This window comes from Salinibacter sp. 10B (assembly GCF_002954405.1).
Taxonomy (GTDB): Bacteria; Bacteroidota; Rhodothermia; order Rhodothermales; family Salinibacteraceae; genus Salinibacter.
The window spans coordinates 1,138,301-1,195,971 of record NZ_MQWC01000004.1; the positions used below are offsets into that span (position 1 = coordinate 1,138,301).

Annotated in this window: 47 protein-coding genes and 2 tRNA genes (1 of these 49 cut by a window edge); 19 read left to right on the top strand and 30 right to left on the bottom strand. The window is 61.0% G+C overall.

Annotated elements, in window-relative coordinates; all coding sequences use genetic code 11:
• A partial coding sequence (locus BSZ35_RS05005; protein WP_219846589.1) for a Gfo/Idh/MocA family oxidoreductase occupies positions 1-1,353 on the top strand: 1,353 nt, incomplete at its 5' end.
• A 122-nt stretch (positions 1,354-1,475) separates the two neighbouring features.
• On the opposite strand, the gene BSZ35_RS05010 is transcribed toward BSZ35_RS05005, so the two are convergent.
• The 4 genes from BSZ35_RS05010 to BSZ35_RS05025 all read right to left on the bottom strand — a co-directional run bounded on the left by BSZ35_RS05010 (position 1,476) and on the right by BSZ35_RS05025 (position 6,106).
• Positions 1,476-2,717: a hypothetical protein gene (locus BSZ35_RS05010; protein ID WP_105011418.1), complete on the bottom strand. Its 1,242-nt coding sequence runs from the start codon at positions 2,715-2,717 to the stop codon at positions 1,476-1,478.
• 654 nt (positions 2,718-3,371) lie between these two features.
• Positions 3,372-4,298: a methionyl-tRNA formyltransferase gene (gene fmt / locus BSZ35_RS05015; protein WP_105011419.1), complete on the bottom strand. Its 927-nt coding sequence runs from the start codon at positions 4,296-4,298 to the stop codon at positions 3,372-3,374.
• 80 nt (positions 4,299-4,378) lie between these two features.
• Complete coding sequence (gene ftsY, locus BSZ35_RS05020) at positions 4,379-5,350, bottom strand: signal recognition particle-docking protein FtsY (RefSeq protein WP_105011420.1); 972 nt, start codon at positions 5,348-5,350, stop codon at positions 4,379-4,381.
• 54 nt (positions 5,351-5,404) lie between these two features.
• Positions 5,405-6,106, bottom strand: a complete 702-nt coding sequence (locus BSZ35_RS05025; RefSeq protein ID WP_105011421.1) for a CDP-alcohol phosphatidyltransferase family protein — start codon at positions 6,104-6,106, stop codon at positions 5,405-5,407.
• Positions 6,107-6,379: 273 nt separating this feature from the next.
• Between BSZ35_RS05025 and BSZ35_RS05030 the strand changes: the two genes are divergently transcribed.
• Positions 6,380-7,495, top strand: a complete 1,116-nt coding sequence (locus tag BSZ35_RS05030) for a glycosyltransferase (protein ID WP_105011422.1) — start codon at positions 6,380-6,382, stop codon at positions 7,493-7,495.
• Here the strand turns inward: BSZ35_RS05030 and nadA are convergent, their stop codons facing one another.
• From nadA to BSZ35_RS05085, 11 genes are all read right to left on the bottom strand, one after another.
• On the bottom strand, positions 7,496-8,590 hold the full coding sequence (gene nadA, locus BSZ35_RS05035) for a quinolinate synthase NadA (RefSeq protein ID WP_105011423.1): 1,095 nt from the start codon (positions 8,588-8,590) through the stop codon (positions 7,496-7,498).
• A 53-nt stretch (positions 8,591-8,643) separates the two neighbouring features.
• Positions 8,644-9,573, bottom strand: a complete 930-nt coding sequence (gene nadC / locus BSZ35_RS05040; protein ID WP_105011424.1) for a carboxylating nicotinate-nucleotide diphosphorylase — start codon at positions 9,571-9,573, stop codon at positions 8,644-8,646.
• 45 nt (positions 9,574-9,618) lie between these two features.
• On the bottom strand, positions 9,619-11,133 hold the full coding sequence (locus BSZ35_RS05045) for an FAD-dependent oxidoreductase (protein ID WP_105013729.1): 1,515 nt from the start codon (positions 11,131-11,133) through the stop codon (positions 9,619-9,621).
• 281 nt (positions 11,134-11,414) lie between these two features.
• Entirely contained in the window at positions 11,415-14,933 is a 3,519-nt protein-coding gene (locus tag BSZ35_RS05050; RefSeq protein WP_258096080.1) for a TonB-dependent receptor, read from the bottom strand.
• 725 nt (positions 14,934-15,658) lie between these two features.
• Positions 15,659-18,898 (bottom strand): FG-GAP-like repeat-containing protein, encoded by a 3,240-nt coding sequence (locus tag BSZ35_RS05055; RefSeq protein ID WP_105011426.1) that lies wholly within the window; start codon positions 18,896-18,898, stop codon positions 15,659-15,661.
• Between the two features lie 208 nt (positions 18,899-19,106).
• Positions 19,107-19,703 (bottom strand): DJ-1/PfpI family protein, encoded by a 597-nt coding sequence (locus BSZ35_RS05060; protein ID WP_105011427.1) that lies wholly within the window; start codon positions 19,701-19,703, stop codon positions 19,107-19,109.
• Between the two features lie 106 nt (positions 19,704-19,809).
• A complete protein-coding gene (locus tag BSZ35_RS05065) occupies positions 19,810-20,187 on the bottom strand; it encodes a hypothetical protein (RefSeq protein WP_105011428.1) in 378 nt (125 codons plus the stop codon).
• An 83-nt stretch (positions 20,188-20,270) separates the two neighbouring features.
• Entirely contained in the window at positions 20,271-20,720 is a 450-nt protein-coding gene (locus BSZ35_RS05070; protein ID WP_219846590.1) for a DoxX family protein, read from the bottom strand.
• Between the two features lie 95 nt (positions 20,721-20,815).
• Positions 20,816-21,226: a DoxX family protein gene (locus BSZ35_RS05075; protein WP_105011430.1), complete on the bottom strand. Its 411-nt coding sequence runs from the start codon at positions 21,224-21,226 to the stop codon at positions 20,816-20,818.
• A gap of 178 nt (positions 21,227-21,404) precedes the next feature.
• On the bottom strand, positions 21,405-22,703 hold the full coding sequence (purB, locus tag BSZ35_RS05080) for an adenylosuccinate lyase (RefSeq protein WP_105013730.1): 1,299 nt from the start codon (positions 22,701-22,703) through the stop codon (positions 21,405-21,407).
• A 290-nt stretch (positions 22,704-22,993) separates the two neighbouring features.
• Entirely contained in the window at positions 22,994-23,359 is a 366-nt protein-coding gene (locus BSZ35_RS05085) for a DoxX family protein (RefSeq protein WP_105011431.1), read from the bottom strand.
• A 760-nt stretch (positions 23,360-24,119) separates the two neighbouring features.
• Between BSZ35_RS05085 and BSZ35_RS05090 the strand changes: the two genes are divergently transcribed.
• The 6 genes from BSZ35_RS05090 (at position 24,120) to BSZ35_RS05115 (ending at position 29,861) form a co-directional block, all read left to right on the top strand.
• On the top strand, positions 24,120-24,686 hold the full coding sequence (locus BSZ35_RS05090; protein WP_105011432.1) for a tail fiber protein: 567 nt from the start codon (positions 24,120-24,122) through the stop codon (positions 24,684-24,686).
• A 43-nt stretch (positions 24,687-24,729) separates the two neighbouring features.
• Positions 24,730-25,065: a hypothetical protein gene (locus BSZ35_RS05095; protein ID WP_105011433.1), complete on the top strand. Its 336-nt coding sequence runs from the start codon at positions 24,730-24,732 to the stop codon at positions 25,063-25,065.
• A 316-nt stretch (positions 25,066-25,381) separates the two neighbouring features.
• Positions 25,382-27,961: a cadherin domain-containing protein gene (locus BSZ35_RS05100; protein ID WP_181149183.1), complete on the top strand. Its 2,580-nt coding sequence runs from the start codon at positions 25,382-25,384 to the stop codon at positions 27,959-27,961.
• A 672-nt stretch (positions 27,962-28,633) separates the two neighbouring features.
• Entirely contained in the window at positions 28,634-29,275 is a 642-nt protein-coding gene (locus BSZ35_RS05105) for a S24 family peptidase (protein WP_105011435.1), read from the top strand.
• Between the two features lie 94 nt (positions 29,276-29,369).
• Positions 29,370-29,441, top strand: a tRNA-Met gene (locus BSZ35_RS05110).
• Between the two features lie 348 nt (positions 29,442-29,789).
• Positions 29,790-29,861: transfer RNA gene (locus BSZ35_RS05115), tRNA-Met, on the top strand.
• Between the two features lie 80 nt (positions 29,862-29,941).
• Here the strand turns inward: BSZ35_RS05115 and BSZ35_RS05120 are convergent.
• From BSZ35_RS05120 to BSZ35_RS05130, 3 genes are all read right to left on the bottom strand, one after another.
• Positions 29,942-31,936, bottom strand: coding sequence for a thioredoxin family protein (locus tag BSZ35_RS05120; RefSeq protein ID WP_181149184.1), 1,995 nt, complete (start codon positions 31,934-31,936; stop codon positions 29,942-29,944).
• Between the two features lie 148 nt (positions 31,937-32,084).
• Positions 32,085-32,723, bottom strand: a complete 639-nt coding sequence (locus tag BSZ35_RS05125) for a TlpA disulfide reductase family protein (protein WP_105011437.1) — start codon at positions 32,721-32,723, stop codon at positions 32,085-32,087.
• A 61-nt stretch (positions 32,724-32,784) separates the two neighbouring features.
• Complete coding sequence (locus tag BSZ35_RS05130) at positions 32,785-33,351, bottom strand: TlpA disulfide reductase family protein (RefSeq protein WP_181149185.1); 567 nt, start codon at positions 33,349-33,351, stop codon at positions 32,785-32,787.
• A 1,077-nt stretch (positions 33,352-34,428) separates the two neighbouring features.
• Here BSZ35_RS05130 and cysS point away from each other — a divergent pair.
• From cysS to BSZ35_RS05160, 6 genes are all read left to right on the top strand, one after another.
• The gene (cysS, locus tag BSZ35_RS05135) at positions 34,429-35,976 is read left to right on the top strand and encodes a cysteine--tRNA ligase (RefSeq protein WP_105011439.1); all 1,548 of its coding nucleotides are present in this window, start codon (positions 34,429-34,431) and stop codon (positions 35,974-35,976) included.
• 235 nt (positions 35,977-36,211) lie between these two features.
• Entirely contained in the window at positions 36,212-36,895 is a 684-nt protein-coding gene (locus BSZ35_RS05140) for an OmpA family protein (RefSeq protein WP_219846591.1), read from the top strand.
• 168 nt (positions 36,896-37,063) lie between these two features.
• A complete protein-coding gene (gene hemB, locus BSZ35_RS05145; RefSeq protein ID WP_105011441.1) occupies positions 37,064-38,086 on the top strand; it encodes a porphobilinogen synthase in 1,023 nt (340 codons plus the stop codon).
• 52 nt (positions 38,087-38,138) lie between these two features.
• On the top strand, positions 38,139-38,657 hold the full coding sequence (locus tag BSZ35_RS05150; protein ID WP_181149186.1) for an outer membrane beta-barrel protein: 519 nt from the start codon (positions 38,139-38,141) through the stop codon (positions 38,655-38,657).
• A gap of 97 nt (positions 38,658-38,754) precedes the next feature.
• Positions 38,755-39,270, top strand: a complete 516-nt coding sequence (locus tag BSZ35_RS05155; protein ID WP_105011443.1) for a hypothetical protein — start codon at positions 38,755-38,757, stop codon at positions 39,268-39,270.
• Between the two features lie 112 nt (positions 39,271-39,382).
• Positions 39,383-39,568 (top strand): hypothetical protein, encoded by a 186-nt coding sequence (locus tag BSZ35_RS05160; RefSeq protein ID WP_105011444.1) that lies wholly within the window; start codon positions 39,383-39,385, stop codon positions 39,566-39,568.
• A 20-nt stretch (positions 39,569-39,588) separates the two neighbouring features.
• Here the strand turns inward: BSZ35_RS05160 and BSZ35_RS05165 are convergent, their stop codons facing one another.
• From BSZ35_RS05165 to BSZ35_RS05200, 8 genes are all read right to left on the bottom strand, one after another.
• Positions 39,589-41,331: an acyl-CoA dehydrogenase family protein gene (locus BSZ35_RS05165; protein WP_105011445.1), complete on the bottom strand. Its 1,743-nt coding sequence runs from the start codon at positions 41,329-41,331 to the stop codon at positions 39,589-39,591.
• Between the two features lie 313 nt (positions 41,332-41,644).
• A complete protein-coding gene (locus tag BSZ35_RS05170; protein WP_219846592.1) occupies positions 41,645-42,310 on the bottom strand; it encodes a PqiC family protein in 666 nt (221 codons plus the stop codon).
• 34 nt (positions 42,311-42,344) lie between these two features.
• Positions 42,345-43,388 (bottom strand): MlaD family protein, encoded by a 1,044-nt coding sequence (locus BSZ35_RS05175; protein WP_105011447.1) that lies wholly within the window; start codon positions 43,386-43,388, stop codon positions 42,345-42,347.
• A gap of 32 nt (positions 43,389-43,420) precedes the next feature.
• Positions 43,421-44,140, bottom strand: a complete 720-nt coding sequence (locus tag BSZ35_RS05180; protein WP_105013731.1) for an ATP-binding cassette domain-containing protein — start codon at positions 44,138-44,140, stop codon at positions 43,421-43,423.
• A gap of 107 nt (positions 44,141-44,247) precedes the next feature.
• A complete protein-coding gene (locus tag BSZ35_RS05185; protein ID WP_105011448.1) occupies positions 44,248-45,363 on the bottom strand; it encodes an ABC transporter permease in 1,116 nt (371 codons plus the stop codon).
• An 87-nt stretch (positions 45,364-45,450) separates the two neighbouring features.
• Positions 45,451-46,467, bottom strand: coding sequence for an endonuclease/exonuclease/phosphatase family protein (locus BSZ35_RS05190; protein ID WP_105011449.1), 1,017 nt, complete (start codon positions 46,465-46,467; stop codon positions 45,451-45,453).
• Between the two features lie 128 nt (positions 46,468-46,595).
• The gene (locus tag BSZ35_RS05195; protein ID WP_105011450.1) at positions 46,596-46,772 is read right to left on the bottom strand and encodes a YqaE/Pmp3 family membrane protein; all 177 of its coding nucleotides are present in this window, start codon (positions 46,770-46,772) and stop codon (positions 46,596-46,598) included.
• Between the two features lie 99 nt (positions 46,773-46,871).
• The gene (locus BSZ35_RS05200; RefSeq protein ID WP_105013732.1) at positions 46,872-47,435 is read right to left on the bottom strand and encodes a hypothetical protein; all 564 of its coding nucleotides are present in this window, start codon (positions 47,433-47,435) and stop codon (positions 46,872-46,874) included.
• Between the two features lie 563 nt (positions 47,436-47,998).
• Here BSZ35_RS05200 and BSZ35_RS05205 point away from each other — a divergent pair.
• The 5 genes from BSZ35_RS05205 to BSZ35_RS05225 all read left to right on the top strand — a co-directional run bounded on the left by BSZ35_RS05205 (position 47,999) and on the right by BSZ35_RS05225 (position 54,009).
• Positions 47,999-48,484 (top strand): DUF4168 domain-containing protein, encoded by a 486-nt coding sequence (locus BSZ35_RS05205; protein WP_105011451.1) that lies wholly within the window; start codon positions 47,999-48,001, stop codon positions 48,482-48,484.
• 143 nt (positions 48,485-48,627) lie between these two features.
• Complete coding sequence (locus BSZ35_RS05210) at positions 48,628-49,974, top strand: PQQ-dependent sugar dehydrogenase (protein WP_105011452.1); 1,347 nt, start codon at positions 48,628-48,630, stop codon at positions 49,972-49,974.
• Between the two features lie 131 nt (positions 49,975-50,105).
• A complete protein-coding gene (gene thrC / locus BSZ35_RS05215; protein WP_258096082.1) occupies positions 50,106-51,416 on the top strand; it encodes a threonine synthase in 1,311 nt (436 codons plus the stop codon).
• Between the two features lie 90 nt (positions 51,417-51,506).
• Positions 51,507-53,150 (top strand): adenine deaminase, encoded by a 1,644-nt coding sequence (gene ade, locus BSZ35_RS05220; RefSeq protein WP_105011453.1) that lies wholly within the window; start codon positions 51,507-51,509, stop codon positions 53,148-53,150.
• Between the two features lie 112 nt (positions 53,151-53,262).
• On the top strand, positions 53,263-54,009 hold the full coding sequence (locus BSZ35_RS05225) for a hypothetical protein (RefSeq protein WP_105011454.1): 747 nt from the start codon (positions 53,263-53,265) through the stop codon (positions 54,007-54,009).
• On the opposite strand, the gene BSZ35_RS05230 is transcribed toward BSZ35_RS05225, so the two are convergent.
• From BSZ35_RS05230 to pfkA, 4 genes are all read right to left on the bottom strand, one after another.
• Positions 53,984-54,949: an exopolyphosphatase gene (locus BSZ35_RS05230; RefSeq protein WP_105011455.1), complete on the bottom strand. Its 966-nt coding sequence runs from the start codon at positions 54,947-54,949 to the stop codon at positions 53,984-53,986. The two genes, BSZ35_RS05225 and BSZ35_RS05230, sit on opposite strands and share 26 nt — an antisense overlap.
• A gap of 50 nt (positions 54,950-54,999) precedes the next feature.
• The gene (prmA, locus tag BSZ35_RS05235; protein ID WP_105011456.1) at positions 55,000-55,836 is read right to left on the bottom strand and encodes a 50S ribosomal protein L11 methyltransferase; all 837 of its coding nucleotides are present in this window, start codon (positions 55,834-55,836) and stop codon (positions 55,000-55,002) included.
• A gap of 18 nt (positions 55,837-55,854) precedes the next feature.
• Positions 55,855-56,586, bottom strand: a complete 732-nt coding sequence (ubiE, locus tag BSZ35_RS05240) for a bifunctional demethylmenaquinone methyltransferase/2-methoxy-6-polyprenyl-1,4-benzoquinol methylase UbiE (RefSeq protein ID WP_105011457.1) — start codon at positions 56,584-56,586, stop codon at positions 55,855-55,857.
• Positions 56,587-56,826: 240 nt separating this feature from the next.
• Positions 56,827-57,671, bottom strand: partial view of a 6-phosphofructokinase gene (gene pfkA, locus BSZ35_RS05245; RefSeq protein ID WP_181149406.1) — the 3' portion only. It continues 130 nt past the right edge of the window; only the last 845 of its 975 coding nucleotides appear in the window; the start codon falls outside the window, past its right edge; the stop codon is at positions 56,827-56,829.

Sequence of the window (57,671 nt, forward strand, 5' to 3'; positions counted from 1 at the left end):
GCCGCCGTCTCTGCCGCCGCCGGCCTCGCGCCCTCCGCCTTTGCATCGGACGTGCAGCGCTTACCCGTGTCGGAGCCTCCGACGGTCCCTCCGAACGATCGCATTCAATTCGCGACCATCGGAACCGGCATCATTGGCTTTGTTAACACGCGCACGGCCCACAATCTCCCTGGTGCCGAGTTCGTAGCGGCAGCCGACTGCTATGATTCCCGGCTCACACGCGTCAATGAGGTGTTCGGCGACGACATCTTCACGACCCGAGACTACCGAGACGTCCTTACCCGATCGGACGTGGACGCGGTCGTGATTTGCACGCCCGACCACTGGCATGCCGAGATCGCTCAAGCCGCCATGGAGGCCGGCAAGGCGGTGTACTGCGAAAAGCCAATGGCGCACACCCTTGACGAAGGCGCCGCGATGGTGGAAACTCAACAAGACACCGGACAACTCCTCCAGGTGGGCAGCCAGTTTGCGAGCTCCATCGTGGTCAATAAGGTCCGCCAGCTCGTCTCTTCCGGAGCCATCGGCGACCTCAACATGGTCGAGGCTCGCTACAACCGAAACTCGGCACTCGGAGCCTGGAAATACTCCATCCCGCCAAATGTCTCCCGGGAAAACATTGCCTGGGACCGGTTTTTGGGCGACGCCCCCGCCCGCGACTTCGACCCGACCCGCTTCTTCCGCTGGCGCAACTACTGGGATTACGGTACCGGGCTTGCGGGAGACCTCTTCGTCCATCTGCTGACGATTACGCATCACGTCACGAACTCCGTTGGACCAACGAGCATCTCTTCCACCGGCGGCCTTCGCTTCTGGACCGACGGGCGCGAGGTGCCGGATGTCCAAACGGCGCTATTCGAGTATCCGGAGACGGACGCTCACCCGGAGTTTACCCTCTCGCTTCAATCCAACCTAGCGGACGGAAGCGGCGGAGGCACCCTGCTCCGATTCGTGGGCAGCGACGGCGCCATTACCCTGGAGGGCAATACAGTCAAGTTGTCCCAAACGCGACGTTCCACCCCTTCGGTCGAGCAACTCGTAGAGGGCTACAACTCGGTCCGCACCTTCTCGGAAGCGGTACAGGAAGAATTCCGGACAAGCTACTCGCCGGACGAGGAGGACTTGGCCGCCGACGACATGTCCACGGAGAGTGAGTTCGAGGCCCCGGACGGTTACAGCTCCCGCCGCGACCACATCATGAACTTCTTTGCCGCAATGCGCTCGGGCGACACCGTCGTGGAGGACGCCGTGTTTGGCCATCGGGCAGCTGCCCCGGCACTCCTCTGCAACCGGAGCTACCGCAACGGTCAGCGCTACGAGTGGGACCCGGAGGCGATGGAGGTGGCATCCTGACGGTTTAGCGCACTTTCCTCCTGCGGATCTGAGAAGCCTCCCCGGTCTTCAACGACGCGCCTCCTTCGGGCCCGAACAGGACCGGACCCCGAGCGCAACCGGCTCCCTCCTGCGCCCTCCGTTCACGGTGCCAAAATGTGAGGGGCGTGCCCGTGTGCATCCGCAACCTCATGTGAGAGCTGCCGAAGCTCTCGCTCAAATGCATTGGGACGTCCTGCAACAATCACAGCCCCCGAGCGCCCCGTCATGCAGGCCCCGTAGAGTCCATCGTGCGTGCGACTCTCGGCCTCAGCCACAATCCGATCCGCAGCGGTGCTAGTGCCCTCCCACTCGTCTCGCTGTGATGCATGCGACATGAGGAGAAGCGCCCCAATCATCTGCCAGTCCGACCGCCGCATGGCGGCCACGTGCTTCTGTACCCGGCGGTTTTCCGTAACGAGGTGCCGAACCACCGGACACAACGCCTCGGGGAGGACTGCGATGGCATCGTCGAGGTCTCGGTGTTCAAGCTCACGGAACGAGGTCAACCCCGAAAAGCCGTTCTCTCGGAGGCGGCGGAGCGCGTCGCGGGCCTGTGCCTGCCGTTGTCGATGAAACTCGACCGGCCGCGGCTCCGGCGCCCCAGGATCCAGCACTGCCCACCGGAGCGCCGTCCGGGCCTCGGTCTCCACCGGTAGATGCTCACGTGTCGCCGTGTCGACCAGCGTGAATGCCGGCTCGGGCCCGGCAAAGGTTGCGAGCAAATAGCCGGTGCTGTACGGACAATCGAGGGCCGTCCCAATCTCTCCCGCCAGCAGCGGTACCAAATCATCCCGAAGACTCTGCACGGAGTTGAGATCGATGGCCGTCGAGACGTCGAGGGCCCGCACGACTCGCATCACCGCTACGGCCAGCGCAGCCAGGTAGCCATCCCGGCAAATGCCCGGCACTGTGCTCACCACAGCGACCTCCACCTGATGATCTGCCAGCAACTCCTGTAAAATGCGACGCATAGCCACGAGCCACGAGGGCGGGGCCTCGGCCTCGTCCGTCCACGTCTCCTCGTGTCCCGCAAAGGTGATTTGCGTTGTCTCTGCGTACCGGGCAGCCACGGCCACTCCCTGCCGCAACGGCAGAAATAGACCAAAGCCATCGGAATAGTGCGTCTGGTCCGCCTGCACGCCAACCGTTCCACAGGCAAAGGACGTCGACACCGGCGCGGTCGCCGTGCCCATTCGCTCCTTCAATAGGTCGCGCGCCCGGCGCTGGAGCCCATCTGCCCCCGGCGCTTCGTACTCCTCAAACTGCTCGGGCGTACCGACGAAGGCATCATCGGCATAAAACGGAGGCACAAACGCCGCGGACGGCGACGAATCAGGCGACATTGGTAATGGCTGTTGCGTCGATACAGAACGCGCTTAAAGTCGGCGGGGGGAGTCGCTCAAAGAGTCGTACTCGGTGGAAAACCATGTGCTCGAACGTCAACGACGCAGCCTACCCACCGGACAGTTTGCTCATAGCACCGAACAATTCCCCTTCAACCGTCACTCCAGACCTTGATCTAGGCCATCTTGTAGGATTACGAAATTAACCGCAGTACGATGCTGCGTTCTTCGCATGTCTCTGTTCCCTCTCGTGAGGAATTTCCAGGGGGCTTCCTCCGATAGGTCCGGTCGGCATTTTATTTCATGAGTCGCTAGGCTCGTCTGGAAGCATCTTTCTTTCCCTGGAGTCTCCCAAGAGACTGCATCCGACGTTTAATCTCATAAAGTCACAAGATGGCCAGAGGCTATCTGACGTACGGGTGGATGGGCTTAGGAAATCACAGATTCCCAAAATCAAGTTTGGACATCTAGATGTCCAGGAGCGACGAAGGAAAATCCGGAAATCGTTAGTGTATTTTGGGGAGTTTTGCCTGAAAATGGAGACTTCGCAGGAAAGGTCGATGACATCGCCAGACATTTTTCGGGTGCTCAGAGCCGCGGAGTGTAAAAGCGTCCGCTCGTTAGCAACGAAGCGATAGCCCCCTCTTCCATCGCCTATGCGTGCCCCAAGCGCTCTCCTTCTGAAAGAGCGTACCCGTTCAGGAAGTCCTCAGCGTCCAGTCGCTGCTTGCCCGGCTGCTGAATGGTCACAACCTCAACGGCCTCCTGCCCACAGGCCACCACCAGTCGCCCGTCGGTCGAAAGGATTTCCCCGGGCGCCCCATTGCCCTCAGCTCGCCGTGTCCGGTAGAGCTTGAGTCGGGTATCTCCATGCATCGTCCAGGCTCCAGGATACGGAGAAAGGCCCCGCACGTGATTGTGCACCGCCTCCCCCGGCTCGCCCCATGGAACCTCGCAGTCTTCGTCATGGATCTTGGGCGCCGGAGTGGCCTGGCTGTCATCTTGTGGGCGCGGATCTACGGTGCCTGCTTCTATCTGTTCGACCGTCTCGACCACCGCCTCGCCCCCGAGCACTTTCATTCGATCGTGCACCGATCCCGCCGTCTCGTTGGGGCCAATCGTCATGGACTTCTGCAGAATGATATCGCCCGTATCCACCGACGGCTCCAAGAAGAAGGTCGTCACACCGGTCTCGGTCTCCCCCTGCATGATGGCGTGATTGATGGGGGCCGCCCCTCGATACTTCGGCAGCAAGGACCCATGAAGATTGAAAGCGCCCTCCGACGCGGCCGTAAAGACCGAGGGCGGCAGAATTTTGTAGGCGACCACCGCAATCACGTCCGGTTCCAACGCTGCTACCGCCTCGGCAAACGCATCATCGGTCACGTCCTCCGGCTGAAGGATGCGTTCAATGCCCGCCTCTTGCGCCGCAGCCTTCACGGGGGTCGGCGTGACTTCCTGCCCTCGCCCTCGCGGGCGGTCCGGACCCGTGGCAACGGCAACGGGGTCGTACCCAGCGTCGATGAGTTGCGTGAGCGAGGGCACGGCAAACTCCGGCGTGCCCATAAAAACAATTCTCATCTGCGATTTTCGAATTTCGATTTCAAATTGCGAATTCGAACGCCCCGGCACGGTGTATGGAAATCGCCATTAGTGCGGACTCAGGCAACTCCCTTGAACAGCCCTTCCACAAATCCCTTGCGGTCGAACACCTGCAGGTCTTCGATTCCCTCCCCGACCCCAATGTACTTCACTGGCACCTGAAACTGGTGCGACACGCCGATGACAACTCCCCCTTTGGCCGTACCGTCGAGTTTGGTGAGGGCAAGGCCCGTGACATCTACACTTTCCGTAAACTCTTCGGCCTGCCGGAGAGCATTCTGCCCAGTGGAGGCATCGAGCACGAGAAGGACCTCGTGCGGCGCGCTCTCCGTCCGTTTCTGCATAACCCGCTTCATCTTCGCAAGCTCGTCCATCAATCCGCCCTTCGTGTGCAGGCGCCCGGCAGTATCGATCAGAACAACGTCCGTATCACGGGCCTGCGCCGCCTCAATGGTGTCGTAGGCCACGGCCGCCGGATCGGATCCGTGCTGCTGCTTGATGATCGGCACCTCCGCTCGGTCGGCCCAAATCTCCAGCTGTTCGATGGCCGCCGCCCGAAACGTGTCCGCCGCGCCCACCATCACGCTCTTCCCCGCCTGCTTGTACTTGTGCGCCATCTTGCCGATGGTCGTGGTCTTGCCAACTCCATTGACCCCCACTACCATGATGACGTGCGGCTTGTTTGGAAGCCGAGCGTCAAAGTCCGCCGGGCGCTCGTCCTCATCCTCCAGCATGAGCTTCGCGATTTCGTCGCGGATGAGGAGGTTGAGTTCCTCCGTCGACACGTACTGGTCCTCTGCCACGCGGGCCTCGACGTGGTCGATAATATCGAGCGTGGTGTCCACGCCCACGTCGCTGGTCACAAGGATCTCCTCCAACTCATCGAGCAGTTCCGCGTCTACCGAGTCTTTTCCCCGCACCATGCGGTCAATTTTGCCGAAGAAGCTCGTCCGGGTCTTTTCCAGCCCTTCTTCGAGCTTCTCCTGCTCTTCGTCGTCGTTCTGGTTGATGAAGCGGTCGAGAATGCCCATAGAGGTCGAAGTACAGGTCCTAAACAGAGTGACAAACGAAGGAGGCGGCAAGAATCAGCCGAGAAGCAACGGGCGGCTCTTTCCGGACGCCGATACGGTAGAGGACGCCTCCGAAGAGCTTGTGGTTGGCGCGTCCGACGCGGTGTCGGACGCGTGTTCCTGTTGCGGAGGTGGCGCCCGACGAATGGCGTTGAGGTAGCGCACAACATAGACGCCAAAGGAAAAGACAAAGAGTCCGGCCGACATCCAGAGGCAAACGTTAAAAACAGGAAGATCAGCTTTCAAAATGACGCTCACGACGGTGAGGGCCAGCCAAAGGCTCGCGGCTTTCCCCGCCCAGGCGCTCATGAGCACTTTGCCGGACCGATTTGCAATCCATGCTCCTCCGGCGAGAATGAGCAAATCACGCCCGACGATGACCCCAAAAAACCAGAGCGGGAGCTCAGGCGCCCCCTGCACCTCGGGCCTGAAGGTGAGCACTGACACTGTGAGCACGGCCGCCACCTTGTCGGCCACGGGATCGATCACCTTGCCCCACTCAGAGACGGTGCGCGTCCACCGGGCCACCCGCCCGTCGAACCAGTCGGTCATGATGGCAATGACGGTAAGCCCCAGCAACCAGTCCAGCGGGCCATCTTGCCACAGCAAAACGGCAATCGGAAACACCAGGATGAGCCGCGACAGACTAAGCGTGTTCGCGATCGTCCAGAACCGTCCGAGGTCCGGCCAAAGTGTCGAGGAAGAAGACGTGGACATACCGATTCGGGCGCAAATGACAGGTTCCCAGGAGACCAGAGGACCGTGCTCCAACGGGCAGCAATCGGGACGTTGCCAATCGGCAAAGGGCTGTGGTGGGGCAGATCCCGGATGTATCCAAGGTAGTAGAGAATTCGGTCCACCTCCACTATCCTGTGCGATGACGACAGAAATCCATGCGGATTTTGTTCGTCGTTATGCCCTGTAAGGGAGATTATAAGCTCCCCTGGTCCGCTCCGTTTTTCTCCATTCGCACGTCGACTTCCCGTCAGAATGCTTCTTCTGTTCGGCGGTGCCCTCGCCGTTCTCCTTCTGTACGCCCTTCTTCTGAGCTGGGGATGGCGCCGTGCTCGTCGAGAGACGCCCGCGCTGGACGCCAACGATCTTCCTGCACTGTCGGTCGTAGTCGCCGCCCGCAACGAGGCGGACGTCCTCCCCTCCCTTTTCGAGGCTCTGGACGAGCAGTCGCATCCCTCCTACGAAGTCGTCATCGTCAATGACGCCTCAACCGACGACACTTCTGCCCTCGCGGCGGACTGGGCGGCCAACCGCTCGTGGGCCCAGGTGGTCCACGTCGAGGACCCGTCGCCTCCCCGCAAGAAGCACGCCCTCACACAGGGCATAGCCGCTGCCCAGCACGACCTCTTGGCCTTCACTGATGCCGACTGTACGCCGCCCCCGAACTGGCTTTCGGACCTGGCGGCAGCCCACGCCGCCACAGACGACGATTGTGTGCTCGTGGGATACAGTCCTCTTCGGGGCACCGGCCTCCTCGGGTACTTTGCGCGCTATGAAACGCTGCTCCATGCCCTCTACATGGTCGCTGCAATCGGATGGCATCGACCGTACATGGCAGTGGGCCGCAACCTCAGCTACCCACGCTCCGTCTTCGAAGCAGTGGATGGGTTTTCCCATGCTGGCGGAGGCCAAGCCTCAATGAGTGGCGACGACGACCTCTTCGTGCAGGCGGTACACCGACAAGACTGTGCTCCTGTCCGTGCTCTTCTCGCCCCCAGCACGTTCGTGCCCACCTCCGCCCCGCCCTCCTGGCAAAGCTGGTGGCGGGCGCGGCGTCGGCACGTCTCGGCCGGTCGACACTACTCGTGGACGGTGGGCCTCCACCTCACGCTGCTCCACACCAGCCTCGTCCTGCTCTGGATCGCCCCTCTGATGCTCGGGACGCTCGGGGTTGGCCTTCTCGCGACGAGCCTCCTCGCCCGCCACGCCCCGCTGGGACTTGCCGCGGAGACGCTCGACGAAAACGATCTGCTGCCCCTCTTTCCACTGTGGGAGTTCGGGTATGCGTTGTACCATGCGACGGTGGTGCCGTTGGGGCTTTTTTCCCCCCCGGACCACTGGGATGAACCGGAACGCCCCACCCAGGACTGACTACCCGATCTCCAGCATCCGTTCCACCGCCTCCAGCGCACGAACGCGGACCGCTTCCTCCACTTCAATCTGGTACTGATTGTTCGCGAGATTGCGTCGCGTATCCTGAAGCGTGATCTCGTTCATGTGGGGACACCGCTGCCAGCACATCCGAAGCATGTCCTTCTCTGGATTGGCCCCCATGATGTTTTCGCCCATCGAACACTCGGTGAGCAACAGATAGCTCTCCGCGTTGGTGTTTTCGACGTAGTCGATCATCGACGAGGTGCTGCCCGAATGATCGGCCTCCTCCACAACCTCCGGACTGCACTCCGGATGGGCGAGCACCACCGTGTCGGGGTGTTCCTCCCGCGCCTGCTTAATGTCGTCGACCTGAAACATCTCGTGAACAACGCAGCGCCCATCCCATCCAATCAGGTCGGCATCCAGGTCCTCAGCAGGGGCCCCATCTCCCCCCGTCGGAGCTCCATCTCCTCCTCGCCCCTTCCGCTCGCGCTTCTGCGGAAAAAGGATGTCCTTCCCGGTCTCATTGGCCACGTTCTGAGCCAGAAACTCGTCCGGAATAAAGATGACGGTCTCCGAGTCCAGCGACTCGACCACCGCGGCGGCGTTGCTGGAGGTACAGCACACGTCGCTTTCGGCTTTTACGTCGGCGTAGGTATTCACGTACGTCACGATGGGCACGCCGGGATAGCGCTTGCGGAGCTGTCGCACATCCTCTGCCGTGATGCTTTCCGCAAGAGAGCACCCGGCCTCCTCTGCCGGCAAAAGCACCGTCTTGTCCGGATTCACGATCTTCGCCGTCTCGGCCATGAAGCGCACGCCGCAGAACACAATCGTATCCGCATCGGCCTGCGCGGCCCGTCGGCTCAACTCCAACGATGATCCTGTGTAGTCCGGAATCGTGTGGAAGAGGGCCGGCTCCATGTAGTTGTGGCCAAGGATGACCGCGTTGCGCTCCTTCTTGAGCTGGTTGATCTCGGCGGCAAGCTCGGCCTTCCGACGCAAATCGACCTCATGGGCGTCATCGAGGCGTTCCTCCAGCACGTCGTAGAGTGCGTCGGGGGACGTCAGAGTAGCGGCGTCGTTCTTCATAGCGGGTTGGGACTGATCAGCTGCAGGTCGTTGAAGCGCACGGGCCCGTGTGTTCAGCCCGTTCGAATGCTTAGATCCAGCGTGGCAGCGGAGTGGGTGAGGGCCCCGACGGAGATGCGATCGACCCCGGTCTCGGCAACGGTCGCGACGGTGTCGAGGGTCACATTGCCCGATGCCTCCAGAAGGACGCGTCCGTCGGTTCGGGCAACGGCCTCGCGGAGCGTGGGGGGATCCATGTTGTCAAGCAGAATCACGTCGGGCGCTTCCGTCAGCGCCTCTTCCAGCTCATTGAGGCTTTTTACTTCCACCTCCACCGGATACTGCTCACCGTACTCATCACGGACGCGACGCAGGGCGTCTGTGATCCCACCGGCGCCGTCGATGTGGTTGTCTTTCACCAAGATCATGTCAAAAAGACCAAGCCGGTGATTTTGCCCTCCGCCTTGTCGGACGGCGTACTTGTTGGGACGTCGGGCACCGGGCAGCGTCTTGCGGGTGTCGAGAATCGCAGCATCGGTATGCGCCACTGCGTCCACGTACCGACGGGTGAGTGTCGCGATACCGGACAGGCGTCCTACGAGGTTGAGGGCCGGGCGCTCGGCCGTCAGCAGTGCCTGCCCTGGGCCGGACACCGTAGCCACTGTTTCCCCAGGCTCGACCCGTGCGCCATCGTCCGTGTGCGCTTCCAGCGACAGGCGTGCATTTACAAGAGCGAACAGGGCGCGTGCGAGGGGCAGCCCGGCCATCACGCCCTCTTCTTTTGCCACCAATCGTCCCTCCAGTTGCGCGTTTTCGGCGAGGGTTGCGGCACTGGTGACGTCCTTTTTCGAGGGATCGTATGCTCCGGGGGTCCATTTTCCTGCCGGATCCACATCCTCAGCAATGCTGAGTTGGAGCAGGGAAAGCACTGTGCGATGGCGGAGGGCATCCGGCAACACCTCTCTCGCCCGTTCGAATGCTGGGGATTGCGTCTGCGTCTCCATGGCTGTCACGTTAGCAGAGAAAAAGAATGCGCTCCGTCCCCCGCCTCACGCGTCCGCATCCGTGGCCGCCGGCACCTCAGCTGGGACATCGGACCGGTAGTGACACCCGATGGACCGGTCATTGGCCCGGGCTGCCTCGGCAATACGAAGGCCCACCGTGCAGGCAGAGCGCACCTCCGACGCGGCACGGGACACAGGCGGCGTGACGGCAGCGTCGAGATCAGCCGCCACCTCCTGCAGTGTGGCCGCCGCCGTTTCAAGCCCCCCCGCCGTCCGGCGCAGGCTTACGTGGGTATCCATTACGTCCCGAATTCGCCGGACCGCGGACTGGAGCACTTCAGGCGATGGTCCTGGTCCTGTTTCAACCATAGTGGAAGAATCGGGGGACGAAACCGAACCATTGGCGGCAGCCTCCCCTGCCCGAAGACCCCAGACGAGCCCCTCCAAGAGCGAGGTCGACGCCAGTCGGTTGGCCCCATGTACCCCGGTTCGTGCACACTCCCCGACCGCGAAGAGCCGATCGAGGGTCGTGCGGCCCCACGTGTCGACGTCAATTCCCCCGCAGAGAAAATGCTCAGCGGGCACGACGGGAATGCCCGTGCTCGGATCTACCCCATTGTCTTCACAGAGGGACATGAGATCGGGAAACGTGGACGCAAAGTCGAGCGGAGACACGTCGAGCACGACCTGCCCCGTCTCCTCATGCTCCTGCTCGACGGCCCGGGCCACCACGTCTCGTGGGGCCAGTTCAGCATCTTCATGGTACGCCGGCATAAAGCGCTCGCCGTTTGCATTTCGCAACAGCGCGCCCTCCCCTCGCACCGCCTCGCTCACGAGGAACGGGTCCCCGCTTTCCACACAGACGGTCGGGTGAAACTGCACGTACTCCAGATCGTCGACCGCTGCCCCCGCCCGAATCGCCATTGCGACCCCATCGCCTGTGGCTCCTCGTGGATTCGTCGACTGGCCGTAGAGGGCCCCAATGCCCCCGGTTGCGACAATCGTGGTGCCCGCTGTCCAGGGTCCCGCCGTGCCGTCCGATTCAAGCAGTGCCCCCGTCACCGATTCGCCCTCTCGCAGGAGCTCCAGCGCCGCCGTGTCGTCGCGGATCTCCACTCGCTCGTGATCGGCGAGATAATTCAGAAACGGGATGTGGATGTGCTTGCCGGTGGAGGCGTCAACGTGGAGAATGCGATCCGCCGAGTGAGCCGCCTCTCGTCCATAGTCGAACGCAGCGCCGTTGCCCCCGGTGTCAAAGCCAATGTCGAGCGTGTCGATCAGGACGTCGCGCACCGCCGCGTCGGCGTGCTGCACGAGCACCTCTACGGCGTCGGGATCGCTCGTTTCGCTCGACGCCGCGATGATGTCCCGCTGAAACTGCTCAGGCTCTTTGCGGGACACAGCAATCCCGCCCTGCGCCCACCACGTGGAGGCCCCTTCGGGCCGGGTGGCCTTCGTCGCGATGGTGACCGAAGCGCCCTTGCGTGCGGCCCCCAGCGCGGCGGAGAGGCCGGCGATGCCGGAGCCGAGAACGAGTACGTCGGTAATGGATCGGGACATGTGTCGCATCGGTCGCTGCCGAGCGGAGTAGAGTGAGTGGTTCAATGCCGTGACGAGGCCCATGTTCGGCCCTAGACGTGGCTTCTTCTCTGAAGCCATTGCCAATTAGGGATGCGTACGCCATCTTTAACGCCCGGGAAAGTTTCCAACGATTGTGTGAGGTTGGAAACTCAACCGCTCCCCCCCCAGGAGGCCCTAAATACAAAACGGGCGGCCGTCTTTCGACGACCGCCCGCCTGGAGTCTGTGCTCGAAGTCCACACAGTCTACCAACCCGCTTCCCTAGAACGTGTACTTCACGCCCAACTGGACCTGGTACAGCGAACTGTACGTCGTGCCGCTGGTGCGGAGATTAAAGATGTCCTCCTTGTCCTGGATGATGGCCCCTTCACGGGAGCCTAGGCCCGACTGGTAGGTCGGGGTCGGGTTGCCATCGTCATCCGGGTCCTCGAAGCCGGCAAACTCAACGGGGCTAAAGGAGCCCTGACTGGCGTAACGGTAGCCCCAGTCGGTGCCGAATACGTCGCCGAGAAGCGACGAGAAGTTGTAGATGTCAGCCGTGAACGTCAGCCGCTGCGTACGCCCCAAAAACTCGCCGCTGTAATTCACCGCGAAATTGAGGTCCACGACGCCCTCGAACGGCGTGCGATCTCCATTCCGCTCGGTATACTCACCGCGGTTACTGTTGAGGTACTCCACGTTCTCGACGAACTGGGCGAGATCCGCACGCTGCTGTTCAACGGTGCGGAGCACATTGTCGTCGTCATCGGTGATCGGTTGCAGGTTAAACTGGCTCACCTCCTGCGGCATGTAGAAGAGCGGGGAACCGCCTTCGTCGCCAATCATGATCTCCGCTGCAGGATCGGTCACGCTCCCGATGGTGTAGGAGAACGGCCGACCCGACGAACCGCTGTAATAGAGCGACAGGTTCGTCGAGACGTTCTCCGTAACCTCCTGGCGGTACATCACTGAGACCTGCACCTGGTGACCGAGCGCATACTCCGAGCGGCCCAGCGTGAGGTTGTTGGTGCCATTCACGTGCTCATTACCATCCCACAGGGATCCGACGGTGTCGCCGCCATAGGTGTTGAGGCTCCGGGCATCACCATAAGTGTAAGAGACGCGGCCGCGCATCGTGCCGCCATCCCAAACCGGCGTGGCCTCCTTCTGGAGACGAGCGGTCACCTCGTAACTGTACCCACGGGTGGTGTTGTCCATCAGGAAGATGTCGCCGTACCGACTGTCGATGGTGATGCTCTCATCAGAATACTGTTCCGCCCGGTAGATCGGTCGGTCATCCCCGGTCGGTCCCTCAAGGTTGGCGTTGGGCTGCTTCAGGTTCACGTTGCGCGTCACGATGTCCTGAAGCTGACTGCTGTACTGCCCCTCAAGCGTTCCCACGAGGCCAAACGGCAGCTGACGGTCGATCGCCAGCGTGGTGCGCCAGAGGCGCGGGTACGAGAAGTCATCCCGAAAGATGAACAGATTGCCGGTCGGCGTCAACTCATCAACGGAGGAGGGCGGCGTGGCCCCAAACGCACCGCCGCCGAAGATGCCGGCATCGTCGAATTTGGTCAGCCCATTCGCTGGTCGGCGCAGTGGAATGGGACCGGCGAAGCCGAGGCCCACCGCGACGTCACTCGACACGCCGTCGTTGAGGAAGGCGCCGCCGGGCCACACGAACGGAAGCCGGCTCGTGTAAACGCCGGTGCCTCCCCGGATTTGGGTCGTGCGGTCCTCGTCGAGCGCATAGTTGAAGCCAGCCCGCGGGGACCAGAACGCGCGCCAGTCCGGCATCTCGCCAGCACGGGCGCCCTTCAGGTCATAGAAGCTGCTCACAGACGGACCTTCAAAGTCCGAGGATGCGAGGTCCGTGCCGTAGAGGGTTGCCGAGTTGGCGTCGGGCGCCATTCCCGGATCCTTCAGAATCTTCGGAATGTCGGCCCGCAGCCCGAACGTAAGGCGGAACCGGTCGGTCACCTGCCACTGATCCTGGGCATAAAAACCAAGCTTCACGGCGTTGAAGTCGGAGCGCAGGCTCGTGTCGTCGCCCTCCGGAAGTTCAAACTCCGGCGTGCTGGGGTCATCGTCGAGGAGGGAGTACTGGTGGATGTAGAAGCCTGTCTGCGGCTCCGCATTCGGGTACGTGTTCTGGCAGATGGGCCCCGGCTGATCAATGCCGTACTGCCCCTGATTCTGCTGGGCGTAGTGGCAAACCGTCTCAGCAAAATCATCAACGGAATTAAACTCATACGACCCCGGCCCGAAGATCGCGAATCGATTATCGATGCTGTAGAACTCGTTATGCGTTCCCACCGTCAGGGTGTGGTCGCCGACAAAGAAGTCCGTCTGGTTCGAGAACGTCGCGACCGTCTGCTCTAGGTAGTTTGGATAGGAGAACGCTTCCGAGCCCAGTCGGAATTCTCCACGGGCCCCATCGGTAACCGTGATTGACGGAAACGGCTCGCCCTGCACGCCGCGATCATCGACCACGTTCTTGAACGTTGCGGTCGTTTTCGTGGCAATTCTGGAGCCGAAGGCCCCGTTCCACTGCAGCATCGCGTTGTGCTGCGTGTTCGGGAAGACCTCCGAGTTGTTCGAGAAGTTGACGAACTCCTGATCGCTCTGAAAGCGGTCGCGGTTGTCGTTGTCGTTGTAGTAGTACCGCGCCGTCAGCTTATGATTATCCGTAAGGTTATAGTCGAGTCGCGCCAGGAACTTCGTCGCGTCGAGCGTAGAAGTCTTACTGCCTGGGAAGCCCGGATCGTAGCCCGTATTTCGCATCATGAAGTCCCGGACTTCGTCGAGCTCGTCCAGTTCGTTCGGATCATCCTGTTCCTGCTGGTTCGGATCCGTGCCTAGCTCCTGCCCGAGGAAGGGCGTCTGAACCGGCAACGCATCCTCCGACCGCCGGATGTCGACGTTAACGAAGAAGAACAGCTCGTCCTCAATGATCGGCCCCCCGAGCGTACCGACGATTCGGTTGTCGGAGGCCGAGGGCAGTCCGTCCACAACCTTATTGCCCCGAAAGGTCAACTGATCCTGCGTGAGCGCCGTCCCGCGACGGAAGTACTCGAGCGAGCCCTCGTAGTCATTCGTCCCACTCTTCGTGACGAAGTTGATCGCGCCGCCGGTAAAGCCGGACTTGGTGACCGAAAACGGCGACACGTCCACGGACACCTGCTCCACAGCACTCAAACTAATCGGCGTTGCACCGGACTGTCCGCCGTCGGTGCCCTGAGCGGACAGACCATACACGTCATTACTGACGGCGCCGTCGATGTAGATCGAGTTGAAATTCGTGCTCTGCTGACCGATCGAGATTGCCGCGCCGTCGTCGTTGGAATTCACGACGTAGGACTGGGGCAACAGCCGAGCAATGTCGGCAATTTTCCGGCCCATCGTGGGCTGCGACTCGATCTCTTCCGTGCTTATACTTGTAGACACTCCTTCTCGCTCAGAAGACAGGATGCCGCTCGTCTTCCCGATCACCTGCAGCTCCTCCATCTCCGCGGTCCGCTCCTCGAGCGTGAAGTTGAGGCGCAACGTCTGGCCAAGGTCCAAGGTCACGCCTTCCTCTCGCTTCGACTGGTACCCGACAAAGGATACCGTCACGCGGTACGGCCCGCCAACGCGCAGATTGGCCAGAGTGTATCGGCCATTCTGGTTCGCTGAGGTCCCATATCGGGTACCCGACGGGACGTGCACAGCAACGACGTTCGCTCCCGGCAAGGGTCCCCCGTCCGCCGTCGTCACTTCTCCTCGCATGGAGGCCGTCGTTTCCCCCTGTCCAAGCGCCATGGTCGGGCCCAGAAGCAGGAAGGTCAATAACAGGATTGGTATCGTAGCCCAACGTCTCATCGTGATTAAGAGATTGATTTCAGTATCGTGTAGAGGGTCGCACCGATCGTCACGCCGTCTCCTCAGTCCTCGATTCCGAATGAGGACTCGCAGAACAGCTTCGCAAACGACATCGCTCTCCACATTAGCGGCTCTCCGCCTTTTTATCCACCGTTTCGCGTCCAAAATTTGATGCCTTGTTGTACTTTCACCTCGGACTAACGATTTGATAACGACACATTACACATCCTTCACATCTATGTCCCCCACGCAAAACTTGGAAGCGTTTTCTGCACCTTCCATTAATTTTCCACGTGACAACAACAATTCTCACACTTTTTTCTTGCAGCACGCCCGAACAAAGGGGAGACGCTGTTGCAAAGATCGGCTTCAGCTTAGTCGTCCAGTCGGCCAAAAAAAGACCTCAAACCACCTCACCATCAATACGCTCCAATAGTGGACACACACCCGGAGAAAGCCGATCCATAGATGCCACTTTTTTGGCTCAATATCGTCTCTTCGACATAAGCAAATGTTCAGTTCCTCTGCAGTCAAACCCAAGGGTCGCCGATCCACTTGAGTCTCTCCCAGGAGCGGGAACACCCCGTGCTGCCAAGCTGGGAAGATCGCATCGCACGAAATGAGGAACCGTCAACGTTCTGGAGCTGACCGACGGACCCCGCCACTCACTGAAGACGATTCTCAAACCACAACACAGCGTTTTCCGACTGAGACGCTGTAAGTACGTCCAAATCGCCGTCCCGCTCCACGTCCGCGACTTCCAAGGAGAGAACGTCCGGGAGCTGGGTTGCAATGGGCTGCGGCGTACCGAAGGCGCCGTTGCCTTCATTTTCAAACCAGACGATCTTGTCGCTGTCGAACGAGGCTGCGAAGATGTCCCGGTGGCCATCCCCGTTGAGATCGCCGGAATCGATGCTCTCTACGGTTCGCAGGTCACTCACTAACACCCGTCCGGACCCGAAGGCGGGCTCGGCCCCGATCGAATCGGTACGGTTTTCGAAGAGAACGATGGGTTCTCCCCCCGCCTTGCCGACAATCACATCCGTCCATCCATTTCCGGTAATGTCTGCCGTGTGTACTTCAATTGGTTCGCGCAGGTGGGTCCCAATCGGAGCCCGCTCCACAAAACGGAGCGAATCGGACTGGGGGACTGGCTCGTAGCGGGCAATCGTACTATCCTGATACGAAACGACGAGCACATCGGGAATCTGATCGCGATCGAGATCCGCGATGTGCAGGGTTTCGAGGCCGCGCACCCCCTCCGTGATGGGACGTCCCTCCGCAAAGGTCCCGTCCCCGGTATTCTCGTACCACCGGACCGTTTGGTCTAACAAAGCCCCACTTATCACGTCGGTGTCCCCGTCCTGGTCGAGATCGGCCGCCCGCACCGTGACCGCTCCGTCGGCTGCGGGCGAAAGGGGACGCGGGTTGCCGAATTCGCCTCCCCCGCGGTTTTCGTACCAGGCAACCACGTCGTTGCGAAGGGAGGCGGACAACACGTCCACCCGCCCGTTGCCATTGAGGTCCGCCGTGTACACGTCTACGGCCCCGTCGACGGCCGAGTCCAGGGCTTCCGGCGCCTGAAAGCCCTTCTGGGACGACAGGGCATTTTGACTCCAGGACACGGCCCGGTCTCCCAGAGAGGCAATCACGACGTCGAGATCGCCGTCGTCGCCTAGAGAGTCGGCCCGTACCACCTGGGGCTGATCTACCTCTGCCGTCACGGTTTGCCGAGCTCCGTTGAAGGGGACCCGGAAAGTGACGTGGGCGTGCGCCGTATCGCCCGCCGCATCGGCGAGGACGTACCGCACCCGAGCAGTTCCAGCAAACGCAGCCGCCGGTCGAAAGCGAAGACGGGCCGAATCGATCACCGTTACTCGTCCGACGGAATCAGGGAGCGCCCCGACCGACCGAACGCGGAGCGCCGAGCCGTCCGGGTCCCGATCATTCTCCCGAACGTTGACCACGGATGCGTCTGCCGTCGTCATGAGTTGATCGGCACGCGGGCGGGGAGGCTCATTGCTAACCCCCCACCACCCGACCACCAAAAGCACGACCAGTCCCCCCAGCCCAATGGCCACGTTCCGGAGCGAGGCCTCGTTCGCGATGGGAGCACGATCCTGCGCTTCCGCCCGGTCGAGGGCAGCCCGAACAGTCGTCGACCTGCCCGGCTTTACCTTCACCTCCTGATCCCAGCTTCGCGCCCCCTCAGCCGCCTCTGCCCGCACCCGGTGCGTACCCGGTGCAAGATCGAACTGCTTAGTCTGGCCGGCGTCGAGCGCAACCGTCCGTTCCCCATCCACCGACACGCGAGCAGGACGGTCCACCTCCACCCGAACGGACCCCGACTCTGTTGCCCCTTCGAGGCCGGATTCGTCCTCCCCAGATTCGCCCTCGTCCCTCCCCGACGCTCTCGGCGCTCTGCCGCCAGCCGTCCTCCCAGCCGGTTCCGCCTGCGCCTCGGGAGAATCTGCCGTTTCCGTAGGCTGGCCGGACGGTTGGGCTTCCTCTGTTGGCCCCGGGTGCACGGGCTCCGCTGCCTCAGGGGAACCGGCGCTTTCCGGCTGCACCGTCTCGCCGTGCATCGGATCCCCCCTGTCGGGCTCCGTTGCCTCCGACGGGCCCGCTGCTTCGGCTTCAAAGTCGATGTCTACGGACGTGGGGGCCCCTGTCGTCACCGACACGACCTCTTGCCACACCAGAGCGTCAAGCGAAAACCGGGTCCCCTCCTCCTCTGCACGTGTGTCCGTGGCCGTGACCGTCGCCTGCCCACTGTTGGTCCGATCGGTCCGCACCGCCCGTAGGCGATGGCTGCCTCCTTCTACGCCAATCGTGAACGTCTTCGCCGGCGGAAGCGTAGCGGTCTGTTGCCCATCTACGTAGAGTCGGCACGCGTGCGTAGCGGTCACCTGCAGCTCAGCCGTCCCCTCCAGATCGGGTGCTCGGTCGAGGGTCGTCGCCTCGCCAATCCACCCGGGCTCTGCATCGGCGGGAGCCTCGGGCAACAGTTCAGCAAACGCCTCCATGGACTGGGGACGAGTGTCCGGACGCACCTCAAGCCCTGCCGTGACCGCCTCGTTTGCGGCCTCCGAGAGAGAAGGAACGAGCTCGCGTGGAGCCACAAGCTCGTCATCAAGGATGCGAGCGGCGGCCTCCGGCGGCTTGTAGCCGGTGAGGGCCCGGTACAGCGTGGCCGCACAGGCATAGACGTCGGTCCACGGCCCCTGGTCACCGTGACTATGATACTGCTCGTGGGGAGCGTAGCCTCGCTTCAACACGACCGACATGCTATGCGTGCGCTCTCCGACCGCCGTACGTGCCGCCCCAAAGTCCAGCAGCACGACCGTTCCGTCGTCGGCGAGATACACGTTGTTCGGGTCAATGTCGCGGTGCAGAATGTCCTCCTCGTGCACCGCCGCCAATCCGTCGACCACCTGCTCCATGATGAGAAGGGCCTCCTCCTCTGGGATAAATCCGTTTCGGGCCTCCAGATACTCGCCCAACGTTCGCCCCTCGTAAAAATTCATTACGAGGTAGGCCGTCCCATTTCCCTCGAAGAAGCTTCGCACCCGAACGATATTGGGGTGTCGCTCAAACTTGGCGAGGGTACGAGCCTCCTGTAGAAACCGCTCAAGCCCATACTCGAAGTCCTGATCTCCTCCGGCCGACGACAACGGCTGGATCGTATCGCCGTCGGTTTCACGAACGGCAATGTCATTCGGCAAATACTCCTTGACCGCCACCACCATCTCCAGGACCTCGTCAAAGGCGAGATACGTGATGCCGAAGCCGCCTACTCCCAAGACGCGCCCTACTCGAAATTGGTCGTCCAGAAGCGTCCCCTGATCGAGTGCAAGGGGACTGCGATTGGAAGGATCGTCCTGAAAAATGTCGTCCCGATCCATACTGTGAGCAGATGATCAGCCGAAAGGCGCGGAGGTAGGATATGCCTAATTAAATTGGAAAAACGGCCGTTCCGCAATTTCGAGAAGAGACTCCGTCCTATCGACGGCACACAAGAGATCGTTACGTCCCGCCCCCTGCCCAAACGAAAAAATGCCGGACCGCCCTGAAGCGGTCCGGCAGAAGAGTCCAACTTCCGGAAATGCGACGCTATGCAGGCACCGGATCCTCGTGCTCAATGCGGGTGCCAAGTACGTCGAGGAATTGCTCCAACCAGGCCGAATGCGCGGGCCATGCGGGGCCCGTCACGAGATTCCCATCCGTTATGGCCTCGGACATGTCCACCTCTACGAACGTGCCGCCAGCTGCTTCCACCTCAGGAGCACAGGCCGGATACGCCGAACAGCGCTTCCCTTCTAACACGTCGGCCGCGGCCAAAATCTGTGCAGCGTGACAGATGGCTGCAATCGGCTTGTTTTCGTTCGCAAAGTGCTGCACAATCTCTAGCACCCGGTCGTTGAGCCGAATGTACTCCGGTGCTCGTCCTCCCGGGAGACATAGGGCATCGTAGGCCGTTTCGTCGACCTCATCAAACGTGGCGTTCAGGGCAAAGTTATGCCCCCGCTTTTCGCTGTAGGTCTGGTCGCCTTCAAAGTCATGAATGGCCGTACGCACCGTATCGCCCGCCGCTTTGTCCGGACACACGGCATGGACCTCGTGCCCGACCATTTGGAGAGCCTGGAACGGGACCATTACCTCGTAATCCTCTACGTAGTCCCCAACAAGCATCAGAATGTTCTTGGACATGGACGTACCTCCGGGGTTATTGAAGTGGGATGGCGAACGTGCCTCTTTTCACAGGGACACGATTGAAAAGATCCCGTAAAGACCGTCTCCCGGGCCCGATCGCTTCCTAGATGCCGACCGCATCAACGATCCGGTCCTCATACTTCTGCATCATCTTGCGAGCGAGGGCCTGATTGCCGTCCTTCGTGATGGCGAGCCCGTGATAGTAGGTGCGGTCGCCGATGATTCGGGTAATGACCAGCACATCCTCGGCTCGCCCCATCAGTTCCTGGATCGAATCCGGATCCATTTCAAGCAGGTCGAAGGCCTTCCGATAGGACTTGATAACGTCCGAGAATGCCGCCGACGCAACCGATCCATCGAAATCCGGATCGATCGACCGTCCTCCCATCGACATCCCACTTTCAATGTCGACCACATCCGTCGAAATAAAGTTGTCGACGTCTTGCTCAAACTCTCTAAGGATTTCGTCTAGTTCACTCATGAGGAATAAAGGGTAAAATTACAAAATGACACGATTCACTGGGACCGCTCTCCAGCCCCCCCCATCGAGGGTGCCGCCCCCCATCACCGGTCTGCGGTCGAGGGAGTGGCACTCGGTGTAGAAGAATCGGCAGTCGCCCACCAAGCGTCAAGGCTATATCGGCCGGGTCCCAATAGCAAGAGTGCAACAAACACGGTTGCCATCTCGGTGGCGTGCCAGGGCCCTTCTCCGGCCGCGAGATGACTGGCCGTAGCCACCGCCATCGTGAGGAGCAGAAACACCAGGACGGGACGAAGGAACAGGCCGAGCATTAACAAAATGCCACCGGCAAATTCGGTGAGGGCAGCCATAAACCCCCAGGCTGCGGGCCATACCGTGACCCCAAAAATCGCCATGTTGCTCCCAAGATCGGTCCATGTCTCCAGCCCTCCTGAAATCTTCGCCCAGCCGTACGCAAAAACGAACGAGGCTCCAATTCCAACGCGAAGCAGAAGAAGTACGAGATCAACCGAAGCCCAGCGGGACAAACGCATTGGCATGCGGGATTGAACAAAAGGAAACGCGTGGGCCTGGAGTCAACTCTTCGAAACAGAATCCGCCGTCCTGAAGAGCTCCCCTTCACGGGACCTTATCCAAACTGCTCATCCACACTGTACTTCCCGGGCCCAACGAAGATGAGACTCACGAAAACCCCCGCGTACAGCAGCGCCATCTCGGGCCCTCCGTCAATGGCTCCGGTGATATGAGCCGTGGCGGCGACCAACATGTTGATCGTCACAAGAATAGCAGCGGGCCGCGTGAGGAGCCCCGCAGTCACGAGCAATGCGCACACAAATTCCGCAACTGCGGCCATGAACCCCCAGAACATGGGAGCAAAGCCAAGCCCGAAGATCTCCATCGTGCCCCCGAGGCCGGCCCATTGTTCGGGCCCACCGGTAATTTTCCCTAGTCCATGCCCAAAGGCCAGATACAACCCAAAGAAGGCGCGGAGAAGCAGCAATCCGAAGTCGCGATATTTGTCGAGATGTGTCCAGACCATGAAGCCGATGATTCTCGTAAGAAAAATGACGATTCGACTTCCATGATAGGCAACGGCAGGGGAGAGTCACAATCGCCCAATTCCATCAGGCTGCGGTTCGTGCCACCACGGTGCTATTGCCGAACCGTACGGACCTCCGTTTCGGCCGGAACCCCGAACGGCCGCCACGCCCTCCTCGTCACTCTTCCAGCCCCACCCGCCGGAAGATCCGATCCACATTCCGCACGTGGTACCGCGGGTCGAATACGTCCTCAATCTCCTCGTCGGACAACACCTCGGTAATCTCTTCGGCCTCGGCCACGACCTCTTGAAACGGGCGCTCCTCCTCCCATGCCGTCATGGCGAGGGGCTGCACACGGTCGTAGGCATCCTCCCGGTTCAAGCCCTTGTCGATGAGCTTCAGCATGAGGCGCTGGCTGTTGTAGAGGCCGTACGTCTCCTCCATGTTTTCGCGCATCGTGTCCTCGTAGACGACGAGGTTGTCGATAATGCCGCTGAAGCGGCGGAGCGCGTAGTGCAGGAGCGTGGTCGCGTCCGGCAACACAATGCGCTCGACCGACGAGTGGCTGATGTCGCGCTCGTGCCACAGGGCCACGTTGTCAAACTCGCTGTTCATGTAGCCGCGCAGAAGCCGCGCACACCCGGTAATGTTCTCGGAACCCACAGGATTTCGCTTGTGCGGCATGGCCGACGACCCCTTCTGCCCCGCACTGAACGATTCTTCCGCCTCCCGTACCTCGCTCCGCTGCAAGTGCCGCACCTCTACGGCCATCTTTTCGAGCGTGGCGCCAATGCCGGCGATGACGCTGAGGTAGTTCGCGTGCCGATCGCGCGAGAGGACCTGCGTGGAGATAGTAGCGGGCTTGAGGCCGAGGCGCTCACAGGTGTACCGTTCCACCTCCGGCGGAATGTGGGCAAACGTCCCCACCGCTCCCGAGAGTTTGCCCACGCGCATCTCCTCGGCCGCTCGCTCAAAGCGCTCCTTATGGCGATTCATTTCGTCGTAGAAGCGGGCCATCTTGAGGCCGAACGTCGTCGGCTCGGCATGCACCCCATGCGTGCGCCCCATGGTGAGCGTCTCCTTGTGCTCTCGGGCCTTCTCCGCCAGTACGTCGATCATCCGGTCCAGCTGGGTGCGGATGAGGCTGTTGGCCTTCTTGATGCGCACCATGTAGGCAGTATCCACCACGTCGGTGGAGGTGAGGCCGTAGTGCACCCACTTCTTCTCCTCCCCCAGCGTCTCGCTGACGGCTCGCGTAAAGGCCACCACGTCATGCTTCGTCTCCTTCTCGATTTCCTTGATGCGATCGACGTCGAAGTCGGCTTCATCGTAGAGCGTCTCCACGTCCTCGGGCGGAATGGCGCCAATCTCGCTCCACGCGGCACAGGCGGCGAGTTCTACGTCGAGCCAGGACTGAAACTTCTGCTCTTCGCTCCAGAGATCCGCCATGGGCGGGCGGGTATAACGATCAATCATGCGATTGGAGAATGGAGATTCCAGAGTGGGAATGAAGAAAAAAAAGCTCGCCGGAGCCAGAGACATCATCCTTGAGGACGCACTATTGCCTGTCGCGACTTGCGCATCAGGATCAAGAGTGACACCGTCCAGTCCCGATACGGAATACGCAATACATCCCCCCGGCGACGCGCACGTCCGCGGCTTCTGGTACGGCGAACGAGAACCAGCATCCACAAGATAACTGCCCTGTCGCCGCGAATGCCAGCGTCGACCGGCGAGAGGCGTGAACGTTTCGTTCAGACGCCCAATCAGATGCCGGACCGGCACACTGCCCAGTACACCCAGGCCATCAATGCGAATTGTAACGGCAGCCGAGCGTAGAGCACCCAGAGTGGGATCTGAGAAAAGGCCTTCGGGTGACGCACCATGTAGACGTGTACCGGGAAGACGGCACATAGCAGCAGGATGAGCCCCCAGCCCGCGTATGGCCGGACACTGGGAACGAGAACCCCGATGCCTCCCAGGACTTCGGCAACACCGCTGAGGTAGACAACCAAGAACGGACGTGGGACATACGGCGGTACGACCCGAACGAAGGTCTCTGGCCACAGAAAATGGGCGAGTCCTGCGCCGATAAACAAGGCAGCGATGGCGTAAATCGAACCGATGTGCATGAACGTATGGGAAAATGAAAGGGGAATTTCTGTCGCACGTGATGCTATACTGCTCCGCCCCGCTCCACTGTCCCCCAAGTGTCTTCCCTTCGATCCTTGGGGAATATCACCTCCCTCGTTTTCCAGCATGCCGGTCCGGATTAACGCCGCGAAGCATTCGGAGCGCAAACTCACCCGAGCCCGGGCGAGACCAAACGCCCAACGGCTTGCCTGAACGACCTTACCCCCCAAACGACAAACCATTTAGAAGAAACGGAGGCTCTTCCCTCTGTCGTGCAACATATGTACAACAGATTGCAACATTTGCAATAACGTTCGTCCGCCGGCTCCTCTATTCTGGATGACGACGCTGAAGATCACGTCATCTCGTGACAAGCACAAACTTCAGGATCTCAACCCCAGAACGCACTCCGGCCTGCACTCGGCTGCTATCCATGTATCGGCTGAGATATTAGAAAAAACGGACCCAATGCAAATACCTTGAATATTAAAATATGATGTTGTATACTATCATTTGAATTAAAGCTCCTTATTCCGATCCGTTAGGGTCGACCAATCGAAAACCGCTTCCTCTTTTGGTTGCGTAGATTGCACACAGAGCGCTGTTGCACTACACACTCTCTCCTGCGCCCCTCCCGCTCCACATTCGTGCCCATCAGCGGGCCGTTGACATCGATCCCTCAAGCTGAACAGCGGAAGACACCAACGCCCCCTGCTCTCTACCCTTCTTTTTTTATCACGTACGCAAAGCAAATCCCTTATGGAGCCATTTATCGGACAAATCACCATGGTCGGCTTCAACTATGCCCCGCAGGGCTGGGCCCTGTGTAATGGGCAAACACTTCCGATCTCGCAGAACCAGGCCCTCTTCTCGTTGCTCGGCACCTACTATGGCGGCGACGGACGCACGACCTTCGCGCTCCCCGACCTGCGCGGTCGCGCCCCGGTGCATCAGGGGCAAGGACACGGCCGCCACTACTCAATGGGACAGCAGGGCGGCCGAGAGGAAGAAACAATGAGCATCGACCAGATGCCGGCGCACAACCATCCGATCCAGATCACGAAGGCCAATATTGAGGCACACGTCGGAGAAGGAAGGGGCGAATCGGCGGATTCCAAAACGCCAGACGGTAGTCTCCTTGGGAATCCAACTGAAAGCATCTACTACAAAGACAAAGGCCCGAACGTGTCCCTCTCGAAGAGTGCCATAAGTGTAGAAGCTCAATCAGGCAATACGGGCGGATCTCAACCCGTGTCGAAGATGCAGCCCTACACGACAGTAAACTTCATCATTGCCCTGCAAGGCCTTTATCCGCCCCGGTCCTGATGACCTCCTCGGCCTATAGACTCTGGAATGAACCGGTACAACCATGTCTGATATCCACAATCGCGAGCACTATGAGGGAACGGAAGGAACGACCCTCATAGTGAAGATCGACGAGAACACGACCGTCGAACTTACACAAGTCGACTACAACGACACCAGCAACGCTCAGATTGACGGGTTTTCTGTCCTCTTTGAGGGCTCGGACGATGCGATTTTCGACCAGGGACTCTACTCCGTCGAGCACGCCGACGTCGGCGCGGGCGAGGTGTTTCTCGTTCCGGTCCTCAGTCAGGATCCCGAAAAGCGGAAATACGAGCTCGTCGTGTCGAAACTAAAAAAGGACGTCAACGAGGCTGGAGGCGACGCAGGACAAGGCTGACCCGTGTAGGGTGAATACACTTTCTCACCGGGGCGAATCCACGAAGAACCCGTCTGCTCGTCATTGATCACCAAGTAGACAGATCCAGAAAATGAATACTGCTTCCCCTGCCACTGTCCCAAAAGCGACTCTCGTTGTCTTTCTCTTCGCTTTCGTCGGAACGGTCGCTCCTGCGTCCGCCCAGGTATCGACGGAGAAACTTGCATGCTCGTACGGTTCCCAGTCACCTATTTCGGCTCAGATCAACAATGCCGTTGACTCGGGGAACGCTTTGCTGGTCGTTCCTGCGACCGCGTTTTCGACGAATTCATTTACAGTGACTATTGACGACGGGAGCGGGACGAGTCAGTCTCTCTCGCAGGTGTACGGCTTTACCGATAGCGGATATGACGGTCACTGGTTGCATGCGGACTTCGACTCGCAGGCCTGGCCGAGTGGGTCGACGATCACCGTCAAAAACGGGAGCACCGACCCACTCGGGTTTTGTGCAATTGAGGTCTCGGGGTTGGAAAAATCGAATGCGGTCGACGTGACGAGTGGAAATTTCAACCCTTCTCGGAACATAAACGCCTTTTCCGGCAGCGTGACGACGACGCAGGCGCAAGAGCTCTTGCTCGGAATCACGAGCTTCGGGTTCGATGGCGTCATATTTGCAGATCCCGGAGCTAACTTTACCAAGATTGCAGAGACGGACAACGGGAACACCCCCGATGACGGCAACGCAGAAGGCAATTTGATGCTTGCCACCCGAGAGGTGAGTTCGAAAGGAACGTATGAATCGACGGCGTTCCTGGAAGCTCAAGACTTCTGGAACGCGTCTATCATCGGACTCAAAATCCAGGCGAACGCCTCCCCCACCTTCACCGCCGGTTCGAGCACGTCGCTGAGCGTCGACGAAGACGCGGCGGCCACGTCCCTCAACTCGCAATTGGAGGTGGACGACCCCGACGGGGGCCAAACGCTGGAGTGGACCGTATCGGCGGCCCCGTCCAACGGCAGCCTGTCTGGATTCCCAACCACTGCCGGCAGTGGAACCGAAGTGCAGCCCTCCGGCCTCACGTACGATCCGAACCCCGACGTCAGCGGCTCGGACGCCTTTGACGTGCAGGTATCCGACGGCAACGGCGGCTCGGCCACCATCACCGTAAACGTCACCGTCAATAACCTTCCGCCCGCGTTCAACTCGTCCAACTCGGCCTCCGTCCCTGAGAGCAGCACCGGCACGGTCCTGGACGTCAACGCCGACGATGGCGGCGAGGGAAGCAACGACAGTGGAGTCAACTACACACTCAGCGGCGGTGCGGATGAGGGAGTGTTCAACATCGACGTGAACACTGGTGAACTGACTCTTGACACCGCGCTCGACTACGAAAATCCCACCGACAGCGACGGCAACAACGACTACGTGGTGGAGGTCAGCGCCGACGACGGCGAATCGAGCAACAACATCGCCACACAGACAATCACCGTCACCGTGACGGATGTCAACGATCCGCCGACGCTTGCCCTCGGCTCCACGAGCGGATCGGTCGACGAAAACAACAGCCCCCCGAACGTCCTGACCAGCATTACGATCAACGATCCGGACGGCGGAACCAATAATCTTTCGCTCAGCGGCCCCGATGCCGGGGACTTCAACATCAACGGCAGCAATGAGCTCGAATTTACTGCGACGGCCGACTTCGAGTCAAAAAGCAGCTACGACGTGACCGTCGAGGTCAGCGACCCAAATGCTGGCACCGATAGCCAGGACTTCACCCTCTCGATTACCGACGTGCCGGACCTTCAAATCACCGACGGCGCCTCGCAGAATCTGGACTTCACCGCCCAGGTGTCGCCGGGCTCCGATGACAATCCGGTCGGTCTCTTGAAGCTCGTCGCCGAGGAAACTGGGGCGGCCTTTACTGGGGCAACCATCTCAAACAATGCTCCTGGTGTCTCCGGCATCAAGCGCGCGGCGCTCTACTGGTCGACCGACCAAAATTTTGACCCGGGGAGTAGCGACCCGCTGCTCGCCGCCTTCGACGTGACTGACAATAGCGCCGAGGCAACATTCACGTTCAGTGGCTTCAACCAGCCAGTGCCTTCCTCGAACGGCTTCTTCTTCCTCGCGATTGACGTTGCCTCCAGCGCCCCCGACACCGACGTCCGCTTCTCCCTCGACGGGCTAACGGTGAGCAAAAGCGAGATCGCGACGGTGAATGGAACCAGCCAGTCGAGCTTCTCGGCACTGCCGCTCTCAAACGGCTCGACGGCCTTGCCGGTGGAGTTGGCTCGCTTCGACGCAACGACGAGCAAAACCGACGGGGTGACCCTTCAGTGGCAAACGATTTCGGAGACCGACAACGCTGGATTTGACGTGCAGCGCCGCGTAGCAAGTGCCCATGGGGGGCGCCGGATCGGGAGCTCCGTTAAGCCGTCTCGACGAGACGGCCTGACTGAAGATCAGACATGGCAGACCGTTGGATCCGTGGACGGCGCCGGCACGACGACCGAGGCGCAGTCCTACCACTTCGAGGACGCCGACGTCCCGTACGCCGCCGACTCACTGACGTACCGTCTTAAGCAGGTCGATACCAACGGGACAACCAGCTACTCTGACCCGCTCACAGTGTCTCGCCCCTCGGTACAGCGGGTGCAGCTCTTGGGCACGTCTCCAAATCCAGCCCGCACGCAGGCAATGGTTCGATTTGCGATTCCGAAAGGCTCATCCAAGCACGTAGCCTTACACCTCTACGACGTCATGGGACGGCAGGTGCGCACGGTACAAACCACCGCCGAACCCGGACGGCACACCCTTCAGTTCACGACCGATCACTTGTCGAGCGGCGTGTACTTCCTGCGACTGCAGGCCGGATCCACTGTCAGAACCCAGCGGCTTACCGTGGTGCGCTAGTGGTCAGTCAAGCTGAAGCTGCCGGGTGCCGAATTGAACACGCTGTGTTGAATACGCCATTCTGCGGCCTGAATACAGTCCACTGACCATCGTTCTCCCCGACATGGAAAACGTGACGCACCACTAGTGGACCGTTACAGATGAACATGCGAGTTGAGGCCGCGATTTCAAAATTCCCAAATTACGGTACGTCATTTCGAGCAAGGATATCTCAGATGTCCATCGTCGAGAAATATCCCTACCGAAGTCAATGGCTTTTGAGAGGCTCTTCGGCTTTGGCAATCTCAGATTGCCACGCTCGGCGCGACCTGCCAGGGGAATCTTGAGATCGCTTAGAACAGATAAATGACGTGTAACAGAGCACTAGTCGCTCTCTCCATAGCACGTGCCCCCCCTCCAAGCGGCGTCGGCCTTCCGGGATCGACGTCGCTTGGTGTATGTAGGGATCCTTATCATCCCCTAGACCTCCGTATGCCCCCGTTTCTCACCTTATTCCCTGGTGCCCCCGACTTGAGAAGCACGGTGCTACGGCTCTCCCAAACAGTAGTCAACAACGACCCGCCTTGACCTTCCGCCCCCGTCCCAATACCATTACTGTGTGGAATATATGTCCGCTTCGGTGGACGACGGGTTTTCTCCCCTCGACACCTCTCCCACAGTGGCCGCAATGTCATGGGTCGGAAAAAGCTTACCGCCAAACAGCACGAATTTCTGCAGTTTCTGATTGACTACACACGTGAGCACGACGTGTGGCCGACCTATCGGGAAATTATCGATCACTTTGGGTACAGCTCCCCGAACAGCGTCACCCAAAACCTGAAGGCGCTGCACCGAAAGGGACACCTCACTCGCAATGAGGATGGCTTCCATCTCGCAGAGCGTTATAAAGAAAAGAACGAGCCGGGTATTCCCATTAAAGGAGTCATCTCGGCAGGCACGTTGCAGGAAGCCGTAGAGGCAGACCTGGGGACCATTACCCTCGACATGCTTTTTTCCAACCTTGATCGCATCTTCGCCATTCGGGTGTCGGGGCAGTCGATGCGCGGCGCCGAAATCCACGACGGTGACTACGTGCTCCTTATTGACGAGGACATCCCTGAGGGCGGTATCGGGGCGGTGCTCTACAACGGCGAAACATCGCTGAAACGCGTCTTCCACGACGAAGACGGCTTGCGGCTAGAACCCTGCAACCCTGAATACGACGACATCCACATTCAGCCGGATGTTTTCGAGGAGGTCACGATCCTCGGACGATATGTGGGGCACATGAGTGACGACGGGATTTACAGAAATTCCGGTAGCGGTGTGGTTTAATGTGTCCCGAAAACACCATTTACTCAATTTTCTCATTATTCGCATCATCGAGAGAAACTTTTTTTAGACTCATAGGTGGAGTAGACTGAAATATCGCGGCGTGGAGCAGTGGTAGCTCGTCAGGCTCATATCCTGAAGGTCGCAGGTTCGAATCCTGCCGCCGCTACCGAAATAGCCGCGATCCAACGCCGGTTTTCGGTCCCTCAGGGCCGGAAATCGGCGTTTTTCTTTGTGTCCCCCAATGAACTGAATTTCCGCTGCTGCTAACTACGCGGGGGTGAGATCAAAGCAGTCTGGGGGAAAATCGAGGAGACTACGAGACGTACGGTGCATCTTCACCAGTCGTAATGGTGAGCCGCCGGCACTGTACGACAAGTCCAGCAACCGTTACTGCCGGGCGACTCCCAGTAGGCCCTCTCATTTTTTGTCTGGTCTCAGTATCACTTTTGTCATTTCTCCACGACCTCGGCGGAAACCTTTTTCAGAAATACGGGTGTAGTAGGGTGCAATACATCGCGGCGTGGAGCAGTGGTAGCTCGTCAGGCTCATATCCTGAAGGTCGCAGGTTCGAATCCTGCCGCCGCTACAGCAAAGCCGCTAAGCCTTTCTCGGGCTTAGCGGCTTTTCTTTTTGTACACCGATGGTCCCCCTCTCGTACCACGAATCTCAGGATTCGCGCTTGGGCTCCTCGGAGCGAGCCGCCTCGATCCCTCGTTCCAAAAACTCGTCGAAAGTCCTCGGAGAAGCCATGCCCTGATGCTGCGCAAGCACCTGCTTGTCGGGGGTGATGATGGCGTAGGTGGGAAGGGCGACCGTCCCGGTGAGCTCGCGCTGGAATTGTCGAAGCGTCGGTCCTCGTTCGGCGTCGTCGGTGTGGAGCCGCAGCAGGGCAAGGTCCTCTCGCAGGTGGGCGGCCACGACGGGCTCGGGAAAGACGTTCGTCTCCATCTCCCGACAGTTGGTGCACGTGTAGCCGCTAAAGTCGACGAAGAGGGGCTGCCCACCGGTCCGAGCGTCGGTCAATGCCGCCTCGATGTCATCCATATTCCAGTCGAGCTGGGAAACCGACGGTGACGCCCCTCCGGACGCTGCTTCCGTCACAAGACGGGTAGAGGAGTCGCGCGGGGGCAGATACGCATCGAGGCTGCCCAACGACGCTCCCCAAAGCCCCGGTGCCACGTAGAGGGCGCCTCCCAAAAACAGCATTGCCGCAAAGAGGCGTCCTACGCCAATCCGCACCGGCCCACCCGCTGCACTCTCGTCGCCCGCCGCCTCGGATTGCGGAGCCCCGCCGGTTGCGAGTGGCAGCTTCCCGAGCAGATGCAGCCCCGCCAGCCCGAGCAGCACGACGGTAAATGCAATCACCAGGGACCGTGAGAGCAGCCCCGTGCCCCACACGAGATCGGCGTTCGAGAAGAACTTGAGCGCGGCGACCAGCTCGATGAACCCGAACGTCACCTTGAGGGTGTGCATCCAGTGACCGGAGGTCGGCAATTGACGAAGGCCGCTCGGAAAGAGCGCAAACCCCACAAAAGGTAGGGCAATCACCGTCGAGAAGGCGAGCATTCCCACCACCGGATCAATCCACGTGCCCTGTGCGGCGGCCGCCAGGAGGCCACCCACAAACGGTGCCGTGCACGAAAAGGAGACGACGGTGAGCGTGAGCGCCATGAAGACGACGCCCACGTATCCGCCGTAGGCATTGGAGGACCGGTTGAGGGCATTGAGCAGTCCGGACGGCAGGCGGAGTTCGTACAGCCCGAGCAGCGAGAGGGCGAACGCTAGCAGCGTGCCCCCAATCGCAAGGTTCACCCACGGATTCGCCGCGACGACCTGCGCCCCGGAGGCGCCTAAAAGCGCCGCGGCCAGGGCCCCAAGTCCAGTGAACGTGGCGATGATTGTGAGGCCGTACACCCCCGCCAATCGGAGGGTCTCCCCGGGGCCGTCGGCGTGCTTCGTAAAGTAGGAGACCGTGAGGGGAATCATCGGGAACAGGCACGGCATGAAGAGGGCGCCCAGCCCCGCACCGGTGGCGAGCAGTAGAAGCCCCCAGAGACCCTGCGTTCGCTGCTCACCACCGGCGCCCGAAACGGCGGTCGTCGTATCCGCGTCGGTCCCGGAGGTCGAATCGGAGGCCGGGGCCACCAGTCCCTCGAAGCGGGCCTGCTCGAAGGCCTCGCGCGGCGTCCCGTCCGCAACCGTAATCGGAACCGAGATCGACGTCGTCTGGGGCGGCATGCACAACCGGTCGTTGCACACCATGTAGCGAACCGACGCCGTCAAGGTATCGGGACCGCGCGATGCCTCCGGCCCCACGGCGAGGGCTGCCCGTACCTCAAACTGCCCGTTCAGGTAGCGCGCCTGGGAATCGAAGTTGGGATCGTACTGGGTCGTCGGCCGAGACTGGCGAAGGGGACGCTCGACCGTCAGGCCGGGGGGCACCGCCTCGAAGGTAATCGCCAACGGCCGTCCCGCCGGCGAATCCAGCGCGTACGTGTGCCATCCCTCGGTCACTCGCCCGTGAAAGCGAATCGTCAAGCGCTCGCCCGAACGTGCAGCGGAGGGCTCGCTCTCGGCGCGCCACTCCACATCGCCCTGCGCAGCACTCGACGACCCGCCCCCCGGCGCCAATCCCTGCCCGTATGCCGGCAGAGAAATCATGAGCAGCACCAGTCCCCAGCAGCCCCCCCGTCCCCAGGGGCTCCTGCCGGTGAAAAGTCCCGAGAGAAAACGAAAGACGTCTGTGAAATACATCGGTGAAAGACTCGGTCAAGCTGGGAGCAGTCAGTGAGCTAAGGATCCGGCACAATCAGCCATCGGGGCCGGACTCAGAGGTGAGCTGCTCCAGCACTGGTTTCAACGCCCCCTTCAAGAGCAATCCCGTGTGCTGGTACCGGATCTGTCCGCGCTTGTCGATGACGAAGGTTCGCGGAACGGTCGTTGTAGATCCATACTTGCGATACGCCACCCCGCGATCGGCAACCTGAGGATAGTTCAGCGTCTGGTCTTCGGCAAACTGCCGAACGGCCGCCAAGCCCTCCTCGTCTACCGAGAGGCCGACGAAGGTCACCCCATCCTCCCGAAACTGCCGCTGAAGATCCACAAACCCGGGAATCTCGACGCGGCAGGGCGGGCACCAGGTGGCCCATACGTTGAGGACCACCACCTCGCCGCGATGCTCAGAAAGCTGAAAGGTCTCTCCATTCATCCGCTGGAGAGTAAAATCTGGGGCTTGCGGCCCACTCTCCGGAAGGTCGATGTTTGGGGAAATATCGTACCACAGGTACACGCCAAAGGCGAGAACGGCGCCCCACATCCAGTTGCGGCGAAGAAATCGACCAACGCGCCTGGCAAACGTCCAGACCGGCTGCGTCTCCGTACCGGTGGACGACGAGTCGGCGGCGTGCTGAGGAGATGGCGATCCCTCGCCCGTGGAGGAAGTCGTCATGATGACAATGCATTGATGAGCGGAACAGTGACAGGGCGGTCTTGGATGAGCGAGCGGCCTTTTACCATCCACTGGAGTCCGTTTGTCCCAACAGCGTTTTCAACTGGAGACGCAACTGCTGTTCGGGAAAAAAGCCGACCTTCCGATGCCGAATCTTCCCTTCCGGCCCAATCAGTACGGTGGAAGGCAATACTCGAACGCCGCCATACTTGGCAGCAACCGTGCCGTCATCTACGACCAAGGGGTAATTGATCTCCATCTTTTCGGCGTACGGCCGAACGCTCGAAAACCCATCCTTATCGAGCGATACCCCGACGAAAGTCACTCCCTGCTCTCGAAACTCCTTTTGAAGCGCAATGAACCCCGGAATTTCTTGCTTACACGGAGGACACCACGTCGCCCAGAAATTCAGAACAATAATCTCGCCACGATGCTCGGAAAGCTGAAATGGCTCCCCGCTCATCTTCTCGAGCGTAAAGTCGGGCGCAAGACGCTGTCTCTCCGTGGGGGCCTGCTGCGGCCCGGCAGAGGATTGCCCGGCCGCTGGGGCGGAGAGACTTCCTCCAATGAGAATGGCCAGAATGAAGGACGAAAGAGACGAAAGAACGGAAGACCAACGAGTAATCATAGAGTCGACCAAAGGTAGAAGCATCAGAGAACCGTGAGGACCGGGGCAGGTAGTCCGGAACGGATGCGGTTCTTCCGCCCCGGAAAGCAAACACCAGCGGTCGGAAGACCCATCCCCCGAACGGATGGCCCCAGAAACAAAGACGGGCTCCGTCCAGCGCAACCCACGCGGCCGGACGGGCAAGCGACGATGTCGAACGCTCTCGACACCGAACGGACAGATTATAGTCGCAGCACGACGCTGCGAACGGTTCTCCGGGTCTCCTGAGGATAGGAGGAAGACGAGAGGTGTGATTGGTCGTCGTCTTCAACCGACGCGACGACGAACCCGAGAGGCGGGGATTGGTCGACATCGGACGAGCACCTCACGTCCTGTCCCGCATTGCCCCGATTCACCAGCCGAACGGGACGGGTGGCACCGGCACTGAATTTCTGCGCTGGATGATCGGAGCGGCACTCCGAGCGTGATTCCGCGGGGGTCGAATAGGCTGACAGTTGCCCCGGAGAATGCTCGTTCTTCGATGCGGTCGATAGGCGCCGCGTCTCTAGCGTATTCGCGCCTCCTACGGATGCCTCCACACGTCCGGGACCGTCCTGCTCACAACCAGAAATGGATCCGGGGGACCCAAGCGTAACGACAAAAACCCCTCCTACCAACAGCGCCAGCAGCGCAGGAAACGCTCGATATGAAGACCTGCTTTCGTCCATGTTAGGACATGTGGATACCTCTTGACAATCGATGAGCGATACTTGTCCACCGAGGATCGAGTTCCGGGCGCACTTCGGCTCTTCAATTTATCTTCCATCCTGACGTTGAGAGACGAAAACAGCCGTTTTGGGTTAGAAATTATCTGTCGGCCCGGAGCCACTCAAAAACAGGGATCCCAGCACGGAAACGCCCTCAGTGCCCATCTAAATTCATACGTCCCCGTCTTTTGAGATCCGTCCAAAGCCCTTCGTCTACCGCCCTCCGCGGAGCCCACCCATGCACGCAGAACTCACGGCACAATCCGGTGCGGGCAGGGTACAGACGAACGACCATTGTTCGAATCCCTCTGAACCGTGTCTCCAGCGTTGCATGTCGCCACCTACCTTCCGCCTCTACAACACGCTGACGCACGAAACGGAGCCCGTCGAGCCCATTGAGGAGGAGCATCTCCGCTTCTATAGCTGCGGGCCGACGGTCTACACCTACGCCCACATCGGCAACTTCCGCTCCTTCATTACGGCGGACCTCATCCGCCGCACGGCCGAGGCAATTGGGTGGGACGTGACGAACGTAAGCAACATCACGGACGTGGGCCACCTCACGCAGGATGACCTCGTGGACCCTGGCGGCGCGGATAAGATGCAGCAGGCCCTGGAGCGAGAAGGCGAGCGGTTCGCCAACATCAATGACCTCGCCCGTCACTATACGGAGGCATTTCTGGACGACTGGCGCGCCCTTAACCTGCGCGAACCGGAGGTCCGTCCCCGAGCCACCGAGCACGTGACCGATCAGCTCCACGCCGTGATTGAGCTCGTGGAAAAGGGACATGCCTACACCACGGACCAGGGCGTGTACTTCAGCGTGGAGAGCTTCGACGACTACGGCCACCTCAGCGGCAATACGGAAGCCCAACAGCTCCAGGCCACCGACCGCGACGTGGTGGAAGATCCCGATAAGCGCGATCCGCGCGACTTTGCGCTCTGGAAGCACGACCCCGATCACCTGATGCACTGGCACAGTCCGTGGGGATGGGGCTACCCGGGCTGGCACATTGAATGCTCAGTGATGGGCATGCGCTACCTCGGCGACCGGTTCGACCTCCACACAGGCGGGGAGGACCTCATCTTTCCCCACCACGAGTGCGAGATCGCCCAGAACCAGTCGCTGGCCGGGCACAAGGTCATCAACTACTGGGTGCACACCCGCTTCCTACAGGTCGAAGGGGAGAAAATGTCGAAGTCGAAGGGCAACTTTTACACCGTCCGCGACCTCATCAATCCCGGACCGGACGACGACCACGTCCCCGACCCCATCCGCGCGCAGGGAGGTGTTGATCCTCTCGCTCTCCGATACACCCTCCTACAAGGCCAGTACCGTAAGCCGTTCAACTTCACGCTCGACACCCTCCGCACTGCTGCCCGGCACGTGCAGCGTTTCCAGGAAGCGTCCGACCGCGTGGACGAAGCGATGGAGGCCGACGTTGATGGGCCGGACCCAATCGGTCCCCAGCTTGGAGACATCTATGACCGCATGCTGGAAGCCATGTGCGACGACCTGAACACGCCGGCCGCCACCGCGGCCGCACTGGAGGGGGTAAAGACGATCGAACAGGCCGATTCGCTCAGCAGCGCCGCGGCCCACAGTGCTCGCCACTGGCTGGACCGCACAAACGATCTTCTCGGCATCGTAGAGCCGGAGCATGATGCAGATGCCTCGTCCGCTTCTTCCGGCAACGATGCGCTCTCCGGCGACCATATTGCCGACTCTGTAGACGAGTTGCTCGACGAGCGCGAAGCCGCCCGCTCCGACGGCGAATACGCCCGGGCCGACGCCATCCGCGATACGCTGGAGGCACTCGGCATTGAGGTGATGGATACCCCCGAGGGCACAGAATGGCGTCACAAAACGGACCTGTAGCGCTCTTCGACGGGGCATACGCCTCGTCTCCCAACCGGATGGCGTCGGCGTTCTGCCGTTCTCTTCCGTCCTGCCCCGTAATTGCCCCTCCCGTTTCAGAAACTTAACACGATTGAAGGGCTCTGCACCGGTTTTCCACTGACAGCCCGATCGCTCTTTCTTACCCTTTGACTCGGTCCGGAGCCACTCTCACGTTCCAGTTCACTCATTCCCCTTCTCAACCATGCTCTCTTCGATGTCTCGATTTCGACGCCCCCTTCCTCTCGTTGCGGCCCTCCTTTCGGCCGTCCTCTTGCTCGGCGGATGCGCAAGCCTAACAAACACGCAGAAGGGCGCCGCCATCGGCACGGGGGCCGGGGCCGCAGCCGGGGCCGCCATTGGTAAAGCGGCTGGCGGCACAGCCGAAGGAGCCATCATCGGAGCCGTCGTGGGCGGCACCGCCGGTGCCATCATTGGGAAGCGAATGGACAACAAGGCCGAAGAGCTCGACGAGCAACTGGAAAACGCAGAGGTCGAACGCGTCGGTGAAGGCATCAAAGTAACCTTCGACAGCGGACTCCTCTTCGAATTTGACTCCTCCACCATTCAGGGTGCGGCCGAGGAAAACCTCACCGAGTTTGCAACCACCATGCGTGATTTCGAGGAATCCAACATTCTCATTGTCGGCCACACCGACTCGAAAGGGCCGGCGGACTACAACCAGGGCTTGTCGGAGCGCCGCGCCCAGTCTGCCGCCGACTTCATCACTCGCAAGGGCATTTCCTCGGACCGAATCGAAACGGTAGGCAAGGGCGAGTCCGAACCGGTGGCGTCCAACGACACCGAGGCGGGCCGGCAGCAAAATCGCCGCGTCGAGGTTGCCATCTACGCCAGCAAGGAGTATCGACAGGAAGTCAAGCAGCAGGCACAGTCCAACTAACCGTATTTTGAGGACGTGCCTGGACGTGCTCGGCAGTAACAGACGGCCCTTTGGCGACGATCTCGTCACACGGATTGTGTACCTGCCCGCGGCTCGTCGGCGTAATGTGAAGGTGCTCCTCAACCATTTGCCCTACGCAGTACGAACTACGGATTTCTCTTTCCCTCCATGCCCTCTTCTGCCGATTACGACCTCCCCCTTCGTCCCCGTCGCCTCCGTCGGACCGAGAACATTCGCCGCATGGCACGGGAGACGCGGTTGTCCACAGACAACTTGATTGCCCCGCTCTTTGTGATGGAGGGCGAGAACGAGCGGGAAGAAGTGCCGTCCATGCCGGACACTTATCGGCACACCGTTGACCGGCTGGTGGACAAGGCCGAGACGCTCTCTGCACTGGGCATTCCGGCCGTCGCCCTCTTCCCCGCGATTCCGGCCGCACGGAAGACCCCGGACGCGGCGCACGCCCTGGAGCCGGACCACCTCTACCCGAATGCGGTGCGCGCCCTCAAGGAGGCGGTGCCAGAGCTGATGGTGATCACGGATACGGCGCTCGACCCTTACAACAGTGACGGCCATGACGGCATCGTGCGCGACGGCGAAATCGTGAACGATGCGACGATCGACGTGATGCGGGACATGGCGGTACTCCACGCCGAGGCCGGAGCCGACATCGTGGCGCCCTCCGACATGATGGACGGGCGCGTGGGCCTGATCCGTGAGGCCCTTGACCATGCCGGACACGCGAACACGGCGATCCTCTCGTACACCGCCAAATATTCGTCGGCCTACTACGGCCCCTTCCGGGATGCCCTCGACTCGGCGCCCAAGGGCGACGAGGAAGCCCCCGACAAGGCCATTCCGGACAACAAGGATACCTACCAGATGGACCCGGCCAACAGCGAAGAGGCCGTCCGCGAACTGATGTTGGACCTGGAGGAGGGCGCCGACATGGTGATGGTGAAGCCGGCTCTCCCCTACCTCGACGTCATCCACCGCGTGAAGCAGCACAGCGACGTGCCGGTGGCTGCCTACAACGTGAGCGGCGAGTACGCCATGATTAAGGCTGCTGCCCAAAACGGCTGGCTCGACGAAAAGAACTGTGCCCTCGAAGCCCTCACCGGCATCCGCCGTGCCGGAGCCGACCTCATTCTCACCTACTTTGCCGAAGATGCCGCCCGCTGGATTGACTGACTCCTCTGGATTCGATTCGTCTCCTCTTTCGCACTCAACCTCACCCCTGACCATGAAGCGTCTCCTCCTTACTGTCTGTGCCCTTTTTCTCTTCACGGCCCTGCCCGCCGAGGCTCAACCCACCTGGCGACACCAACTGTACTTCAACTCCGGGCCGCAATTCGTGATGGGGGACCAGTCCGATGCCTACAAGACCGGCCTGGCAATTGACGCCGGGTACTACTACCGGGCCTCCCGAGCCGGATTCGTCGGCATTGCCGGGGGATATCACCAATTCAAAGGAAAAGGAGCTGTCGGAGACCTGAACGTCATCCCGGTCCACCTTGCCCTCAAGTACAACTTCTCCCTTACGGGCGTCCAGCCGTACATCGGTGGAGAAGTGGGCCCGTATTTCCTGAGCAACGGTAGCTCAGAAACCAAATTCGGCGCCGTTCCTCGCCTCGGTCTGCGGATTCCATTGGCCGAAGGCATCGACCTGGACGTCAACGTGAAGTACAACATCATTTTCCAGGACTCGGAGAACTTCACGTACGTCGGCACGAACGGCGGATTTTCCTACATCGTGCAGTAAATTGGCCTGCGGACGGGAGCGTGCAGTCCTCCACACTGCACGCCCTCGTGCTGCCGCCCCCTCTTGTCATCCTCTCCTCGGAAACAGCACCCCGACAATGGCTATCGAAATCTCCCACATCGACTACAGCGACCTCTCCGGCGGCCTTGTCCGCATGATGGACCGGTTTAAGGAGGAAGGCACGTTGACCGGCGAGATTGAACAGGACGACCGCCTCCGCGACGATCCCAATGCGGCCCTGCTCGGCCTGCTCTACGACCAGCGCGTCCGCGCCGAGTCGGCCTTTACCGGCCCACTCCGCCTCAAAGACCGCCTCGGTCATCTCGACATGGCGAAGATTGCCAAGATGGACTTCGAGGAGTTCCAGGAGCACTTCGCAGAGTCGCCCGCCGTGCACCGCTTCACCAACAAGATGGCGGAGAATACGCAGGAGGTGGCGGGGCTCATTGCGGAGAAATACGACGGCAATGCCGCGAATATGTGGAACGACGGCGCGGACCTGGACACGATCGAGAAGCGGCTAAAGGAGCTGCCCGGCTTCGGCCCGGCGAAGGCCTCCAAAATCAAATACGTCCTCCACTACTTTGGGCATCGGGACTTTTCGGAGGCGTAAACCGCGTCCGTCCAGGCCCGAACAATGCTGAAGGATCCGGTATAAGCATTCTCGCCCCTTTATGGCCCGGCCGTGCCCCCTGCCCGCCCTGTTCATCTCCCCCGCAGCAATCATGTCTGACAGCAGCAACGCAGTGGATAAAGGCGTCTCTTTCCTGACCGCTCTCGGCATTGCCCTGGCGACGACCATTTCGTATTCCACGTACAGCTCCGTGGGATGGGCCTTCGTTCACGGGCTGTGCAACTGGTTCTACGTGGCCTATGCCCTATACTTCAACGTAGCACAGTTTTCAGCCTGACCGGCGAAACGGGACAGACGCTATTCAGACGCCGTTTCCTTGACCGTGCCATTAGTGGTGGGCGCCGACGGTCCGAAGAGCGACTGGCTGGCGTGGTCGTTCGCAAGCAGGTACGCCTCGTAGTGCCGACGGGGGGCAATGTGATCGATGCCCTGCGCCGCAAAGTGCTCAACGACCGCCGTGGCCCGGCTCCCATCCGTTGGAAGCGTCCATTGGGCATGCCGAGCCAGCAGGGCAAGTTCAAGTGCGTGGCCGAGGGTGAGAGCAAAGCGCCGCGCCCCAGCCTCTACGGCGTCCGACCCATCCTCCAGGGCTTCGGCTAGCCACTCCATGGCGTTTCGAAATGCCCCCTGCGCCGTCTCTACCGCCTGTTCGAGAGCAGGCGTCTCTACGGCCTGTTCGCACCGAGCCAGCTCCGCCCGTACCGCCGCGAAGCGTCCATCTTGACGCAATTTCTGTAGGGCCGTCAGCGCCATCACGTTGGTCGTGCCCTCCCACAGCGGCAGCGCATAGGCGTTGCGAAGTAGCATGGGAACGCCGGTGTCTTCGACGTACCCGCCCCCACCAAACGCCTCCATGATTTCCCCCAGTACATTGGTGGCCTGTTTGGCCGTGGTCAGCTTCACCAACGGCGTGAGAACAGAGAAGAGGTGGCGCTCCTGCTCGCTCATCTCTCCGGCCTCCTGCTTTCCCAACAGCTCCACGAGTCGAAACGTGAGGTGGAAGGCCCCCTCGAAGGTCGCCTGCAGGGACGCCATTGTGTCGTAATGGAGCGGCTTCTCAATGATGGGCGTACCAAAGGCCTCGCGGTTTCGACTAAAGTCGCGCGCCAGGGCAAGCCCCCGCCGCATGAGTCCTGTCGCTAACACGGCGTTCCAGGTGCGTGCAATGCGCACCATCGGCCCCAGGGTGCGCGTTCCCTCGCCGACGCCGGACACGGGACGGGCCACCGCCCCGTCGAGCTCCACCTCAGAAACTGGCAACTTTCGGGCGCCCATCTTGTCCTTCATCCGATTCACCTGAATCCCGTCGTGGGGCGACTCGCTCCCACTCTCCCGAATCGGAACGTGAAACAATGTAAGGCCGTCGTCCGCAACGTCCTCCGTACGGGCGAGCACGAGGGCCATGTTCGCGGTCGTCGAGCTCGTAAACCATTTGTGTCCGTGCAGGCGCCAGGTCCCATCGGCGTTGCGGTGAGCGGTGGTCTCAATCTGGCTAAGATCCGTGCCGCCCTCTTTCTCGGTGCGCCATTGCCCGCTGGTCCAGAATGTGTCCGGAGAACGACTGAGGAGGTGCGGAAGCGCCTCGTCCACCAAATCCTCAGAGCCATGATTTAGAAGCGTGCGGGCCGCACCATCGGTCGTAGCGAGGAGGAACCCCAGCATGTCGGTGCCGGGCAACAGCAGATAGGCACGCGCAAACTGGTCAATACGGCTGTAGCGCCCGTGCTCCTGTTCATACGCGGCGGCGATGACGCCCCGGGAGGCCGTCTCCTCCAACCCGCGCTGCCACAACTCCGTGAGCTCGACGTGGTCGATGCGGTCGCCCTGCGGGCCGTACCGGGTAAGGGTGGGATCGTTGCCCCGATCTTTCAATTGCAGATCGTAGAGCTCCCCGCCAGCCAACGCGCCCAGATCGTGGAGATCGGACTCGACATCGGCCCGCATCTCCGACGGAAGCACGCGCTCCAGGTAGCGCCGCAACACACGGTCGTCGCTGTACTGGTTGTCGAGCTCGGCAATTTTGGTGGGAGAAGCCGCCATACGGAAAAAGAGCTTGAGTCAAAAAAACGCAGACCATATTTACGGTACCGAACGGAGGCGTTTCCGGCTTTGGGGCCCTGCGAGAAGGGTCGTGTAGGATAATCCCCTGGGTCGTCGTGGGGCCGTTCCGGACACGCGTCCGCCTTCTTTCCTGCCCTGTACACGAGGACAGATCCCTCCATAAGGGAGGATCCCGAATCCGCCTGCGGGATTCGGGGATGAACGTGAGAACGTGTGGACGTTTGGAGGAATTCCGTACACACATCCCCCGAATGGAGCACGCGAGTTCGTATGAGTCGCCTTTCTGCTGCCTCTACTGCTCTTTTCGCTCTAGCGTCTGCAAACGGTCTCGGATATCCTCCGCCAGTACAACGAGCGAGGTATCGAGCTTGGCAACGAGATCGGCAAAATCGGTGACAGGCCACCCGTCCTCTCGATGCCGCGTGATCCCCCGAGTCCGAACCGTATCCCCTTCCGTTCCAAAGACCGTCCAGCCGATGATCATCTGCGAGTGTCCCTCCGGGATGGGCACATCATCATCCACATCGGGGCCGGGCGGGGCCGGTCCCACCCCCTCAAAGCGCAAGACACGCAACTGCACGACGTAGTCGAACCCAACCCCGCGCGGCCAGGGCACCACCTCGGCCGACTGGATGCCGGACTGTTTCTCAAGATTCAGGGCCAGGACGCGGTTCAGGGCCGGGCCGAGGTCTTCCCCCCACCGGTGGAATTCCGCAAAATGGATCTCGTTAGGACCGCGGCGGGTCACGATGGTCGGCGTATCCAGGTACTCGGGGAGGCGGGGTTTCCGAAGACCGAGGCGAAGCCCCGACATCTCCACGGTCGTATCCGCCGACAGGTCACTCCCAAGCAGGTAATAGCTCGTGTTGCTGGGACGAGGGGTGGGCAACTGCACGCAGCCCACCAGAAACAGGCCCATGAGGGCGGCAGCAAAAAGACAGAGACCAATCCGGCGCATGCACGTGACGAGGTCGAGCGAAGAAAAACGGTGATTACTGTTGTTCATTGGCCGGGGAAGACGGAGGAGCCTCCTTGCCCCGAATAAACATACTCGGGTTGCGCTCCAGCGACTGGACGAGGATACGCAGCGCCTCAGCCGCGTTGGCGAGCTTTGACAATGCCTCCTGCATCTCGTAGCCGATGCCGGAGTCGGTGGAGATGGTCTGATCAAACTCCTTCATGGTCAGGCGCATCCGCTCCAGGGTCGCCCGCAACTCCTTTCCAGTGGCCTTCACCTCCTCGGCCGTTGGGTCCACCGAGGTCTGGAGCTCGTTGATCAGTCCCTGCGCATCAGCAATGGTTTTGCGCAGTTCCCCCGTCACCCGCGGCGCATCCTTGACAGCCGTCTGAATCTCGTCCGACTCCACCACCGTCCGTACCGACTCGATCGTCGCAAGGATCGATCGGTTGATTTCCTCAGCGTCGAGCTCATCCAGCTTCTCGTTTGCATTCACGAGAAATGTAATGATGTTCTCGTTGATTTTGCTCACGTCAAACCGCCGCAGGTTCGTCATGAGGCCGGACGCCTCTTCGCCGAGGCGGGCCAACGGGGAAAGCTCGGTCGGAATTTCGAGATGGGGCGAGCCGGCATGGGCATATACGACGGAGTCCGGATCCGAAACGTAGGTGAGCTCCACGTACAACTTGCCGGTCACAATGCTTTCGAGTTGAAGCTGGGCGCGAAGGCCATCCCCAATCTGATCCCGGAGGAGACGCGGGTTGTCCAGGTCGAGCGGCGCCCCGGTCGTGTCCGTCACGGGCTTTAGGTTGATGGCGTACTGCACCGGCACCTGGAACGTCTCGTTTTGCAGGTCCACGCGCAGCTTGATGTCGGTGACCTCCCCAATCGGCACGCCTTTAAACTTTACCGGGGCCCCTACATCAAGCCCATTCACCGACTCGTCGAAGTAGCTGATAAAGGTGGTGCGCTGGTCAAAGATCTGGTTTGCCCCCAATGCCCCCACCCCAACGATCGCGAGCACGATGGCGCCCACGACGAAAAGGCCGATGACGGTCGGATTGGCGCGTTGACTCATGAAATGGCAGGTGAGTGAAACAGGCCCCGGCGCTACTCAGCCTCAAGCGACCGGGTCAGAAATTGATACACACGCGGGTTCGGCGGGTTGCTTCGAAGCTCCTCGGGCGGACCGAGGGCGGTCATCGTCTTGGTCTCGATGTCGAGATAGAGCGCGCGGTCGGCAATCGTAAAGATGCTCTCAAGGTCATGCGTAACGACGACGATGGTGGTGTCCAAACTGTCCCGCAGCTGGAGCACCAGATCGTCGAGCCGGCGGGCACTCACCGGGTCGAGCCCCGAGGTCGGCTCATCGAAAAACAGAATGTTGGGATCGAGCGCGATGGCCCGCGCCAGGGCAGCGCGCTTCCGCATACCGCCGCTAATCTCGTGGGGGTAAAACGACTCAAACCCGCGCAGTCCCACCAGCGCCAGCTTCAGCGACACGATGCGGTCGATGTCTCCCTCATTCAGCGTCGTATATTCCCGCAGGGGAAGGCCAATGTTCTCGGCAAGGGTCATCGTACTCCACAACGCTCCCTTTTGGTAGAGAACCCCCGTCCGGCGCAACAGCGCCGATCGCTCGTCCTCATCCAGCTCCCACAGCGCATTCCCTTCGAGCTTCACCGTGCCCACCGAGGGCCGAAGCAGTCCCACCAGGTGCTTGAGCAATGTGCTCTTCCCCGACCCACTCCCCCCCATGATCACGACAATTTCTCCCGGCGCAATCTCAAACGACAGGTCCCGCATCACAACAAAGGACCCGAAGGCCATCGTCAGATTCTGAACCGTAATGGCTGGAACGTCGGAGGCGGAGGACACAGCAAGCGCAGGAACGCAGAAGGAAACAGCGATCGATGGACGAGAACCCTGGCGGGGAACTAGACCTGTAAAACGGCGGCGGCCCAGTCGATAATGGCATTGGCGAGGACGATCAGGATAATGCCGGTCACGACCGCGGACGTCGTGGCCTGGCCCACCGCTGAGGCGTCGTTGCCCGTCTGCATCCCCCGCATGCATCCCGCCACGCCAATAATGCTGCCGTATACGACCGACTTTACAACCCCGATAATTCCATCGGACAGCACCACAGGCTCCAGGAGTCCCGTCAAAAACTGCGTATAGGTAAGGTCGAGCATCGTCGTGGCGACGGCCATTCCCCCAAGGATGCCAAGCATATCCGCATAGACCGTGAGCATCGGCATGGCGATCACGATGGCCAGAATGCGTGGGGTCACGAGAAAGTCGATGGGCGAGATGCCGAGCGTCTTCAGCGCATCAATTTCCTCCGCAATCTTCATGCTTCCAATCTCCGCCGCAAAGGCAGCTCCGGTACGTCCCGTCATAATGATGGCCGTCATGAGTGCCCCGAGCTCTCGAAGCATGCCGTAGCTCACCAGATACGACACGTAATAGTCCGCCCCAAAGCGGCGAAGCACCACAGCGCCCAGAAACGCGATGATAAGCCCGACCAACAGGCTGATGACCGTCACGATGGGCAGGGCCGACGATGTGCTCGACTGCAGAGCCACCCCGAACGTGCGCCATCGCATGCGCACCTGCGTCGTAAAGAGGCCGATGATGCTCCGAACCGCTCGTCCAACGAACGTGAGCATGTTGACGACCTCGTCGTACACGTCCAGTGCCCAAAGCCCGAGGCGCCCCAGAAGCCCCTCCGTGTCGACCTCCTCATCCGTCTCCTGCTCCGGCACGGCCTGCGAAAGGGACACGAGGCGCGCAAGCGACGACGGCAGGGTCTCGGTACGAAGCTCGACATCCTGTTCGCGGCAAAATTCGGCGGCCTCAAAAAGGAACGTGACGAGACTGCTGTCCCACCCCTCCAGGTCGTCGGTGTCGAAGGCCATCACATCGACCGGGCCCGACACGTCCGCCTCAGCCACAGCGTCGTGCAGCGAGGGAATCGGACTGCGAAGCGTCCAGGTACCGGTGGGGCACACGACGAGCGTCCGGTCGGTGTATCGAGCGTGGACCTGCATCGGAGGAGCCGTTACGCAAGCAGAGAAGCAGAGGGGCAAAAGTGGATCCGCAAAAAAGGACCATTCGGGCCTCCCGCACGGGCACCGTCAGGGAGTCGCAGGGGCGGAAGCGGTCCACTGCACATCCATATATACGGGCAGATGATCCGACAGGCTCCGCGCCTCCTTCAACGATGAAAACTGAGGCGTGAAGTCCAGCACGCCGCCCCGTACAGCTCGAAGGGGACCGGTTTCAAAAAAGACGTTGTCGTACTCACTGGCAAGATGTCCATTGGGCCCCGGATCGCGCGTGCGGCCCAGGCTGGTGGGCTGGTCGTCGAGCACCGCCCGGTAGCCAAGACGACGCAACTCGTCGAAGGCCGCGTCATCCTCATCGAGGTTGAAGTCCCCCAGCAGAATAACGTGATCCGCCTCGTATCGACGGTGAATTCGATCGAGGAGAGCCACTTCGCGGGCCGGATTCTTCGAACTTGGGACGGCGTGGAGGCTCGCCACGAGAATCCGCTGGCCTGTTTTTCGGTGCTCAAAACGGGCCAGGTACGGCTCGCGATCGATGGCGTCGGCAAGTGACGATTCGAGCCAGGCCTGCCCCACAAGCCGCACGCGCGAGGGCTTCCAGAGAAACGCATAGCGCTCGGTGCCGGGACCGGTCGTCGGATCGCTGAGACGGTAGTCCCACGCAAACCCGGTACGATCGAGGGCGTCGTCAAGCTTGCCGATCGCCTGTGCCCCAGGGGGAGAGGTGACAACCTCCTGAACGGCCACGAGGTCGAAGTCGCGCAAGGTTTCGGCCGCCACCGAAATCTCTTGATCATCTTTCGTACGGCCGAAGTTGTAGAGATTCCAACTCACGACGCGAACGTGAGGACCGTCAATCTCTCCTTCAACGCTAGACCCCTGCGGCTCAGTGTCGAGCGCGCCTCCCTCTTGGGGCAACGGAAGGTTGGGAATGTCGACCTCTGGCAGCTCAACCGATTCGGGGACGCGAATACCCGTCTCGTCGAAATCAAATCCCGGAACATCGATGCCGGTGAAGTACTCGACCCCACCAAGAAGGCCGACCAGCAAAATGAGAAGTAAGAGGCGGCGAAACGTGTCGTCCATGCAAAACAGGGGGCCGTGGAGGAGAGCGGACGTTCAACGTACACGTCCGCCGGCCAAAACTCGACTCTCCTCTGTAAAAACTGGATTTTGTCCTGCCGTCGTCGATCTGAATTTAGCCCCGTCGGGGCTCATCGTCGGGCGATAATCCAAACGGCATGGACCAGCCCCGGAATGTAGCCAAGAAGCGTCAACAGTACATTGAGCCAAAACTGCGTGCCCAACCCTTCCTGCAGAAATACGCCCAGTGGCGGCAGCAGGACAGAGAGCACAATGCGGAGAAGATCAGCAGTGGAAGCAGAGCTCATGGCAGGCCTGGGATGAATGAAAAGAGAAGTGCTTCTTGTACGGATGCGCTCAGTGCATCGTTACAGAAATTGCGGGACGGGGAAAACCCGGACCACGGCTCACCAGAGAAGAACGACCAGCCCGGCCCCGAGCGATACAGGGATCAGCAGAAAACTCACGGCCGTCGCGCCCACGACCAAAAGCACGAAGCCCGGGGTCACGAAGCGGAGGAGGGCCCCATACCGAACGAGGAGGGCGCGATTTTCGAGCAGAACGGCCCGCAGTGTCCACACCCGTTTCAGAATGCCCCACAGACGCCCACTCCACGTGTCGGCTGCCTCGGCCCGTACAGATCGGGCCGCCTCTGCCGACTCCGAAAGGGTGCGGTCGGTCCGTTCCGCCATTCGATCCGGGAGCGCGCGCAACTCGCGAAGCCCCTGGTAAAACATCCCGAGAATTACCCCAGGAGCGAGAAGCACAACGAGACTAGTGGCCGCCCCAAATAGAAGCAGCAATCCATCGCCCAGCGGCCACCAGAGAAGCCCCCAAAGCAGCACGCCTGCGCCTCCCGACGTGACGGCCAGAACCGCGACCGCCTTTATCAAGCGTTGAGCCAGCGTGGCGATGGAGCGAACGACGGACGCGAGGCGGCTGCGGTCGTCGGAAGCGGAAGAAGGACTCACGTGAGCAAAAAGGAATGGGGAAAGAGTGAATGCACGTCCGTTCACAATTTCGTTCGACTTTCTATTTCAATCAATTAGCGCACACGAAAACTGACGAAAGGATGCGAAACATATCGATCTACCGGGAAAAGCGGCGAAAACCACATCCTTGATGAATCGTCTCTCCTCGCGTGATTCAGACTCGTGACACCTTTTCGGTGATCCGTCCTTTTTGCGTTCACATTTTCGCTTCGCCTCGATGTCCGGTTCCTCCCGAACGATTCGTACTGCGGACCGGACCAAAAAATAGAAGCCTCGGTCTTCTCGACGAGGCCGACCCCCTGATGAACGGCCCCGACCGTCCCAAGCGGAGGTCGGCGCCTCCATCAAAGTGAGAGGCCTTTTTCTTGATGACACCTCTATCCCCCACCTACGATGCGAAGTTCGGGACAAACGTCCCACCGGGGCGAAACACTGCCACCGGACCGGGGCTTCGTGCTTATATCCTGCCCGCACCGGCGATCTACGGGCGCGTTTAGTACCTTCGGTTTCGTTATTTCCTCAGGCTAGATCTTCGACGCACTATGACTCGACGCTCCCTTACTTCCATCCGACTCGGCATTCTCACCCTCGCCCTTGCCTTCTGTGCCCCCCTCGCCTTCGGCCAAATGCCGCAGCCGGGCAATGCGCAGACCCTCTCCTCCTCGGACGTGTCCGACCAGGAGATCCAGAAACTGGCCCGCATTATGATGACGGTTCGGACCTCGACCCGCCAGGACCGGATGAAGATGCGCAAGGAGATGAAGCAGAAATTCGGCAACCCGCAGGAGATGGATTCGACGCAGAAGGCGCAGGCGCGGCGTGAGATGCGGAAGCGACAGATGGCAATGCGGAAGAAGACGATGAAAATCATGCAGAAGGAGGCCAAGAAGGAAGGCATCAAACCGCAGCGGGTCCAGATGATTCTGAAGTCGGCCCGCCAGGACTCGACGCTGCAGCAACGCGTCCGGCAAGCCATGAAGGCCCAGATGAAGAAGCAGTCTCCCTCTATGGGCGGTGGATCCAACTAGTCCCCCTTTCCGAGCATATGAAAAGAAAAGCGGCCCTTGCCCCTGTGGCAACGGTCGCTTTTCTTATGTGGACGCCCTTTGTCTGACGATCAGCCTCCGCTGATTTCAGTGCTCGCCTTCCTTTCCACCTTCTCCTCACTCCCATGCGTTCTCCTCCCCCCTCCCGTATTGCCCACTGGCGTGTGACAGGTCGTTCCCTCTTCGTCGTCTTGCTTGCAAGCGCGTTTCTCGTCGCCTGTGGAACCCAAAATGACCCTGATGAGTCTGGCGACGCCCCCACGGCCTCTGTCTGCGACCCTGACGATGACGGCCTCTCACTGCCCGAAGGCTTCTGCGCCACAGTCGTGGCCGATAGCTTAGGCCCTACTCGTCATCTCACCGTGGCGGACAACGGCGATGTCTACGCCGCCGTTCGCGAAGTGACCAACGGCGGAGGCGTCGTGGCCCTTCGCGACACCAACGGCGACTACAAAGCAGACCGGACGGAATACTTCATCGGTAGTACCGGTGGCACCGGAATCGGCCTTCATAACGGCTACCTGTACTTCGGCCCCGATACGGCCATCTGGCGATACAAAAAGGCCGCCGACGAACTCGTCCCCTCCGGCGACAAGGAAGTCATCGTGACGGACTTCCCCGAACAGGATCAGCACGCCGTGAAGCCGTTCGACTTTGACCGTAACGGCCATCTCTACGTGAATGTCGGCGCTCCGTCGAATGCCTGCATGGAGGAAACGCGAACGAAGGGCTCGCCCGGCCAGGACCCCTGCCCCCTCTTAGAACAGTACGCGGGCATTTGGCAGTACAGTGCCACCGACACCGGCCAGACCCACTCGCCGGACGCCCGCTACGCATCAGGCATCCGCAACGCCGTGGCCCTCACGTGGAATGATGCGCAGGACAATCTGTACGCGGCACAGCATGGACGCGACCAGCTGAAGTCGTTCTTCCCGGACCTGTATTCTCAGGAAGAAAGCGCCGAGCTTCCCGCCGAGGAATTCTTCAAAGTGGACGACGGCGACGATTTCGGCTGGCCCTACTGCTACTACGACTGGATGAAAGAGACAAAGGTGCTCGGCCCGGAATACGGGGGCGACGGCGAAACGGTGGGCCGATGCGACCAGTTCGAGGATCCGATTCAGGCCTTCCCCGGACACTGGGGCCCGAACGATGTCCTCTTCTACAACGGCGACCAGTTTCCGGAGAAGTATCAGGGCGGGGCGTTTGTCGCGTGGCACGGCTCCTGGAACCGCGCGCCGCTCCCGCAGGAAGGGTATAAGCTGACCTTCACGCCCTTCAACGGCTCTACTCCCTCCGGCGACTACGAAACCTTCGCCGACGGCTTCACGGGCGTCGATACACTCCGAAGCCCGGGGAACGCTGACCACCGACCGACGGGACTCGCCGTAGGACCAGACGGCGGTCTCTTCGTGGCCGACGACGAAGGCGGCACCATCTGGCGCATTGCGTACGTTGGAGAGGAAAACTAAACGTCGACTGACAGAGCGACGCTCCTCGCGGCGGCACGTCGGGTTTCGGCGGGCCGCCGCTCGTCGTTGAGGGACCCTTTCGTACTGTCGACGGTCTCCCTCTCGCGTCCCCGGCCCCAACTTCTACCTCGATGCAATACCTGAGCACCCGCACGCCCGACCACAGCGTTTCCCTCTCCACCGCGTTGCAGGAGGGACTGGCGCCTGATGGCGGGCTGTACGTCCCCTCGCACTTTCCCGACCTCGCCCCCGAGGCCTTTGCGGACTGTGAAACTATCGAGTCCGTCGCCGAACGACTACTTCGTCCCTTTGCTGACGACGATCCACTTGCCGACGTGCTTCCGAGCATCTGTGAGGCCATGTACGGCTTTCCAGTCCCCGTCCACGAGGTCGGCCGCCGGACGAGCGTGCTGGAGCTCTTTCACGGCCCCACCGCTGCGTTCAAAGACGTGGGCGCCCGCTTCCTGGCCGACAGCCTCGCCCGCCTCAATGAGGACGCCGACCGGCCCCTCACCATCCTCGTCGCCACCTCGGGCGATACCGGCGCAGCCGTAGCGGCGGCCTTCTGGCGCAAACCCAACGTGGAGGTGATCGTGCTCTACCCCAAGGGCAAGGTGTCCGCTCGACAAGAGCAGCAGCTCACCGGCTGGAGCGACAATGTCCAGACCGTGGCCGTGAACGGTGTGTTTGACGACTGCCAGCAACTCGTGAAGGCGGCCTTCCAACACGACGCCTGGCAGTCCCGAAAGCGGCTCTCCTCGGCCAACAGCATCAACATCGGCCGCCTGCTCCCCCAAATGACCTACTACGCTCACGCCAGCCTCCAACACTGGCGCGCCCACGGCACGCGGCCCACCGTGGTTGTGCCCTCCGGCAACCTGGGCAACGGGCTCGCCTGCCTTTACGCCCGCGAGTGCGGCCTTCCAATCGGGGAGGTCGTGTTTGCGACGAACGCGAACCGTCCCGTCACGCACTATCTGGAGACGGGCGACTACCAGGCGTTCGAGACGCAGCAGACGCTCGCGACGGCAATGGACGTGGGCAACCCCAGCAACATGGAGCGCCTGCGGTACCACTGGCCCACTGCCGAGGCGCTGCGCGACGCCATCACGGCCGAGCGCGTGACGGACGACGAAATTGAGGAGCAGATCCGGCGCGGACCCGACGAGTGGGATACGGTGTGGGATCCGCACACGGCCACCGCCGTGGAGGTGCGCGAACGCCTCGACCCGAATGAGAACCGGGACTGGATGCTGGTCGCGACGGCCCACCCGGCGAAATTTCCAGAGGTGGTAGAACCGCTGGTGGGACACGAGATCGACATCCCCGATCCACTGGCCGAGGTGATGGCGCGATCGAAATCCGTACCTCAGATTTCGCCGTCTCTCGATGAACTTGGAGACATCGTGTTCGACACGGAAACCCCGACCTCCGTGTCCTGATCCCTCCACTCGGAACGCCTCCGTTCCCCCGTCCCCACGCTCTTCTTTTCGAGTCGCACGCCCCGGCCCTCGAATTACGCCTGCCCCGTCATGTCGGACAGCTTTTCCATCAGCGGCCACCTCGTCGACCTCCACGACCGCGACATCCGTCCGGCAACCGTTCAGGTTCGGAATGGCACTATTGAACGAATCGATCCGGCGAAGCACGTACCGGACCGATACCTGCTGCCCGGCTTCGTCGATGCGCACGTTCACGTGGAAAGCTCGATGCTGCCGCCATCGGAATTTGCGAGGGCCGCCGTGCCCCACGGCACGGTCGGCACCGTGAGCGATCCGCACGAAATCGCCAATGTGCTTGGGGTGGACGGCGTGGAGTACATGATCGAGGACGGACGGCAGGTGCCCTTTCACTTCGCGTTCGGCGCCCCCTCCTGCGTCCCCGCAACGCCCTTTGAGACCAGTGGAGCTGAACTGGGCCCGGATGCCGTCGCGACTCTTCTCGACCGGGACGACGTGCCGTACCTCAGCGAGATGATGAACTACCCCGGCGCCATCCATCGCGACGACGACGTGATGGCGAAGATTGCCGCCGCTCATGAACGGGGCAAGCCGGTCGACGGACACGCCCCGGGGTTACGGGGAGATGGCGTGGAAACATACGCAAGTGCCGGCATCGAGACCGACCACGAGTGCTTCGAGATCGAAGAGGCCCGCGAGAAACTGGCGGCGGGCATGAAGATCGCCATCCGCGAGGGCTCGGCGGCAAAAAACTTCGACGAGCTCATCCCGCTGATGGACGAGGCGCCGGATCGCCTCCTGTTTTGCAGCGACGACAAACATCCGGACGCCCTGGTTCGCGGCCACATCGACACGCTGGTGCGCCGGGCGCTGGCCCGGGGCTACGATCGGTTCGACGTGCTCCGCACCGCCTGCGTACATCCGGTTGAGCACTACGGGCTAGACGTGGGCCTGCTGCGTGAAGGGGACGCGGCGGATTTCATCGTGGTGGACGACCTGGACGCGATGAACGTGCAGCGCACGTACGTGGAGGGGCGCCTCGTGGCCGAGGACGGCCTCTCCCACATCGACCGCGTCTCCTCTGAGGTGGTCAATCAGTTTGAAGCACGCCCGGTGGAGGCCGCGGACTTTCAGGTACAGGCAGAATCTGACCGAATGCGCGTCATTACCGCCGTTGACAATCAACTGATGACGGGCGAGACGATCGTCGATACGCCGGTCGAGGACGGAGCAGCGGTGGCCGACCCGGACCGCGACGTGCTGAAGCTGGCCGTCGTCAACCGGTACACCGAGGCACCGCCTGCGATCGCATTCATTCGCGGCTTCGGCCTGGACGACGGCGCGCTTGCCTCCAGCGTCGCCCACGACTCGCACAACCTTCTGGCGGTGGGCACGAGCGACGCGGCCCTCGCCGAGGCCGTAAATGCGATTATGGAGGAGCGGGGCGGCATCAGTGCGGTCGGGACTGGCCCCTCGCACGTGCTCCCACTCCCCATCGCCGGCCTCATGAGCGACCAGCCGCACGACGCCGTGGCCCGCCGCTACACGCAGCTCAGCCGATTCGTGCAGAACGAGTTGGGCAGCCCCATGGACGCGCCCTTCATGACGCTCTCGTTCATGGCGCTCCTCGTCATTCCGCAGCTCAAGCTCAGCGACCAGGGGCTCTTCGACGGCGACGCCTTTTCGTTCGTCGATCGCTTTGTGGGCGGGAATTGAAAATGAAACGGACGGCCGGGCAGATGTTACGTCGCTTGCATTTGCAGCGACTCATTAAGCGAGAAGTAAGGACTGGTATTCTACTCGCTTGATGATCTTATTACCTGTCTCCATGTCGCCTCCCGTCCGTCTCGTTTCGATCGTTCTCTGTGCCCTGCTGCTTGGGTGTGGCGGCGCGTCTGCTCAGCCGTTCGCCCCCCTCCCGATCGACGCTGCTCCTCGGGGCCTGACGCTCATGCCAGTGGAGAAAGTTCACGCACATGCCCTCCGCGTCCGCCCCTCGCCCCCGGATGCGCCTCTCCCTCTCCAGGAAAAACGCCCGTCTCCCCACTTCGGCCGCGCCCTGCTCGGCGGCACTTTTGGCGTTGGCATCGGCACAGGGACGGGACTCCTGTTGCTAGCTGCCTCCGCCTCCGTGGACCCCGAAACGGAAAGCTCCCCCGACGTCGACCAGGAGGCCGGAGAGGCAGCCTCAGTGCTGGCCCTGCTGGGCGTCGCCGCAATCCTCTCCGGGGGGCCGTTCGGGGCTGTCGAGATGAGCGGCATCGATCGGAATCGGCGCGATGCGTACATCGGCGCCGGCATTGGGGAGTTCGTCTTCGGCGTGATCGGCTATGTGATTGCCAACCAACTGCACCGGGGCACCTCCGCTCGACTGGCAGGCGTGGGCACGGGAGTGGTCCTCGGATCGGCCACCGGAGCCTTCTTCGGGGCCTTACACCAACGATCACAACGGGGCCTGCTGCGTCGTGCCGAAGGGGAGTGGTCGGTCGCCTCACCAACGGTTCAACTCCGCCTCCATCGATCCACTCGGCACCCTCCCTCGGTTGGGGTCACCCTGATGTCTGTTCGCTGGTAGCGGCGAGTGCCCGGAGCGCGAGCCCGTGCCGGAGCTCATACGGGCTTACGCGCAGGGACGAGCGGGCGTAGTGCGACAGAATGCGATCTAGCAAAATGACGCCGATCGGAAACACGTCCGCCCGTCCTTCCATCGCGTCTGGATGAAGCGCCCGAATCTCCTCGACGCTCAATTCAAGCAGTCGGGTGCGCCACCGACGAACGTCATTCTGGGATAGGACGAAGCGTCCGCCGTGCAGGGCATCCCACGTGCTCTCCGGACCGGCGTGGATGAGCGCGAGGGCCGTGGCGGTGCCGGCCGTTCCAATGAGGGTTGGATCCGGACCGACAGAAAGTACCGTGTTGTTGAGAGTCGTGTCGATGAGATGTTCGACCCGATCGATCTCCTCTGCCGTGGGGGGCTGCGACGAAAAACACCGCTCGGTCAGGCGAACACAGCCCACATCGAGACTCACCCGATCCGTCATCGCCTCAGCATAGTCCAGTGTGTGCTGAGACGGATTGGTGCCGGAAATCAGCTCCGTGGAGCCGCCGCCAATATCGACGACTAAGCACACCCCTGTGAGATCGTCGAACGCCGAACAGGCCGCTGCAAAGCTCCAGGCAGCCTCTTCTTCGCCGGAAAGAACCTCAACAGAAAGCCCGAGATGATCGTGAATGCGATCGACGACAGCCTGTCGATTCGTGGCGTCTCGGAGAGCACTCGTTCCGGCCACCAAAATGCTCGTCGCGCCCTGCTCCTGTGCCGTCTGTTTGTACTCCCGAAGAGTGGCGAGTAGTCGGCGTTGTGCGGCTCGACTTATGCGTGCACTCGTATCGACCCCTTCGCCCAGTCGCACGAACCGCTCTACGGCATGCACGCGACGCAGCGTGTTTTCTTCGCTCTCCACCACGAGAAGCTGGGCCGTGTTGGTGCCGATATCGATCGTGGCGAAGCGCATAAGGAAAAGCGTTATGCGTGATGCGTAAAGCGTGATGGAGCCCCCACCGATTACGCCCCCCTCGTGCAGTGAACGGCCCACCATCCGTCCTCCGTATGCTCGCCGTCGATCTCAAAATTCAATTCGTGAAGTACCTCCCTTATGTCGGGCCGATCACTCGTAAGAAGCCCCGAAAGTAGAAGATGACCGGTACCGGAGAGTCGACGCCCAAGATCCGGAAGCAGTTCAAGGAGGGGATGCCGGGTCATATTGGCGACAATAACATCCGCGCTGCGGTCAGCGGGGACAGTGTCAATCGATCCCTCCCGAATCGTCACTCGGTCCTCGACGCCATTCTGTGCCACATTCTCCCGTGCATTCTGGACCGCTCCCGGTTCAATGTCGACTCCCAGGACGGAAGATGCCCCTAGCCGGGCGGCGGCAATCGCAAGCACCCCCGTCCCCGTCCCCACGTCGATCACCGTATCGCCCGATGCCACAGTCCCTGCAAGCAGTCGGAGCACGAGCCGCGTGGTGGCGTGGTGTCCCGTGCCAAAGCTCTGCTTTGGATCGATACGCAGCACGGTCGCCTCCGTATCCTCCCGCTCCTCGCCCGTCGTCGGACACAGCAGAAACGGCCCGACCCGCACCGGGGTGAGGGACGCCTCCCATTCCGCATTCCAGTTGCGCTCGCCCAGCACCCGGACCTCCAGGGCATCCGTATAGCCATCGGCCCGCAGGCGCGCTGCCACTCGTTCCCGGAGGGCCCCCGACCACTCCTCCACCGGGACGTAGGCAATGAGCGTGGAATCGGTCTGCTGAAAGCCTGTGGCCCAATCGGAGAGAACCCCGATATACCGGTCGTGCTCCAACAGCGGCACGGAAAGAGTCACTTCAATCGTATCCATGAGAACCGGGCGTGACGACTACTGTGGAACAGTGCCACGGTAGAGCGACGCAATGCCGAAGGTGAGGGGCTCCCAAAGCAATTCGGCGAACCCGCTGTCGTTCATCCGGTCCAGAAAGTCGGTACCATCTGGGAATTCCGCCACCGAGTTTGGCAAATACTCGTAGGCGCCCGCATCCGGACTCAGCGTACCGCCGATACGGGGCAGGACGTGACGGCTGTACCAGGCGTAGAGCTGCTTGATCGGAAACGTGCGGGGCCGACTGAATTCCAGCACGACCAGCCGTCCGCCGGGCCGCAATACGCGCCGAATGCCCCTCAGCCCCGCGTTCAGATCTTCAAAATTGCGCACCCCGAACGCGACCATAGCAGCGTCAAACGAGTGGTCCCCGAACGGCAGGTTTTGCGCGTCTCCCTGCACGAGCGAGATGCGCGGCGACAGCCCCTGTCGGTCAATCTTCGTCCGTCCGTAGGCAAGCATTTCAGCAGAAAGATCGATCCCCACGACCTCCCGGGGATGCAGCATCTGCTCCGCCTTGATGGCAAGATCGGCGGTCCCAGTCGCCACATCGAGCACCCGTGTCGGTTGCTCATCGTCCAGCAGTCGAATCGCCCGGGTTCGCCAATACTGATCGATGCCGAAGCTAAGAACGCGGTTCAGCAAGTCGTACTGAGGCGCGATGGTGTCGAACATCTTCTCCACCGCTTCGGCTTTTCCTTCGACTTCCCCAATCGGAGGATGTTGGGACATGGGCTGTGTATTGCGTAATGCGTATTGCGTGGCGGCGATCAACCGGTGAAATGCGCACTGACCGTGGAGGCTCCGGAGTTTTGCCGAGCAGGTAAGAAGAAGTAGACAGTTATCGCACGGAGTCGACCGCCTTCCCCTTCAACACAACACCTGACGCACGAAATACGCAATACGAAATACATCCCCTTCGGCAAAGGCATGCGACCAATGACCGTGGAGCCGAACGCGAAACTCAGCCTCTCAGCTCAGAATCTGCGTCAGCTTCAGAAGATCGTAGTCGATGGATTTGCGGCGGCCGTACACGTTGCGGAGAGGCGTGAGCTTCGTTTCGCCGTTCACGAGGCCCACCATGACGTCCGAATGGCCATCGAGCAGCGACTCGACGGCGGCAACCCCAAGCCGGCTGGCAAGGACACGATCGCTGGCCGTCGGCGCCCCACCACGCTGGGTATGCCCAAGAATGGTCGACCGCAGGTCGATGTCTGAAAAGTCCGGATCGTCGCGAAGGGCCTGCTCAATGCCACGCGCACCGCCGAGTTCGTCCCCCTCGGCCACCACGACAATCGTCGACCGGCGCTGGGCCGTCATGAGCGACAGGATCCGCTCCTTCACCATGTCCATTTCGGTGATCGTCTCCGGGATCAGGATAAGCTCCGCCCCCCCACCGATGCCACAATTGAGGGCGATGAAGCCCGCGTCTCGCCCCATCACCTCCACCAGAAAAAGACGGTTGTGGGCGTCGGCGGTGTCGCGCACCCGGTCGATGTTTTCGATGGCGGTGTTGAGCGCCGTGTCGTACCCAATGGTAGCGTCGGTGCCGTACAGATCGTTGTCGATCGTGCCCGGCGCCCCAACAACGGGAAACTCATGCTCATCGTGCAGCTTCGAGGCACCCCGAAAGGTCCCGTCCCCGCCAATGGCGACGAGCGCATCGATTTTGTTCTGGCGCAACTGCTGGGCGGCCTTCGCACGCCCCTCTTCGTGCATGAACTCTTCCGAGCGAGCACTCTTCAGTACGGTCCCGCCCGTCTGCACGATGTTCGAAACCGATCGACGATCCATTTCCACGAAATCGCCCTCGATCA

What these genes read in the sequence shown, in the direction of transcription:
- BSZ35_RS05010 (WP_105011418.1), bottom strand. Translation starts at nt 2,717, where the DNA reads ATGTCGCCTGATTCGTCGCCGTCCGCGGCGTTTGTGCCTCCGTTTTAT.
- fmt (WP_105011419.1), bottom strand. Translation starts at nt 4,298, where the DNA reads ATGAGAATTGTTTTTATGGGCACGCCGGAGTTTGCCGTGCCCTCGCTC.
- ftsY (WP_105011420.1), bottom strand. Translation starts at nt 5,350, where the DNA reads ATGGGCATTCTCGACCGCTTCATCAACCAGAACGACGACGAAGAGCAG.
- BSZ35_RS05025 (WP_105011421.1), bottom strand. Translation starts at nt 6,106, where the DNA reads ATGTCCACGTCTTCTTCCTCGACACTTTGGCCGGACCTCGGACGGTTC.
- BSZ35_RS05030 (WP_105011422.1), top strand. Translation starts at nt 6,380, where the DNA reads ATGCTTCTTCTGTTCGGCGGTGCCCTCGCCGTTCTCCTTCTGTACGCC.
- nadA (WP_105011423.1), bottom strand. Translation starts at nt 8,590, where the DNA reads ATGAAGAACGACGCCGCTACTCTGACGTCCCCCGACGCACTCTACGAC.
- nadC (WP_105011424.1), bottom strand. Translation starts at nt 9,573, where the DNA reads ATGGAGACGCAGACGCAATCCCCAGCATTCGAACGGGCGAGAGAGGTG.
- BSZ35_RS05045 (WP_105013729.1), bottom strand. Translation starts at nt 11,133, where the DNA reads ATGTCCCGATCCATTACCGACGTACTCGTTCTCGGCTCCGGCATCGCC.
- BSZ35_RS05050 (WP_258096080.1), bottom strand. Translation starts at nt 14,933, where the DNA reads ATGGCGCTTGGACAGGGGGAAACGACGGCCTCCATGCGAGGAGAAGTG.
- BSZ35_RS05055 (WP_105011426.1), bottom strand. Translation starts at nt 18,898, where the DNA reads ATGGATCGGGACGACATTTTTCAGGACGATCCTTCCAATCGCAGTCCC.
- BSZ35_RS05060 (WP_105011427.1), bottom strand. Translation starts at nt 19,703, where the DNA reads ATGTCCAAGAACATTCTGATGCTTGTTGGGGACTACGTAGAGGATTAC.
- BSZ35_RS05065 (WP_105011428.1), bottom strand. Translation starts at nt 20,187, where the DNA reads ATGAGTGAACTAGACGAAATCCTTAGAGAGTTTGAGCAAGACGTCGAC.
- BSZ35_RS05070 (WP_219846590.1), bottom strand. Translation starts at nt 20,720, where the DNA reads ATGCGTTTGTCCCGCTGGGCTTCGGTTGATCTCGTACTTCTTCTGCTT.
- BSZ35_RS05075 (WP_105011430.1), bottom strand. Translation starts at nt 21,226, where the DNA reads ATGGTCTGGACACATCTCGACAAATATCGCGACTTCGGATTGCTGCTT.
- purB (WP_105013730.1), bottom strand. Translation starts at nt 22,703, where the DNA reads ATGATTGATCGTTATACCCGCCCGCCCATGGCGGATCTCTGGAGCGAA.
- BSZ35_RS05085 (WP_105011431.1), bottom strand. Translation starts at nt 23,359, where the DNA reads ATGCACATCGGTTCGATTTACGCCATCGCTGCCTTGTTTATCGGCGCA.
- BSZ35_RS05090 (WP_105011432.1), top strand. Translation starts at nt 24,120, where the DNA reads ATGGAGCCATTTATCGGACAAATCACCATGGTCGGCTTCAACTATGCC.
- BSZ35_RS05095 (WP_105011433.1), top strand. Translation starts at nt 24,730, where the DNA reads ATGTCTGATATCCACAATCGCGAGCACTATGAGGGAACGGAAGGAACG.
- BSZ35_RS05105 (WP_105011435.1), top strand. Translation starts at nt 28,634, where the DNA reads ATGGGTCGGAAAAAGCTTACCGCCAAACAGCACGAATTTCTGCAGTTT.
- BSZ35_RS05120 (WP_181149184.1), bottom strand. Translation starts at nt 31,936, where the DNA reads ATGATTTCTCTGCCGGCATACGGGCAGGGATTGGCGCCGGGGGGCGGG.
- BSZ35_RS05125 (WP_105011437.1), bottom strand. Translation starts at nt 32,723, where the DNA reads ATGACGACTTCCTCCACGGGCGAGGGATCGCCATCTCCTCAGCACGCC.
- BSZ35_RS05130 (WP_181149185.1), bottom strand. Translation starts at nt 33,351, where the DNA reads ATGATTACTCGTTGGTCTTCCGTTCTTTCGTCTCTTTCGTCCTTCATT.
- cysS (WP_105011439.1), top strand. Translation starts at nt 34,429, where the DNA reads ATGTCGCCACCTACCTTCCGCCTCTACAACACGCTGACGCACGAAACG.
- BSZ35_RS05140 (WP_219846591.1), top strand. Translation starts at nt 36,212, where the DNA reads ATGTCTCGATTTCGACGCCCCCTTCCTCTCGTTGCGGCCCTCCTTTCG.
- hemB (WP_105011441.1), top strand. Translation starts at nt 37,064, where the DNA reads ATGCCCTCTTCTGCCGATTACGACCTCCCCCTTCGTCCCCGTCGCCTC.
- BSZ35_RS05150 (WP_181149186.1), top strand. Translation starts at nt 38,139, where the DNA reads ATGAAGCGTCTCCTCCTTACTGTCTGTGCCCTTTTTCTCTTCACGGCC.
- BSZ35_RS05155 (WP_105011443.1), top strand. Translation starts at nt 38,755, where the DNA reads ATGGCTATCGAAATCTCCCACATCGACTACAGCGACCTCTCCGGCGGC.
- BSZ35_RS05160 (WP_105011444.1), top strand. Translation starts at nt 39,383, where the DNA reads ATGTCTGACAGCAGCAACGCAGTGGATAAAGGCGTCTCTTTCCTGACC.
- BSZ35_RS05165 (WP_105011445.1), bottom strand. Translation starts at nt 41,331, where the DNA reads ATGGCGGCTTCTCCCACCAAAATTGCCGAGCTCGACAACCAGTACAGC.
- BSZ35_RS05170 (WP_219846592.1), bottom strand. Translation starts at nt 42,310, where the DNA reads ATGCGCCGGATTGGTCTCTGTCTTTTTGCTGCCGCCCTCATGGGCCTG.
- BSZ35_RS05175 (WP_105011447.1), bottom strand. Translation starts at nt 43,388, where the DNA reads ATGAGTCAACGCGCCAATCCGACCGTCATCGGCCTTTTCGTCGTGGGC.
- BSZ35_RS05180 (WP_105013731.1), bottom strand. Translation starts at nt 44,140, where the DNA reads ATGGCCTTCGGGTCCTTTGTTGTGATGCGGGACCTGTCGTTTGAGATT.
- BSZ35_RS05185 (WP_105011448.1), bottom strand. Translation starts at nt 45,363, where the DNA reads ATGCAGGTCCACGCTCGATACACCGACCGGACGCTCGTCGTGTGCCCC.
- BSZ35_RS05190 (WP_105011449.1), bottom strand. Translation starts at nt 46,467, where the DNA reads ATGGACGACACGTTTCGCCGCCTCTTACTTCTCATTTTGCTGGTCGGC.
- BSZ35_RS05195 (WP_105011450.1), bottom strand. Translation starts at nt 46,772, where the DNA reads ATGAGCTCTGCTTCCACTGCTGATCTTCTCCGCATTGTGCTCTCTGTC.
- BSZ35_RS05205 (WP_105011451.1), top strand. Translation starts at nt 47,999, where the DNA reads ATGACTCGACGCTCCCTTACTTCCATCCGACTCGGCATTCTCACCCTC.
- BSZ35_RS05210 (WP_105011452.1), top strand. Translation starts at nt 48,628, where the DNA reads ATGCGTTCTCCTCCCCCCTCCCGTATTGCCCACTGGCGTGTGACAGGT.
- thrC (WP_258096082.1), top strand. Translation starts at nt 50,106, where the DNA reads ATGCAATACCTGAGCACCCGCACGCCCGACCACAGCGTTTCCCTCTCC.
- ade (WP_105011453.1), top strand. Translation starts at nt 51,507, where the DNA reads ATGTCGGACAGCTTTTCCATCAGCGGCCACCTCGTCGACCTCCACGAC.
- BSZ35_RS05225 (WP_105011454.1), top strand. Translation starts at nt 53,263, where the DNA reads ATGTCGCCTCCCGTCCGTCTCGTTTCGATCGTTCTCTGTGCCCTGCTG.
- BSZ35_RS05230 (WP_105011455.1), bottom strand. Translation starts at nt 54,949, where the DNA reads ATGCGCTTCGCCACGATCGATATCGGCACCAACACGGCCCAGCTTCTC.
- prmA (WP_105011456.1), bottom strand. Translation starts at nt 55,836, where the DNA reads ATGGATACGATTGAAGTGACTCTTTCCGTGCCGCTGTTGGAGCACGAC.
- ubiE (WP_105011457.1), bottom strand. Translation starts at nt 56,586, where the DNA reads ATGTCCCAACATCCTCCGATTGGGGAAGTCGAAGGAAAAGCCGAAGCG.